Below are 53,718 nucleotides of genomic sequence, written 5' to 3' on the forward strand. Positions count from 1 at the left end.
CGAGCTTGCTCGCGAAACACCTCAACGATAACGCGGGCTTTCTGAGTAAACGCGGCGCCTGTGAGTTTTTCGCGAGCAAGCTCGCTCCTACAGAGAGCGATCTACCGTAGTCTTGGCTATCTCCAACAAGTGCCACACGGCCAGGTTCTTCGCCATGAAAAAAGGCCAGCAAGCAACAGTACCTCAGCGTATCCCCGGAACAAACGCCACACTCCCTCCCTCACGCGCCTTGAACAACCGCTCCCCATTATCCGGTTGCGTCGTCACCACTTGATGATCCACCCCCAGGAACGCCAACGGCGCGGGCTCGTCCTTGGAATACTGCGCGACGATTATCGTGCGTTGCGGATCAAACCCCTGGCCGCTGGTTTTCTCCAGCCAGGCCATGAATGCGGCGCTGTCGCCCTGGCGCGGGAAGTCCTGGCTTTCGCTGACGTAGTAGAAAGGTTTGCCGTGGTTTTGCAGGTACATGGGCAGTTTGTTGTCGACCTCTACCAGCACCAGTTGCCATTGGTTCCAGGGTGCGCTTTTTTCTGCCTGGGCTTGCAGGTCGGCGGCGAAGCGGGTGACGCCGCCGTTGCCGTTGGTCCAGGGGTAGATCACGCCCAGCACCAGCAAGAGCAGGCCTGCGCTGAGGCCAATGCCTGTTTGCCAGCGCGGCCAGCTCGAAGGTTTTTTGTGCAGGCGTTCACTCAGCCACCAGGCGGCGAGCAGTTGGGCGAAGGGCACCAGCGGCAACACGTAGTAGCTGCGGCGGCTGCCGCTGGCGGTGAAGAATACAAACAACAGGCCCAGGCCCCACACTAGCCAGCGTACGTTGGGCGGCGCCTTGCGCCAGTTGCGCACGGCCAGCCACAGGCCAAGTAACCAGCAGGGTGCCCAGGGTAGGGTGTAGACCGGCAGGTAGATCAGGTAGGTGTAGATCGGCCCCATATGGTCGAAGGGGTCGAAGAAGCGCACCACGTTTTCGCGGAACACCAGCTCCAGGCCGCTCTCGCCGTAAGTGGGGGCGCCGTAGCGGTGGGACAGTACAAAGGGAATCGCGTACACGATGCCTGCGATGAGCAGGGCCAGCACCAAGCGCAGGTTGAGGTGGCGTTTGTAGCGGTGTTCGCTGAGCAAGTGTGGCAACAGCACCAGGCCCGGCAGCACCACACCGATCAAGCCCTTGAACAGTGAGGTGGCGGCCAGCAACAGGAAAAACACCGTGTAGCGCCCCAACCGCGTGTCATCCGGCCCACGCCAATACCACCACACCGCTGCCAGCACGCCGCACACGGTGAGGACATCGGCGGTGGCCACGCGGGCCCAGAACAGGAAGTAGAAGGTGGTGGCGAGCATCCACCCGGCAATCAGCCCGGTGCCTTTACGAAACAGGCGTTCACCGATCAGGTACACCAGCCAGATGCTCAACCACGCGGCAATCACCGATGACAGGCGCAGCGACCACGGGCCGAGGCCGCCGAGCAGATGGGCAAACCCGGTGATCAGCCAGTAGGAGGGCAGGGGTTTGTCGTAATACGGCGTGCCTTTGAGGTATGGGTCGAAATAGTCACCGCTTTGCAGCATCTGCAAGGCGATATTCGCCCAGCGCGTTTCCGGCCCCCACAGTTCGCGGCTGCCCAGGCCCAGCAAGAGCAGCAAGGCCGAGGTGCCCAGCAGTAACACCAGGGCGCCGCGTTCGGTTTTCCAGAAACTCATGGGATGTTCCCCGTGGCAGGCGCTGCATTCAAGGTTGTTGGGAGTAAATCGTCAGTACCAGGTTGCCCTTGCGATAGCGTTTGCCGCCGGGCGGCAACTGCCCTTCTTCACGGTGTTCGCTGGTGCTCTTGACCTGCATCAGCACGCCGACCGACCCGTGTTGGCGGGCCTCGGCCAACCAGGCCTGGACACTGTCCGGCGTGACTTTGCGCTGTGCCGCGTCTTCGTAGTTCAAGCCATAGCGCAGCTCTCCCTGGGTGTTATAAAACGCCACATCGGGCCGGCGCAGGCGCCAGGTCAAGGCCGATGCCAGGCCCAGGTCATTGCTCAGCAAAGCACGGGTAGGTTGCAGTTCGTCCAGATGTTCCAGCACGAACTGGTCGGGCATCTCGTTATCTTGGATCAGAGCCGGCATGCCCGCCGGTAGCAATGCCACCAGCAAACCAATGCCCAGGGCAGGCATCGCCCACAACGTCAGCGGGCGCACCGCTTGCAACAGGTTGGCGAGGATCCAGCCCAGCAGCACGATAAACGTCAGGGACAGGTTGAACATCTCCGCATGGCTATTGCTGTACAGCGGGCGGGTGATTTGCAGGTAGATCAGCACCACCATGGCCGTCATGCCAAGCACGAAATTGAGCGCGCCGTTGATGACTAGCGTGCGCGCCTTGCCTTGCTTGATCAGGTCGATCAGACCGTGGCCCATTAACAAGGCCAGGGGCAACAGGCACGGCATGATGTAGGTCGGCAATTTGCCTTTGCTCAGGCTGAAAAAGCCCAGGGGAAGCAGCAGCCACAGGGCGAGAAAGGCAATCGCCGGCTGGCGCTTTTCCTGCCAGGTTTTTAGCAGGGTGCCGGGTAGCAAGGCAGCCCACGGCAGGCATGCCACCACCATGATTGGCAGGAAGAACCACAGCGGCCGAGCATGCTGTGCGTTGTCGGCGGCAAAGCGGCGGATATGCTCATGCCAGAAAAAGAAATGCCAGTAATCCGGTTCGCGCAGGTGGATCGCCAGGGCCCATGGCAGGCACACCAGCACGGCAACCAGCACCGCCAGCGGCCCGTAGCGCATCAACTCACCGACGCGCCGCTGCCAGACCAGATAGGGCACGGCGATCAACACCGGCAACAGCCAGGCCAGGAACCCTTTGGTCATGAACCCCATGGCGCAGGCCACGCCCAACACCGCCCAGGCACCCAGGCGTTCCCATGGCGTGCGGCAGTCCAGGGCAAACCACAACGCCACCAGGCTCAGGTTCACCCACAGGGTGAATTGCGGGTCGAGGTTGGCATACCCGGCTTGCCCGGCCACCAGGCCAAAACTCAGGTAGAGCAGGGCGCAGGCAAAGCTCTTGCGCGGCTCGTTCCACACGCGACGGGCGAGCAGGTAGGCCAGCACCACACTCAAGCCCGTGCTCAGCACTGAGGCGATACGCACGCCGAAGAGGTTTTCACCGAACACCGCCTGGCCAAGGGCGATCAGCCAATAGCCGGCGGCGGGCTTCTCGAAATAACGCACGCCCATGAAGTGCGGCGCCACCCAGTTACCGCTCATCAGCATTTCCTGGCTGACCTGGGCGTAGCGGGTTTCGTCCGGCGTCCATAAACCGTGAAAGCCCAGGGGCAACAGGAAGAACACGGCAACGCCCAGCAATAGCCAGGACACAGGGTTTATGCGGGGCATGCGCACATCGCTCCATAACGTTCAAGTACGGGCAATGGCGGTATTAACTTAATAGGGCGAAGCATCGTAAGGGTCACTAAGTTGTTGTTGGAGAGCATAACTAACAGGCGCGGCTAAACATGCCAGAGTGGGGCTGTCGTTTTGCTGAACGTCTCAAGGCTTAATATGTAAACAAGTGTAATTAAAGTTTTTTAAGTGCGGCGGTCCACTCTTCGCTGTTCATGGTGCCCAGGGCCTTGAAGGTGCCGTTGGGCAGCACCTTGACGAACAGTGCGCTGCCGTACTCTGCAGCGGCTGCGTGAGGGAAGCCGAGGCTGGTCTGGAAGTCGCTCATGCAGGCGCTGTGGGTGATCAGCATCAGGTTGCGTCCCGGCTGTTTGTGGCCGAGGATTTCACCGCCCATGGCGTCGCCGCAGATGGCCAGCGGGCCGGGGGACAGCTCGGTCTTGCCGAACATGAACAGTGACGTCTGGGCGGTTCGCGTGGTGGGGCTGCTGAGCACGTCGGTCAGAGCCATGCCCAATGAATCAAAGGCTTTGCCCAGTTCAACGGCGCGTTCAGTGCCGTTGATGGTCAGGCCATCGGCAGGGCCGAAGCAGGGGTTGGCCGAGCGGTCGCAGCGCTCCTCATGGCGCACCAGCACCACCAGCTCACCCTCACGCCAACTGGCGAGCACCCCGGAGGTCACCAGGCGATTGCCCACGCCCAGGTCCAGGGGCGAGCTGGGCCAGAATAAAAAACCCGTCAACAACAAGGCGGTAACGCTGATGCCAAGCAGGTGCAGGCGGTATTTTCTCAGGCGTTTTAACCTTGACCTTTTGGGTTGGGGATTGGCCAGGATCATGTCTGCCACGCGGTTCATCCTCGGCACTGTTTATTGTGTTTATAAAAAGGCTGCACGATTGGGCAGTTGCCCTTGGTGAGGCAGGAGACTGTCACAGCACCGCTGTCTTTTTGCTGAACACTTGCATGTTAAGAGTGTCACTTGGATTAACTAATAAGTTGTGAGTCACCACGAGTTGGCGGGCACTTTAAAGTTCGGTGGATGGGCAGACGGTGAAATCCATGTGAAAAATTTGCGTAGGCACGAGCGTCAGCCGTTATTCTCATTGCTGGTCCTTCAGATGAGCGTTCTTATGTTGCAGGTGCAAGGTGTTGTTAAAAACTACGCGACCCCGCAAGGCCCGCTGACTGTTCTGGCTGGCGTCGACCTGCACCTGGGTGAACGCAGCAGCCTGGCGCTGATGGGCGAATCGGGCAGTGGCAAAAGCACCTTGCTGCACCTGGTGGCTGGGTTGGACCGAGTGGACGCCGGCAGCATCCGCATCGGCGAGCAGCGCCTTGACCAACTCAACGAAGGGCAACTGGCCCATTGGCGCCGCACGCAAATCGGCCTGGTCTTCCAGCAGTTCAACCTGATCGGCAGCTTGCGCGTGGAAGACAACCTGGCGTTCCAGGCGCGGCTGGCGGGGCGTTTCGACCCGCACTGGCAAGCGCAATTGGTGGAGCGCCTGGGGCTGGGCGACTTGCTCCGGCGTTACCCCGAGCAACTCTCCGGTGGCCAGCAGCAACGGGTTGCCGTCGGGCGGGCGCTGGCCTCGCGGCCGGGTTTGTTGCTGGCTGACGAACCCACCGGCAACCTCGACGAAGCCACCAGCGATGAAGTGCTGCAACTGCTGTTGGACCTGCTGCGGGACAGCCCCACCAGCCTGCTGATGGTCACCCACAGCCCGCGCCTGGCCGCACGGCTTGACCGGCAAGTGGTGCTGCACCGTGGGCGTGTCGTGCCGATGGACGCTCGCTGAGATGGCGCTGTTTTACTGGACGCTGCGCGCGTTGCTGAGCCACTGGCGGCGTCATCCGGTGCAATTTTTCAGCGTGCTCACCGGCCTGTGGCTGGCCACCGCGCTACTGACCGGCGTGCAGGCCCTCAACAGCCAGGCGCGGGACAGCTACGCACGTGCCAGCCAATTGATCGGTGGCGAACCCCAAGCCAGCCTGGTTGCGCCGGACGCCGCCAGTTTCCCCCAGGCACTGTTTGCCGAGCTGCGCCGCGCCGGCTGGCCGGTATCCCCGGTGGTGCAGGGGCGGGTGGTGCTCCAGGGGCGTGAGCAGCAGCGTCTGCAACTGATGGGCATCGACCCGGTGTCGTTACCCGGCAGCGGCAGCGTGGCGGGGCAACGCTTGAGCCAGGCGCAGATGCTGGCGTTTTTCGAGCCGCCGGGGCGTACCTGGGTCGCTGCGCAAACGTTAGAGGCGCTGGGGTTGCAGGCGGGCGAGCAGCCGCTGACGTCCACCGGGCAACGCCTGCCACCGTTGCAGGTACAGGCCGATATGGCGCCCGGCCTGCTGCTGACCGATATCGGCTTTGCCCAACCCCTGCTTAACATGCCTGGGCGCCTGTCGCGCCTACTGTTGGACAACACCTTCGCCGCCCACCACCCCACGCCACCCGCCGCGTTGCAACTCAAGCAGGGCGAGGACAGCAACCTGTCACGCCTCACCGAAAGCTTTCACCTGAACCTGGATGCGGTGGGTTTTTTATCCTTTGTGGTGGGGCTGTTTATCGTGCATGCGGCCATCGGACTGGCCCTGGAACAGCGCCGTGGCCTGCTGCGAACCTTGCGCGCTTGTGGAGTCAGCGCACGCATGCTGATCCTGAGCCTGGGCGTCGAATTGGGCGCTTTGGCGGTGTTGAGCGGTGTGCTCGGTATCGCCAGCGGCTACCTGCTGGCCAGCCTGTTGCTGCCGGATGTCGCCGCCAGTTTGCGCGGCCTGTACGGCGCCGAAGTCGCCGGCCAATTGAACTTGAGCCCCTGGTGGTGGCTGGCCGGCCTGGGCGTGAGCCTGCTCGGCGCGTTGCTCGCCGGAGCCAGCAGCCTGTGGCGCGCAGCGCGTTTGCCGTTACTGGCGCTGGCCAACGCCCAAGCCTGGCATCAAGCCCATGGGCGCTGGCTGCGGCGCCAGGGGTGGGTGGCGTCCGCGGCCCTGGCGATCGCGTTGTTGGCGCTGTGGCTGGGCGATAGCCTGGCCGCCGGGTTTGTGCTGATGGCGGCCTTGCTGTTGGGCGCGGCGTTGGCATTACCGGTGCTGCTCAACGGGTTATTGAAAGCCGTGCTGGGGCGTAGTCGCTCGGTACTGGGCCAGTGGTTCCTGGCCGATTGCCGCCAGCAACTGCCGGCCTTGAGCCTGGCGCTGATGGCGTTGCTGTTGGCCCTGGCGGCGAATATCGGCGCCGGCTCCATGACCTCGGGCTTTCGCCAGACCTTCACCCATTGGCTGGAGCAACGCCTCACCGCCGAGCTGTACCTCAACCCGCAAAATCCGCAGCAGGCCGAGCAACTGAAGACGTGGTTGACCCGTCAGCCCCTGGTGCAGGCCGTATTGCCCGCCTGGCAGGTGGCGGTGCAACTGCAAGGCTGGCCCGCCGAGGTGTTCGGCGTGGTCGACAACCCCACTTATCGTCAACACTGGCCGTTGCTGGAGGCAGTGGACGCGCCCTGGGACCGCTTGCTGCAAGACGACAGCCTGATGCTCAGCGAACAACTGGCGCGACGCCTGAAGGTGCAACTGGGCGACACGGTTTCCATCCCCACGCCGCAGGGCACCTGGGCGCCGAAGATCGTCGGTATCTATGCCGACTACGGCAACCCCAAGGGCCATCTGCTGGTCAATGCCCGGCACCTGTTGGCGCATTGGCCGACGCTCTCACCGGCACGCTTCAACCTGCGGGTAGCGCCCGCCGACGTGCCGTCGCTGATCCGTGAAGTGCAGCGTGAGTTCGCCCTGGAAGACAGCCGCATCGTCGACCAACAGCAACTCAAGGGGTGGTCCAGCCAGGTCTTCGAACGCACCTTCGCTGCCACCGCCGCGTTGAACAGCCTGACCCTTGGCGTCGCCGGCGTGGCGCTGTTCATCAGCCTGCTGACCCAGAGCCAAAGCCGACTCGGCCAACTCGCGCCGTTGTGGGCGCTGGGCGTGACTCGCCGACAATTGATGCTGCTCAACCTCGGCCAGACCTGGCTGCTGGCGGTACTCACGTTGATCCTGGCGTTGCCGCTGGGGCTGTTGCTGGCGTGGTGCCTGGATGCGGTGATCAACGTGCAGGCCTTCGGCTGGCGCCTGCCGCTGCAGGTATTCCCCGGGCAGCTTGCGCAATTGCTGGGGCTGGCGATGCTTGCCACCTTGCTCGCGTCGGCCTGGCCCTTATGGCAGTTGTACCGCAGCCGTCCGGCGGATTTGTTGAGGACGTTCGCCCATGAAGATTAAGGCATTGGCGTGCATCGCCTGGTTACTGCTGAGCGGCTGCGACCAGGCGCCCGCACCCGAGGACAGTTTCGCCGGGCTGGGCAGCGATGCGGCGGACTTTGCCCAGGTGGTGCCCGGCAAAGTCTTCAGTTTTCCCGAGGACCACGGGCCCCACGACGGCTTTCGTATCGAATGGTGGTACGTCACGGCCAACCTCAAGGATGCCCAGGGCAATGTCTTCGGCGTGCAATGGACGCTGTTTCGCAACGCATTGAAGGCCGGCCCCGTCCAACCGGGCTGGCGCGATTCAACCGTGTGGCTCGGCCACGCCGCCGTCACCTCCGCCACCCGCCACTACGCCGCCGAACGCCTGGCCCGGGGTGGCGTCGGCCAGGCGGGGGCTCAGGCAGAGCCGTTCAACGCCTGGATCGACGACTGGAACTTCGCCACCCGCCCCGGCGCCGCCAGCCCCCTGGCTGACATGCAACTCAAGGCCAGTGGCGCGCAATTTGCCTACGACCTGCACCTGACTTCCAGCCGCCCGCTGGTGCTGCAAGGCGACCATGGCTACAGCCGCAAATCCGACCAGGGCCAGGCGTCGTACTACTACAGCCAGCCGTTTTTCACCGCCAGCGGCAGCGTCAACCTCGACGGCCACACCTACCAGGTCAGCGGCCCAGCCTGGCTCGACCGCGAATGGAGCAGCCAACCCCTTGCCGCCAGCCAGACCGGCTGGGACTGGTTCTCCCTGCATCTGGACCGCGGCGCGCAACTGATGCTGTTTCGCGTGCGGCAGAAAGACAGCGACGGTTACCTCACCGGCACCTGGATCGACGCCCAGGGCCACACCGAGACCTTGCACAACAGCGATATCCAACTCACACCGCTGACCACCACGGCCATCGACGGGCGCAACATTCCCATACGCTGGTCGCTGAAAATTCCCGGCAAACAGCTGGACATCACCACCGAGGCCGTCAACCCGAAGGCGTGGATGGACTTGGGTATTCCGTACTGGGAAGGGCCGGTGCGGTTTGAGGGTGGGGTGGGGTATTTGGAGATGACGGGGTATTAGGGGGTATAGCAGGGTAGTTTTGCCCTACGACTCGACGGGTAATACTCGTACAGGCTTTTCAAAAAAAATACTGTACATGCATACAGTCTTATCCTACAGTCCATCCCAGGTGACCGGATGTCACCGGTTACCTGAGCTTCAATTTTTTAACTATGGATGGATAAAAAATGAAATCGAAAAAAGCCTTTATGCTAGGCGCGGCCATGATGGCCTCCTGCTTCGTTTCGGCCTTTGCCCTGGCTGATCAAGCGCCTGCGAAACTCAGTGCCGAAGCGGTCAAGCAGGCCGTGAACAAAGCGCTCAAGTCCGGCGGCAAGCTGGACGCCTCGAAGGTTTCGACCGAACTCAAGAAAAAACTGCTGGTGGCCAAGTCTGGTCAGTCCAAGGCCGTGACCCGATCCCTCAAGTCCGAGCCGTTCGACAGCGTGGTGAGTGAGTTGAAAAAGCCGGCGCAAGGCGCGTTGAAAGGTGCGGCTATCGCGGCGTTTGAACCGCTGTTTCCAACCCTGGATATCAACACGCTTTACACCGTCGATGCGGTGCAGGCCGGTAACGAGTTTGCCTACCACTTCAACCTGCCGCAGAACGCACGAGTGCAGGTGCAACTGGTCAACCAGAGTGCAGGCGCGGATATGTCGCTGACCCTGTTTCAGGATGACGGCCAGGGCAACCTGAGTGTGGTCGGTTCGTCGGATGCCGCAGGCAATGCCGATGAATACCTCAACGGTGTGCTGCCGGCCGGCGACTACTACTGGTACATGGTGGCCAAGGTCGCGGATAACGCGCAGTTCAGTTTCGGCGTGGCGGTGGACAGCAACATCGACGCGTTCGAGCCCAACGACAGCGCGCAAACCGCGTTCGTATTGCCCGATTCGATGAACAAGGTCAGCGGCAATCTCGACAGCGCCAACGATGTCGATTACTTCGACTTCACGGCGGTCCGTGGCCAAAGCGTGAGTATGTACCTGGCGGGCGACGAGAACGGCAGCCGAAACCAGTGGATCTTCGACCGCTTTGATGGCGCCAACTGGGTCACCGTGCCGGCCGGTTCTACCTCGACCTACCCGAGCGTCGCGCCGGGCACCACGGTGAAGGTGCGTGTACGGGCCAACCCGGCGGTGGCGCAGGACCCGAGCAAGTATTACCAACTGAGCCTGGGTTCCACACCGCGCTTGAACACCAGCAGTGTCAAAGGTGACAACATCGTGCGGGTGACGGAAGTGTGGCTGGCCACGCAAACCGCTCGGCTGTTGAACTGGTCGACCCAATGGTCGGACTCCACCGGCGCGCCGCTGCTGGGGGTCACGCCGGTATTGCGCGTCGATAACCACTTCGTCGACTTGAACTACCGTTGGGTTGACTACAAAGCGACTACCAACAGCGCGGGTGTATCAGAGGCCACGGCTAATATCGGTACGTGCTTCGGTGACTACACAACGGTGATCAACGACAGCAGCACTGGTGTGCCGTACAAGTGGCGTACCACCTACAACGAGGGTGGCTGGCGCATTGAGCTGGCTGAGTTCCCTGGTGTGGGCGTTGGCGGTGAGAATGTGCAATACGTCAGCCTGGGGCATATCTGCACTCAGGACATCATCCACTGACAGCGTGATGTGAAGTAGAAGGGGCGGCCTCTAGAGGCTGCCCCTTTTTTGTGGCTTTTTCCTGATCATTTCTGGCTATCGTGAGAACGCGGCTCCCAATACAAAGTGCCAAACAGATAGTCCATCAATGGCAGCACGATGTTGAAATTACGCCCCTGCATCAGCTCGCGACGGTGGTGCAAGGCATGCAGGCGGTGCATCTGGCGAATCCATGGCAGGCGTGCCACCGGGTGTTCGGCAGGCAGGTGTTCGCAGGCATGGAACACTTCGTAGAGCAGGTAGCCAAGGATCATGCAGCCTGCAAACAACCCGGCAACGTTGGTGCTCAGTTCGCTGAGCAGCCACCAGGCGGGAAGGGTGATGGCCAGGCTGTGCAGCATGATCAGCCAGGCTGGAAACAGGATGACGCGCCAGTCCCGAGGGCTGTCGTAGGTCATGTGGCCGGGGGTGAAGAAGCTGTGGTGATCGCCGGTGTGGCGTGCGTAAAACAGCCGGGCGAATGCATGTTTGTGATGGCCCAGGTGGCGGTGCACGAGGTAGATGCACAGGTTGAAGAACAGCAGGGTCAGGGGCACGGTCAGCCACTGCAGGGCGGTGATATCGGCGGTGGAGGACCAGGCCAGCGTGATGCAGGCGATGCCGTAGCCAAGCACGAATGCGGCGTGCAGCCAGGGGTTGTAACGCGGGTTGACGCTTGCGCGGTAACGGTCGCGGAAAGTCTCGGTCGGGTGGGGCATGGCCGGCTGCTCGCTGTGTTTTTATTTGAGGCTGAGCTTAGTTGGCGTAAGCGGATGTGCGAGTTTTTACTGACCACCGCATCCCCTGTGGGAGCTGGCTTGCCTGCGATGGCGACGTATGAGTGCCAGATAAGAAGGCTGACACTGCCCCATCGCAGGCAGCCGGCTCCCACATTTTTGCCCGAGGCCGACCAGTGGAGGCTTGCACAGGTCTGAATTACTTGTTAGTTTCTGGAAAAATGTTAACGATAACATTTGCTCTAAAAATAAAAACAAAACAGAGACCCACGCCATGAAAATGCTCCCGAAAACCCTGTGTTTACTGGTCGCCAGCATCACCCTGGGCAGCGCGACCCCCGCGTTTGCCGACGCTGCCAAGCCCATCCGCATCGGCGCCTCGTTCCAGGAAATCAACAACCCCTATTTCGTCACCATGAAAAACGCCCTGGAAGAAGCCGGCGCGACCATCGGTGCCAAGTTGATCATCACCGACGCCCGCCACGACGTGTCCAAGCAGGTCAGTGATGTCGAAGACATGCTGCAAAAGGGCATCGACATCCTGTTGATCAACCCCACTGATTCGGTCGGCGTGCAATCGGCCGTCAAGTCGGCCCATGCTGCCGGCGTAGTAGTGGTGGCGGTGGATGCCCAGGCAGATGGCCCGTTGGATTCATTCGTGGGCTCGAAGAACTTCGACGCTGGTTTCCAGGCCTGTGAGTACCTGGTTAAAACCATCGGTGACAAAGGCAATATCGCTATCCTTGACGGCATCGCCGTGGTGCCGATCCTCGAACGTGTGCGCGGCTGCAAGGAGGCGGTGGCCAAGCACCCGGACATCAAGATTGTCAGCATCCAGAACGGCAAACAGGAACGCGATCAGGCCCTCACCGTCACCGAAAACATGTTGCAGGCCCAGCCTACCCTCAAGGGCATTTTCAGCGTGAATGACAATGGCTCTCTCGGCGCGCTGTCGGCCATCGAAGCCAGCGGTATGGACGTGAAGCTGGTCAGCGTCGACGGTGCGCCGGAAGCGATCAAGGCGATCCAGAAACCCGGCAGCCATTTCATCGCCACCTCGGCCCAATACCCCCGCGACCAGATCCGCCTAGCACTGGGCATCGCCCTGGCCAAGAAGTGGGGCGCCCAAGTACCGGCCAGCGTGCCGGTGGACATCACCCTGATCGACCAGGCCAAGGCCAAGGACTTCAGCTGGTAACCCCCCCAGGCCCCGCGTAGTTCGTGGGGCCCAGGTCTTCCTTCTGAGTGCGAGGTCGGCGGTATGAGCAGTCTTCTGAAGCTGGAAAACATCTGTAAGCGTTACCCGGGGGTGCAGGCCCTCAAGGCCATCAACCTGCAAGTGGAGCGCGGCGAAATCCACGCCTTGCTCGGGGAAAATGGCGCGGGCAAATCCACCCTGATGAAGATTCTAGGCGGGGTCGAGCATCAGGACGAAGGGCAAATTTTTATCGACGGGCAGGCCCGAAAATTTGCGACCTATCGGGATGCGATTGCCGCCGGGATTGGCATTGTGTTCCAGGAATTCAGCCTGATTCCCTACCTCACGGCGGTAGAAAATATCTTCCTTGGCCATGAGCTGAGCAACCGCTTCGGCCTGTTGCGCAAACGCGAAATGGCCGAGGCGGCGCAGGCGTTGTTCGAGCGCCTCGGGGTCAGCATCGATCTGCACTGCGCGGTCAAGCACCTGAGCGTGGCCGAGCAGCAGTTTGTCGAAATCGCCAAGGCCCTGGCTTTGGACGCACGCCTGCTGGTGCTCGATGAGCCAACCGCGACGCTGACCCCCAGTGAGGCCGAGTTGCTGTTCGGCATCATGCGCGAACTCAAGCGCCAGGGCGTGGCGGTGATTTTTATCTCGCACCACCTGGAAGAGATTTTCCAGGTCTGCGACCGCATCAGCGTCCTGCGCGACGGCAGCAATGCAGGCGTTACCGAAGTGGCCGACAGCGATATCGATCACTTGGTCGAGATGATGGTCGGCCGCCGCCTGGAGTGCAGTTTTCCGCCTAAACCCACTACCGCACGCGGCCCGTTGCTGCTGGAGGTCAAGGATATCCAGCTGGTGCGCAACGGCCCCCACAACCGTTTCAATGTGCACAAGGGCGAGATCCTGGGCTTCGCCGGCCTGGTGGGCTCGGGCCGCACCGAGCTGGCCCTGGGCATGATGGGCGCGCTGCCCACGGTGAGCAAAGACGTGTGGCTGCGCGGGGAAAAAGTCAGCCTCGACGACCCGGCCCAAGCCCTGGCCCACGGCATTGGCCTGCTACCGGAAAGCCGTAAGAGCGAAGGGCTGATCACCGCCTTCAGCATTCGCGAAAATATCTCGCTGAACAATTTGCCCAAGTATCAGCACGCCTCGGGCCTGATCGACAAGGCCCGCGAGTGCGCCAGCGTCGAAGCGCTGATGCGCCAGCTGTCGATCAAGGCACCCAGTGGCGAAAGCCTTGTGGTGAACCTCAGCGGCGGCAACCAGCAAAAAGTCGTGATCGCCCGCTGGATCAACCACCACTGCGACGTGCTGGTGTTCGACGAACCCACACGCGGCATCGACGTGGGTGCCAAGGCGCAGATCTACGCGTTGATGCGCAGCCTCACCGAACAGGGCTACGCGATCATCATGATTTCTTCCGAGCTGCCCGAAGTCATCGGCATGTGCGACCGCGTCGCCGTGTTCCACAAGGGCGCCATCGTCAAGGTACTGGAAGCGTCCGCCGTCAATCCTCAAGAGGTCATGCGCCATGCAACAGGGGGCTCAAGTGAATACGTCCATTAACACCGCCGGCACCGGCCGCTTGCGCCTGAACCTGGCGCGGCTGCTGCGTTCGCCGGCGTTTTATCCCTTTGTCGGGCTGGTGGTGGTGACCCTGGTGATGATCCTCGCCAGTGACACCTTCCTCACCGCCAGCAACCTCTCCAACATCGCCCGCCAGGTGTCGATCAACGCAATCATCGCGGTGGGCATGACCTGCGTGATTCTCACCGGTGGCATCGACTTGTCGGTGGGGCCGGTGATGGCGTTGTCCGGCACCTTGACCGCCGGGCTGATGGTCGCCGGGTTGCCGCCGGGCCTGGCGATTGGCGCCGGGCTGCTGGTGGGCGTGGCCTTCGGCATCGGCAACGGGCTGTTCGTGGCGTACCTGCATATGCCGCCGATCATCGTCACCCTGGCGACCATGGGCATCGCCCGCGGGTTCGGGCTGATGTACACCGACGGCTATCCGATTTCCGGCTTGCCTGAGTGGTTCGCATTCTTCGGTCGCGCCAGTGTGTTTGGCCTGCAGGTGCCGATCCTGATCATGCTGATCACCTACCTGGCGGCCTATGTGCTGCTGCAACACACCCGCATCGGCCGCTACATCTACGCCATCGGCGGCAATGAAGAAGCGGTGCGCTTGTCCGGGGTGCGAGCGGCGCGTTTCAAGCTGCTGGTGTATGGCATCAGCGGCTTCACCGCCGCGATTGCCGGGCTGGTGCTCACCTCGCGCTTGATGAGCGGCCAGCCGAATGCCGGCGTGTCGTTCGAGCTGGATGCGATTGCCGCCGTGGTACTGGGTGGTGCGTCGATTGCCGGCGGCCGCGGAGTGATCATCGGCACCTTGCTCGGCGCCATGCTGCTGGGCGTGTTGAACAACGGTTTGAACATGCTTGGCGTGTCGCCCTACGTCCAGAGCGTGATCAAGGGCGGGATCATCTTGCTGGCGATTTTCATCAGCCGTCAGCGCCATCGTTAATACCTCACTACACAGGACCGAACACATGGACAAGCACACTCACATGCAAGCCGTCGTCTGCCACGGCCCGAAAGACTACCGCCTGGAGCGCATCGGCAAACCCCAGGCGCGTGCCAATGAGCTGGTGATCCGTATCGCCGCCTGCGGCATCTGCGCCAGTGACTGCAAGTGCCACTCGGGCGCGGCGATGTTCTGGGGCGGCGACAACCCCTGGGTCAAGGCGCCGGTAGTACCGGGCCACGAATTTTTCGGCTATGTGGTCGAAGCCGGCGAGGGCGCCGAGGAGCACTTTGAGGTCAAGGTCGGTGACAAGGTCATCGCTGAACAGATCGTGCCGTGTGGCAAGTGCCGCTTCTGCAAATCGGGCAAATACTGGATGTGCGAAGTGCACAATATCTTCGGCTTCCAGCGCGAAGTGGCCGAAGGCGGCATGGCCCAGTACATGCGCATTCCCAAGACCGCCATCGTGCACAAGATCCCTGAGTCGGTGTCCCTGGAAGACTCGGCGCTGGTGGAGCCGATGGCCTGCTCGATCCATACCGTCAACCGTGGCGATATCCAGCTCGACGACGTGGTGGTGATTGCCGGCGCGGGCACTTTGGGCCTGTGCATGGTCCAGGTCGCCGCGCTGAAGACCCCGAAAAAACTGGTGGTGATCGACATGGTCGACGAGCGCCTGGAACTGGCGAAAAAGTTCGGCGCCGATGTGGTGATCAACCCCGCCCGTGACAACGCTCGCGAGATCATCAACGGGCTGACGGACAACTACGGCTGTGACGTCTATATCGAAACCACCGGCGTACCGGCCGGCGTCACCCAGGGCCTGGACCTGATCCGCAAGCTCGGGCGCTTTGTCGAGTTCAGCGTGTTTGGCGCCGAGACCAGTGTGGACTGGTCGATCATCGGCGACCGCAAGGAGCTCGACGTGCGCGGCGCGCACCTGGGCCCGTATTGCTACCCCATCGCCATCGACCTGTTCGAGCGTGGCCTGGTCACCTCCCAAGGCATCGTCACCCATGATTTCCCGCTGGACGACTGGGCCGAGGCGTTTGAACTGGCCAATTCGACCAAGTCGATCAAGGTGCTGTTGAAGCCGGTGCTCTGAGATGGACTACGTCATCGGTGTAGACATTGGCACCCAGAGCACCAAGGCGCTGCTGGTGGATGCCCAGGGCACGATCATCGCCCAGCATAGCCAAGGCTACCGGGTGGACACCCCGAAAGTGCGCTGGGCCGAGCAGTGGCCGCAGGTGTGGCTGGATGCTGTCGAAACTTGCGTGGCCCAGTGCATGGCCAAGGCCGGGGTACCGGCGCCGCAGGTCAAGGCGCTGTGCATCAGCAGTTTGTACGGTGGTTCGGGCATTGCCGTGGATGCGCAGATGACGCCGTTGCACCCGTGCCTGATCTGGATGGACCGCCGCGCCGGCGAGCAGGTGGCCTGGGTGCGTGAGCATGTGGACCTGGAGCGCTTGTTCGCCATCACCGGCAATTCGGTGGACAGCTACTACGGCTTCACCAAGATGCTCTGGCTCAAGCAGCACCAGCCTCAGGTGTGGGCGAATACCCGTTACCTGTTGCCGCCCAACAGCTACATCAATTGGTGCCTGACCTGCGAGTTGGCGGTGGACCACAGCAGCGCCGGGAATATCGGCGGTGTCTACGACGTGGCGGCGCGCAACTGGTCAGGCGAGATGCTGGAGGCGTTGGGTATCGCGCAGTCGATGATGCCCGAGCGGTTGCTGTATTCCGGCGAGGTGGTGGGTGGTTTGCTTGCAGACTGGGCCGCCCGCCTGGGCTTGCAGGCGGGCACGCCGATTCTCGCTGGGGGCGTGGACGCGGCCATGGCGACCCTGGCGGCGGGTGTCACTCAGCCAGGCAATCATGTGGCGATGATCGGCACCAGCATGTGCTGGGGCTATCTGAACCAGCAGGTGGATGCACGTCACGGTTTGGTGAGCATGCCCCACGTCTACAACGGCCACCGCGACCTGTACATCTTCGGCGGTGCGATCACCGCCGGGGCCTCGGTCAGCTGGTTTCGCGAGCAGTTCTGCCAGGCCGAAGAACAGCAGGCCCAGGCCACGGGGCAAGACAGCCTGGCGCTGCTGGAGCAGAGCGCGATGAAGATTCCGGCAGGCAGCGAAGGCGTGGTGTTTTTGCCTTACTTGATGGGCGAGCGCAGCCCGGTGTGGGATGACCGCGCCAGCGGCAGTTTTGTCGGGCTCAACCTCTACCACAGCCGCTTTCACCTGTACCGCGCGGTGCTGGAGGGCGTGAGTTTTGCCCTGCGCCACAATATCGAAGCGGGCAGCCAGGGCGCGCATTCCCTGGACCCGCGCTTGATTGTGGTGGGCGGGGCGAGCCATTCGGACCTGTGGATGCAGATCATCGCCGACGTCACACGCTACCCGGTGTACACGATCGTGCAGGAGGTAGAAGCAGCCCTGGGCGCGGCGTTGTTGGCGGCGCATACGATGGGGTTGGTGAGTGATGGGCAGATGGACACGGGTTGGGTGCAGTTGCAATTGCGGGCGCAGCCCAAGCGGGAGAATGTCATGACCTATGACCGGGCGTTTGCCGAGTACCTGAAGCTGTATCCGGCCCTGAAACCGGTCATGCACAACCTGCAAGCCACCTGATTCAACACCGTCCAAAACTGTGGGAGCTGGCTTGCCTGCGATAGCGGTGTATCAGCACCCGATAAGGAGACTGACACTCCGCTATCGCAGGTAAGCCAGCTCCCACAGTGGGTCTTCATTGGTTTTGAGATCTTTATTTATGTCTACCACCTTCGACTTTTCGTACCAGCGCATCCTCGTCACCGGTGCCAGCAGCGGCATCGGTCGCGAAATTGCCCAGCAACTGATCACCAGCGGCGCTGAAGTCTTCGCTCTCGGTCGCGATGCCCAGGCGTTGGCGGCATTGGGGTGCCGCACCTTGTGCGTGGATATCGCTGACAGCATCGCCCTCGACAAAACCCTGCAAGATTTGCCGCCTCTGCACGGCCTGGTCAACTGCGCCGGTATCTCACGCCTGGAGCCCGCCGCTGCCATCAGCGCCAACGCCTTCGACCAGGTAATGCATGTCAACGCCCGCGCCGCTGCGCAAGTGGCCAGCCGGGTCGCGGCAAAGATGATCGAGGCGAACATGGCCGGCAGCATCGTCAACGTCTCCAGCCAGGCGTCGTTGGTGGCGCTGGATGATCACCTGAGCTACTGCGCCTCCAAGGCTGCACTGGATGCGATCACCCGCGTGCAATGCGCCGAGTGGGGCCGTTTTGGCATACGCGTCAACAGCGTCAACCCCACCGTGACCTTGACGCCCATGGCGACCATGGCCTGGTCCGACCCGGCCAAGCGCGACCCGGCGCTGGCAGCGATTCCTTTGGGGCGTTTTGCGCAACCGGCGGAAGTGGCGCTGCCGGTGCTGTTTTTGCTAAGCGACGCGGCCAGCATGATCAGTGGCGTGAGCCTGCCTGTGGACGGCGGCTACACCAGCCGCTAGCCGTTTTCCAACTGCCCGGCGATGACCACTTTGTCCCGTGGCTTGTGCGGGTCTTGCAGGCGATCAAGCAGCAGGCGCACCGCACTGCTGCCGGCCAGGGACGCGTCGTGGGCCACGCAGGCAATCGGCACGCCAAAGATATCGGCGAAGGGCAGGCGGTCGATGCCGCAGATGGTCAGGCTGTCATGGGCGATGTTATGCATACGCAACGCACGCAGGGCGCCCAGGGTGATCAACTGGTTGAAACCCATGATCGCGTCCGGTGCCGAGTGTGCGGCCAGGTAATCGAGGGTATGCAGGTAAGCCGGCATCAGCGTGTAGTCGCCCGCTTGCACCTCGACCTGAATGTCGGGGTGTGCGGCCAGCACTTCCCGCAGGCCTTTGAGGCGTTCCACGCTGATACGCGAGTGCTCGGGGCCGGTCAGCACCAGCAGGCGCTTGAGGTTCGGGGTTTGGCGTAACAGGTAGTGCGCGGCTTGCAGGCCGCTGTGGTAGTTGTCGAGCACCACGCGGCTGAACGGGCTGTCGTGGATCGTGCGATCGAGCAGCACCACCGGGGTCTTGCCGTTGCCCAGGCGCTCCAGATAGTCGGGCTGGTAGCTCGGCTCGTCGGAGACCGGCGACAGGATGATCCCCGCCACGCGATAGCCCAGCAGGGTATCGACTGCCTTGCTTTCGAGTTCTTCCAGCTCATCGGTGTCCACCAGCATGATGGTGTAGCCGTGCTTTTTCGCCTCGCGGGAAATCGCCTTGATCATCTCGCTGTAGAACGGGTTGTCTACCGATGCGGTGATGACCCCGATGATCAGGCTTTCACTGCGCTTGAGCCCGCGGGCGAAGGCGTTGGGCACGTAGTCCAGCTCGCGTGCCACTTCCAGGATGCGCGCCAGGGTGGCGGGTTTGACCAGGTCGGGTTTGCTCAAAGCGCGGGACACCGTAATGGTGGTCATGCCGACCCGTTTGGCAATGTCGCTGATGGTGACGGACTTTTTCTTGTTCATCGGTAAGACTGCGAGAGTAAACACCAGCAGGCTAGCATGTGCGCAAGCGTAGAGTGATTCAAATCAGCGGATCCCAGCGTTGCGACCAGTCGCCTTCGGCCTTCACCACTTCGCGCAGCAGTTCCAAAGCCTGCTGCAACACCGCTGAATCTCGCGCCCGCGAATACACAAGGTAGGTCGGAAAGCTGAATTCCGGCGCCTTGGCCACGCGCTGCATGACGCCGCTGTCCAGGTAGCTCTGCACCACCCGCGTGCGGAAGTAACCAGCCCCGCCATTCTCCAGGATGTACTGCAACGCCAGCGGCCCCAGGTTGAAACTCAGCGCGGCACGCGCACGGTCGGGCAGGGCGGCGTCGTGTTGCTGGCGAAAACCCTGGCCCCAGTCGATATACACGTAGGGCGAGGGTTTGCTCGCCAGTTGCACCAGAATCAGTTTTTCTTCCAGCACCTGCTCCACCTGCAAGCCGGGCCAGTATTGCGGCTGGAACACCAAGGCGGCGTCGAGCACACCCAGCTCCAGTTGGCGCAGCAGGTACTCGCCTTCACGCACTTCGGTGCGCAGCGCGTGGCCTGGTATGTGCTCGCGCAGCGCCTTGGCCCAGCCGAGCATCAACGGGTTGCACAGGCTGACTTCACCGCCGATATGCAGCACATTGCGATAGCCATCGGGCAATGGCAGGTCACGACGGGCGGCTTCCCAGGTCTGCAGCAACTGGTTGGCATATACCACGAAGGCCTCGCCGTCGGCGGTCAGCCGCGCACCGGCACGATTGCGCACGAACAGCGTGCAGCCGAGCTGGTTCTCGAGGTTTTTGACACGAGCGGTGATGGCGGTCTGGGTGACGTGCAGTTTCTCGGCCGCCGCGGCCAGGCTGCCGCAGCGGGTGATTTCGAGGAAGGTGCGTGCCAGTTCGATGTCCATGAAGCCCCCGGGGATGAATGGGGGGCAGTGTAAAGGAATGCGGTCAAACCTGTGGGAGCTGGCTTGCTCGCGAAGGCGGCCTGGCAGTCAACACAGTTGGATGGTGTACATATCCATTGCTGCGGTAACGGCCACTTAGGGTTCCGCCCTGACGGCGGCTCACTTTCGAAAAGCCGGAATGCCGGCCCAGACAAAAGTAAGCAAAGCGCTCTTGCCCCACCACTCGGCACCTCGCTTAGGCTCGGTGTGCCCGTAATCCGCCAGTGATTTGGGGGGCCGCCGCCACGCGCCATCCATGGCGCGGGGCGGCTAAACCGGCATCCCTGCCGGTTTACCCCCCCAAATCCCTGTCGAATTCCGGCCAGCGTGGTTTAACGGGGCGCCTGAGATCAAGATCAAAAGCAGATCAAGAGCAAGATCAAGAGCAAGATCAAGAGCGGCTCGCTTCGTGTAAGCGCGCGTCGGATTTGGCACCGCGTTGCACGACATTTGGCATACACGGCGCATTAGGTTCCCGTCTGGTTTGGCGGGATGATTGGCATCATCGATCGGTAGTACTTGGCATCATGCAGGCGCTACCGGCCAGGTGATGGATTGCGGATACCCTTCCTGATCGGAGACCCGGCTTAGCGCTATCCGATACTTCCTCCAAGCCTTCAATGACGCCGCCTCGGCCTCAGTGGCTTCCCCATCGTCGACAGCATCCTGAAGTGGGGCTATCACAAAATCTGCAACATTGCGTAGACGGCCATACTCTTCGAGAGCCATTGCCAGTGGGTCAGGCTTCGATATCTCCGGCTCGACGTACTTTGTCACGGGCGCCCCATTCTTTATCTCTGCCATCACCCGTTCATAGATGTCCGGTGTCTCGGCCAGTGTTGCATGGAATGGGTAACCACCGTAGGCAATGACGTAGGTGCCGTCCTGACGGCGTTGTATGCTGCCAATCGCAGGCAGATGTGTATCCAAGCTTTCAGTTGCAACCAAGCTAATATCTTCCGCGTCCATCATTGAATTCTCCAAGCAAAGCCAACGCTGGTTGCGGCACCGATTTGAGTTCCGCCGGCTACCAGGCCAGTGCGGGAGCCGCCGAGGAAGCTACCCGTGTTATTGAAGTTCAGGAACTGATAGGCCCATGTTCCGCCCGCTGGCAGAGTTAATGCGCCCTCAATTGAAAGCCACTGGCCTGCTACCGGTTTCATGAAGCTTGCGACGGTGTGGCAGGAGGAACCGGATGACAGAATGTCACCTGCCGATATGGTTGCAGCGCCGCCTGCGGCGGTGGTGACCGAAAGAGTGCTTGTTCCGTTTGTATGAGACAGCAGCACACCGGTATTTGGGCAACGAAGCCTAAGCAAGCTTAGAGAACTGCCTGGGGCGCTGCTATCGATGCTCAACGCAGGGGCCGATAAGCTCTGTGTAGAGGCTACATAGAGCGAACCGTCGATAGTGCCACCGGACTTATCAAGTTTCCCACCCAGCGCCGTATTCATCTGTGACGTGGTGAGGGCATCTGTGATGCCGTAGCCAGAAAGCGTGTTCGCTTTGTCGGCTTTCCCTTTAGTGGCCGAGCTGATCGCAGAGTCCGTTTGCACCCTAGTGTAAGCATCTGAAATGCCGTATCCGCCAAGGGTCGTGGCTTTCGCGGCCTTGCCCGCAATTACGTTATTAATGGTAGTTGCAAAGTTTGGGTCGTTCCCCAACGCCGCTGCCAGCTCGTTTAACGTATCCAATGCGTCTGGTGACGACCCTACAAGCTCTGCAATTGCGGCCCTAACGAATGCGGTGTTGGCTGCTTGATCCGTGTTTGAATCCGGCGCGGGGGTCGGAACTCTTGGGATCCCTGTAAAGGTCGGGCTAGCCAGATTTGCCTTAAGTGCGGGATTGAAGTTCACCTCCGTCCAAAGCTCTGCAACTGGTGTCCAACCCCCTCTGGCGTTTACAGACCGTATAGCGGCGGAAGCCTTTTCAGCTCCCTGACGGATTGCGAGCTGAGCTGAGTTATTGGCACCGTAGGGCAGATTGAGCACGCTTGCGTACTGGGCAAAGGTGTTGGCGCTTTCTCCGAAAAAGTAAAACCCACCCGGCCGTCCGATAACATCGCTTGCCGACTCTGGCAGGTCAGATGCTCCCAGACCATACTGACCTTTCTTTATAGCATCGGTAATTCCATATCCCTGCAATGTCGTAGGTTTGTTAACCAACTTTGTAAAGTCAGCCAAAGCCTGAACGGCCTTCAACATCTGCCCATCATCGTCTGGATTCAGTGCGAAGCCCATGCCTTGTATAAGGCCAACGATTTCCCGTTGGACAGCATTAAGCCAAGCAGCTTTGAGCAACGTGGCATCGACGCCCGCTCCTGGATTTCCTTCGGTGAATTCACCAACGGCGTTCGCCGTATTGGTACTGTCGCTGATCTTCTGCATCAAGTGTCTCCGTAACCGAACAGCAAAATGGACTCTGCGGGCTTCATCTGCCCCAGCCGACATTCGAGGGCTCGATTGCCCCAGGCGGATAAAGGATCGCCAGCACCAGTAACACCGGCCCTGGCATGGCTGACGGTTACGTTCGGTGCGTTAACCAGCCAGGTGAAGTTCCAGTCGCCCCCATTGATGGGGTCTCCAGCCCGCGCAACTCCAGCGCGTGCTGGTCGGAAAGTGGCGATGGTGATGTCGTAGCCCATGGACTTCGCCAGGGCGATAAAGAAGGGTTTGCTTTGGCCTGCACCTCCTTGTGACTTGCTGACGACAGCCTGTACGCGCTGGCCGACAGTTTGAGCCTGGCCGACTAAGCAGGGATCAGGCAGCGTAAGTACGCGCTCCCAATCTGTCAGGCCCTCACCGGAGTCAGGGAATATGGCGTTGTAGACCATGCTTGCCTGGGCGTCTGCCAGGTCCATGGCATTAGCTTCGGCTTCAATGGTGGCCGAGAGGTAAGGCGCTGAACCGTCATAGGAAACCGGGGGCAGTAGTAAGCGAATTTGATCGGCGAGCGTTGTCATTCCATCAACCCCAAAGTGATTAACCCTGGGCGAATCCAGCCAATGATTTTTGGGTCATCGGATGCGCTGATGTTACCGGTGGGAGCCGTAACAGCCCGATCTAGGACTCCCGCCAAGTTGCTGATCATTGCTTCAATCTGGGTTCGCTTGAGGGTATCTCCAGGCTTCAATGCGCCTAAAAGGATGTTGTAAGCCTTCTGCGCAGCAGCCTGTACTTCGGCCAAAGTGAAGTCGGGGGCCAGTTCAATCTTGGCGTAGGAGTGGACGACGCGAATCGTTGGTGCATACACCCACACATCAGCGATGACTGAGCAAACGCTTTGAATGTGGGCCAAACAGGCAGCAATCACCTCGGCAGAAGGCGTACCGTTGCTGGCGGTGATGACGACATCGACAGTTCCACCACCACGGCGCTTAGGGATAACCTTGGCATAGGCAACGCCTTCGACCTCCAACGCCCAGCGGCGGTAGTCGGGCGTGGCACCTCCAGCCGGAGGGGTTCGGATTAGGTCCAGATAGCGGGCCCGCAGGGATTCGATTTTCTCCTGGTCTTCACCGCCCGTGGTCTTGCCGACGAACATGGCGTTTGCGTCCATGCCCAGAGGGGGGCTGGTGATGATTAAGGCACCGGTAAGGTCGTTGAGCGCTGCACCGACGGTCTGAGCCTCGACCAGGACGGAGGTGGTGCCATCGGCCCCAAGCTTCGCGCTGGCCTTGGCGGTGAACAACTCACCTGTGATGATATGCTTTATGGTCGCACCGAGAAGCAATTGAACACCCGGTGTACCTTTCAGTGCGGCTGTACCGGTGGCGGCTACGGGTGCTTTGAGCACAACACCACGAAGACCGGCAGTGTGCAGCAGTTCCTCTTCGTCGGCCGTATCCGCGAATATCTGTCGATGGAGCCAGGCCAGTTTCTGATACAGGCCCTCGATAGCCGACGCCACAGCGGCTGATCGGACGTAGTTGTCGCTGTCCGGGCCGATATCGGCCTCGGCTTGAAGGTTGCGAATGTCACGCAGGATGTCCCGCATAATGGCGTCCAGGGATCGACCGGTATAGGCCATTTCAATTCACTCTTACAGGGTGGCGAAACACCTGCGGATTGCCGGTGGCGTCGGTGATGTCGATTTGCAGGTTGAGCCAGCCGTTGTGGGGCTGTTCGACGGTGATGGTGATGTCTTGGGCGCGACCGTCGTCGAGTAGCGGCTGGAGCGCCTGCTCGGCGTATTGCTTGGCGAGTTTGCCGACCCGTGGCAGGTCTTTGGAGCGTTTCAGCTCATGCAGGCGGGAGCCCACGGTGGTGTCTTTCCACCAGGTTCCGAGGGGTGTCATGAGGCGGATGTAAACGGCGTTGCCCAGCGTATTGATACGCTGGCCCGTCAAGTCGCCAGTGGTTGGGTTTATGCCTGCGTCCATAGGTTGGCATACTGACGCGCAGGCTCGCCCGGCTGAGTATCAGCGGGGTTTAAGACTGTCCATATCAGATTGGCTTAATGTTTACTGGGGCGGATCTGGTGGTGGTCCATTTGGGTGGCCGTGTGCGTTATACAGCTCCCTGTCGTCCTGCATACTCCGCGTATGGTCGGTGATTTCTCCGTCTGCCTTTATGTCGCCAGTCTGTTCAATCAACGGAGTCTCAAAGCGCACTTTGGTCTTTGCCTTGACTACCAGCGTGTCGGTTTCGATTTCGATCAATCGGCCGCGCTTCATATGGATGTAGTCGCCTTCATCGGTATACAAAGCCACCTCGCCATCCTTGACCACGACCCGATAACGCCCATCCTCGCTGGCTACGACAACCGTATGCCTGCTGTTACCCCCCACAGGGATCGCGAGAAATTCGGCACCAGGCAACGGCCCTGAACTAAACCCGTAGTGCTGCATCAGCTCACCGGAAACCGACTCGCCTGCAAGCCCTTCCATTTCAATGCCGATCAATGTGCCATGGGTATTACGTGCCGCCGTACCGCGAAAAGCCTGGCGAGCGTTGCTCATCACCCGACTGACCTGATCGCGCACCAGGCGCGCCATATTGCTCATTTAGAGCCCCTTGATCATTTCGATAAACGCCGCGTCGGGGTTGGCTTTTTTGCCCTTGCCCTTGCGTTTTTTGACGGGATTGCTGTCCAGTACCCACATTTTGTCTTCACGCAACCGCAGCTCTGTAATAGCCCCTTCACCGCGAGTCAGGCGTAAGGTGCGGGACATCAGGAAGTAAGTCGCATCCAGTCCATGGGGCTCGCTACGCACGATGACGCGCTGACCGGGGCTCCATACCTGGCCGTTATCGGCGCGGTGCCCCATGACTACGGCGCGGATCTCGAAACCCTCCAGGCGACTATCGGCCAGCAGCTTGCGGGCACGGGTGGTAGCCATGTCCTGGTTCTCGCTGGAGCTGTCGATAATCACCTTGGGCCGGAAGATCCCGCGACGGGCCAGGGTTTCGTCCTGGATGACCGAACGCAGGTGGGCGCGCTTGCTATCCAGGCCGTCATTGTCGTACTGGCCGTGCTGGCCCAAGACAGTAATCTGGCTGTAACGGTTAGCGATAGAGCGCCGCACACTGAGGCGCTGCACGTTATTGCCGACGCCGTCCTCACGCATGATCAGCGTCCCGACTGGTGCAGCGTTGTAGTCCGGCCCGCCAATGATCAGTCGTCCGTCAGGCTCGACCCACGGCCACAAGCCGTTGGCCTCGGCGACCTGGAGCAATGCCTCCCAAGCACTTTGACCAGGTTCGATCTGCACACGGCGCCTGGTCTTGGCCTGGGCGGCGCGGATCTCTATTTGAGTGATGCCCAGCGGCTTTACGACCTGCTCCAGGATCTGCGCTAACGTGGCTTCGCGCATCGAAACGAACGGCGCGGAACAGTCGACCAGGGGCGCCGCACGGTCCCGGCCGGTGATACGCATAGAGATACCCTGACGGGAGATGTCGTGCTCGAACTCGTCGACCTGGCCGGTTAATACGCGGTCCTTGCCCAAGGTTAGCGAGCAAGGCGCACCCTCGGCCAACACACTGGGCAAGCGAGTGGCGTCTTTGGTGTACAGCTCCAGTTCGAAACCGTCAGCGGCGGTCAGCAGGTCCGACTCAACTGACCAGCCGTCCCATTCTTCATGCGCCAGGCCACCAATGGACAGGCGTATGGATTCGTCCAGGACGTTACTTGGCGTAGGCACGCAGCACCTCACCGGCTTGAATGTTATGCGGGGTTTTCAGGTCGGGATTCAGGCGGATCAGCTCGACAGCGCGGGTGTGGTCGCCGTACCAACGGTGGGCCAAAAGGCGCAGGCTCGCCGGGGTTTCAACCACGCGCTCCAGCATTGGTGGGCTTTGCAAAATGACCTGCCGGGCGCGGGTCTGGATCAATGCGGCGACGTTGCGTAAAGCCTCAATGATCGGCAGTGCGGTCTCCACATCATAGAGGTGACGTTGCAGAAGGATGGATGACTGCACCAGGGAGCGCACCAAGTTAACCAGGCCCTCCAATTCCAACGGACTCAAGGTCGGTGTGTCGGCTTCGTCCTCGATGACAGTAGCCACCGCCTGGGCGTGGGCCAGCGTCAGTTCGGTGATGACCAGGACGACCAGGGCGAAGCCGTTAGCGATCACCGGATCGTCCGGCATTCCATCGGGCAGTAGCACCAGGACGCTCCCTGGAATAGTCGGCCCGCCCTCTATCAGCGGGCCGACTGTAGGTGCCACACCCTGGCGCGCACCGATCAGAAAGCCCGCCCCTGCACGCGCCGCATCCGCTGTCAGGCTGGCGTTGCCTGGCAAGGCTGCGGGCACGCCGGTACGAGCGAGTAGCGCCGTCGACGAACTGGGCGTGCTGCCCTGGATCGCGCCCCGGATCTCCGAGGGAGTGCGCATCAGGTCGACCAGGGGATCAAACGCCCCTGACGGCCGTTTAGCCATCGACCCAACACCGGACACCACACCCAAGATTTGCGAGCGAAGTTGTTGCAGCCGCAGGCCAATTCCAGGTAAGCCCAGGGCTTTTTCGATCAGGCCGACCCAGCCCCCGCCGATCCACGATTGGATCTCGCCGACTAGGGAGTCAATGCGGCCGAACAGGTCAAAGATGCCGTCCTGCCAGGTGTATTCATCCTCCAGCCCCAATACGCCGATATCGACGAACTCAAACTGGCGTTCAAAGAAAGGCGCGTCGGGCGTGTCCTCTACAAACACGATGCTGATTTCGGCATAGTCCGGCCGCTCGGCGTGGTGCTTGACCTCGCCGGTACTACTGACGACGTTCATGCTGCCGTAGATCGGGTGGATCAGTTCGCCTGTACCTGGAGTGTTCAGGGTGCGCAGGATGTTCTGGAGTTCGATTTCATAGTTGACGCCGAACACTACCACCTGCATCGGAATGCGCCTGGCGCCACGGCCCAGGTCTTTGACCCGGTCGCCATCCTTAAACGGCGTTCCATGCTCTGACAAAGCGCGCTGCCATTGCAGGCTTTCGCTTTCGACCAGGAGCGGGACGCCACGGAAAGAGGCGTCCAGTAAATTCTCTGCCCAGCTCATCCGCCGCGCCTCATTTGAATGTCAGTTCGGCGCTCAACCTCGGCCTGAATCATTCGCGAGTCTGTACGCACTTCGATAACCAGGGGCTGGGCGAGCAATGAGCGGAGTCGATCCTCGGCGGCTTGCGCGGCAGGATTTTCACCGGTTGCACCAGGTGCCGGGACGTTGCCGGCAATTCCAGGAAAGCCCGGCGTGGTGCCCGCCGATAGTGGATTAGCCAGGCGCTGCGCCTGGGAAGCTAACCAGGTCGACGGCTGGGCCGTGCCAGATTGCGACATCATGTCCCGCAAGCGTTGCTGTGCGGTAAAGGTGTCGGCACCCGCAGCTAGGGCGCGATTGGCGATACCTTGCGCCCAGGTGTTCGCATCGTTGATGGGCAAGCCCGCAGCGGTCAGGCCGGTTTCATGGTGCGCCAGGCGCTGCGCTTCCGAGGACAGCCAGTCCGATGACTGGTCTGGATTCTTGTCGGCCAGGGCCATACGGTTGCGGTAGAACGAAGTTTGATATGTGCGCTGGTCATCGTTGAGCAGCTTGCTGCGCTGGGCTGCATCCAAGCGACCTTCGTCCGTGGCCGTCGCACTTGCCCCGCCGATCTGGGTGGCAGTTGCTCCCAAAGCCATAGGAGCCAGCCATGGTGTGATAAAACCGCCGGGCTTTCCCTTGCCCTTGCTGGAGCTTGAGCCGTTCGGCAGGTCTGGCCCACCAGCAGCGCCAAGAGCAGCACCCGCAGGCCAGTTGGTAACAAACACTGATGTAACGCCCGTGGCTTCCTCCAGCACCTTGCCCACGGCAATGCCTTTCAGTGTTTCAGGACCGCCCATGAATTTGTTGAGCAAAGCGCCCGCGCCAGCTTTGGCACCGCGCCCGGCGTAATAGCCGCCGACACCGAGCGCAGCACCACCAGCGAGCATTTGCTCGCCGGATAAATTCAGGTCATCCAGCAGATAGCTGCCAAGGTCCGCAAAGCCCTTGTTGAGAGGTCGCGCCATTCGATCAATGGCTTGGCCGAGAGTCGCTTTCATTCGAGAGCCAACGGCAGTTGAGCTACTGAGGTTGTCGGCCAGGTCTTTTTCAATAACTCCTTTTGCATTGTTGATATCGCCGGTACTTGATGCGAACTGCTCCAGTCGATTGCCTGTCATGAAGGCGTTAACACCTTTTTGGGTGTCCTGGTCCATCTTCCCGAAAACCACTCCCATGAACTTTGCCCGATCCCGGTCAGTTTTAAGGGCGCCGTATTTCCTTTTAAGATCCAAGAAAACATCTTGCGTATTACGGGTTTCTCCTTGTTTTCCGAAGAAGTCTACGCCCGTTGTTTTGGTGACATTCTCTCGGTAAGTGTTGTTGGTGAATGCTCGCAAAGTAGACTGAGCAAGTGTCCCCAATCGATCAGGTTCCAGCTCAATCAAAGACAGGGTTTCAACAAATGAAAGCGACTGAGCCAAGCTCATCCCGGCTTTCTTTGAGTCTGCCCCCACTTTAGGGAAGATGCTTGAAAGGTTTTCCAGTTCAGCATTACCGAGTCGCCCGGCAACAACCATTTTTTGCAACAGGTCTAACGCCGCTTCTGGTTTTGCCAAGTCGATGTCAAACGCGCTGGCACCGGTAACCAGGGCTTTCGCCAATATCCCGGAGTCGGCACCTGTGACGGCCGTTGACTGAGCAATAGCCTCGGTACTTATCTTCGCTTTATCGTAGGAAAGGCCGCTTGCGACCAAGGTGTCAAAACCGCTCTGAACTTGTTCGCGCTCGATGCCATAGGTTTTGGCAAGGTGCCATTGATCATCACGCCATTCTTCGCGCTGCTCACCGCTCATACCTGCGGTTTGTTGAGTTCGAATTAATTGCCGATCCAGCCGCGCACTACCAGTCACACCCGAAACCACACCGATGCCGACTCCAAGCCCCGCCAATTGGCCCTGCATACTGCCGCCCAGTCCCTTGATGCGATCAAACTCCTGACGCACACCCATGGCGATGGTTTTCAACGTGCGCAGGCTGCGACCGCTGTTTTGAGCCATGCGCCGGAAGGACGTTTCGGTCCTGTCCACGCTCTGACGCAGTGGCTGCACACCTTGTCTATCGGCACTGATCAGCTCGGTTTTCGCATCACGCGCAGCCTTGCGGGCGGCGGTGGCCATCTCTTTGAGTTCGGCAGAAGTCTTGGTGACCTCGATGCGTGTGCCGGAGCCAGCCTTGGCGGTTTCACGCATGGCGCTACGGATGGTTTTATAGCTGTTGGCCCCGACCTGGCCGACCTTTGTAATGGCCGTAGAAGCCTTCCAACTTTCATCAGCCAGGGACTTGGCGCCTTCCTTACCGGCCTTGCGTAGGTCGCGGTTGATCTGCTCGATCTCCCGACGACTATTGCCCGCATGGGCCTGAAAACGAAGCGCGACGCGCAGGTCTGAACTCACGGGGTACTCCCTGACAGGGTCTTACAGGAACAGGAAAGGCCCGGTGTCGAGCCTACCTAATGGGTTTCGGCAACGCCTTGCGCTGGCGTTGGCTGATATAGCGGGTGCCCTTGGCCTTGCCGATGACCAAATCAATACGGGCATCGAGTTCGGCCCTGGTCATTCGGCGCAGCTCTTCTAGGCGGTAGCCAAATCGGACGAGGGAGTGTTCGATTCGCCGCCAGTCAGCGTTGCCGCGCTCGGCGGCGCGAGCTTTTTTTCCAGTTCAACATCGGCGCTCGCAAGCACAGACAAGTCGATTTCGGTCAACGCTTCTCGCAACAGTTCGGTGGTCAGGTTCTCAATCGGTATGTCGCCCAGGGACAGCAACTGGCGACGGTATACTTCGATGGTGTGCAAGTGGAAAGGACCGTTGGGGTGTTGCTCCTGCGCGGAGACCCAGTCTCCTGCAACGCCAACACGCAGAGTAAAGCGCTTGTGCCGAGTGCCTGCAAAGTAGACACCGACCGCCAGTTCGCCGCTGGTAGTCAGGCCGTCCCACTGTTTATTCGTTTGTTCAGTCATTGTGTTACTCCGTGTAGAAGTTAAGAGCCGCGATGGTTAGGTCACGCGTTGCTTCACCTTCAACCTGGAACTTACTGCCCAGTTCGATGAGGGAACAACCTGTCCAGGTTTCACGCTTCCCGCCGCCGTCTTGTGGGTAGATCGTTAACTTGGCATCCAGCAGAGCACGCCAATCCGGTTCGCCCCTTTTAGGAATGACCACCGATATTTTCAGTTCGTGCTCTTCAATACCCTTTGCCGTGCCGGTCGGGCGGCCGGTGCGGTTCATCGTCTTGACCACCTTGCGCCCGGTCTTGAGGCTCGGCTCAACGCTCGTCACCTCATAATCGGTGCCGTTGATCTCCAGAACGATCTGCCCTACGTAGTTATCAGCCATCTAAAATCACCTCTTACAAGAGCAGGTCAATGCGACCCGCGAACACATGCAGGCCGTTGACGACATCGACAGGAATGGTTGCGTTAAGACGGTTTACGTCCTGGGCCGAACGCTCGACCACCAGCCCGGCCGCATTTGCCTCTACCTCTTCGACGATCTCCAGCTCCTGCGCCTTGAGCAGCACATCGAGCAGTTCGCCGCGTACCGCTTCCGGGGTTTTCTTCGAAAGCTTGGAGCGCGGGAAGCGCAGGCGAATACGGTCACGGCACGCCATGCGGATGTAATACAGGGTGCGGATGGTGGTCAGGTCCAGCAGCGAGACGTCTGTGGCGCCCGCAGCAGACTTGGTATACGTGGTCACGGCACGAACAATCTGAATGACATCGCCTGCCGCGACTTCCAGCGGGGTGACGCCGTTCGCCAGGGCGGTTTCCTGCTCGGTGCGTCCGAGACGTTGAGTGATGGGCGGCACTTTAATCCCGGCCAGTACCAAGGTATTCAGCGGCCGCGCCGGATCTTCTTCTGAGGCGATCATCGCGGCATAGGCAGCGGCCACCTGGTGCGCTTTCGATGCTGTGCCTGGCAAAACCGCCAGACTGATCGCGCCGGAGTTCAGCGACGTAGCCAAAGTGGTGGCAGCGGACAACGTACTGGTCAAAGCAGCAACGCCGATAATGCCTTGCTGCTCCATCGAATTGGTGTAGACCTTGATGTGTTCGCGCAACGCGGTCAGTGCCGTTGTGCTGTTCCAGGCCGGGACCAGGATGGTAAAACCGCCCAGCGCAGTCGCGTCCAGTGCGGCCTTGATGTCCGGCTCTGCATCACCCTCAACGACCACGCCCACGGCCGAGACAGCGGCGTAGCGATAAGCCGTGATAAAGGCGTCGGCCATTTCTCCAGCGATGGTGCCACCGAATAAGGCTTTGGCCTCCGGCGCGCTATAGAACGGCGTCGGCACGTTGGCCTCAACGGTCGCACCTTCGCCCAGGGGAACGATAAGGCACACGCTCTGCTTGTTGGTCGGCAGGTTCCGTACTGCCAGGCTGGTGTTGAACTCCATGTAAACGCCAGGCTTACGGATAGACGCCGGGATCGTGTCGAATTCGATGCTCATTCAGTGGATTCCTGTGCGGGTTGTTTGGCACTGGCGCGCGGTTTCTTCACGGTCAGCAGCTCCTGCGCCGCCACACGGCGCCGGTAGTAAGAGGTATCCGGCACGTCGACTGCCTCGGCCCCTTCGATGTACGTATACGGATCGTTTTCCGTGGGCACCCGATGACCAGGTGCAGCTTTAACGTGCATTACTCGTCCCTCAATTCGATGTTGTCGGTTGCCACCGGATGGGGGTTATCCGATGGGGTGTGGTAATCCATGGTGATGCCCAGGAAATCGGGCAATGCCTCTATAGGTTTTTCCCAATCCAGTTCGATGTTGAATGACTGCCCCAGGACAGAAAGGTGGTCACTGGAGAACTTGCCGTTGACCAGGTTGGAAAGCTCCGTTGGTTTGATCGGCGCACGTTCCGCCCAGGGTTGCCAATCGACAAGCTGGTGCATACAGGCTTCCCAGAGCGCATAGGTTCCGATGTCCTTATCCGAAGTCCCGCGCCGAGTAGCCTTTTCACCTCGTGGATGACGGGCTGCGATGATCAGGCGGAAGGTGATCGACACCACGTAACGGTTGTTGGATCTACGGTTGAATACGGCCTTTGGCACCATCACCAAAATTGCCGGGCAGCGCCTGAGCAAGCCCGGCAACAGATCCGGGTCGCTCAATTCGCCGCCGTAGCTTTCCACCACCAGACGCGGCAGGCGGGTTTGCAACTCGCTGAGCCGCGCCTCGATCAGGTCCTCCAGTTCGCCCACCATTACAAGTCCCTCAAGGTGCTACGGCTCATCAGACGAGGCTGGTGGCTGATCTGAAAACCAGACTGCCCGCCGTCCGATGCACCACGCTCCTTATCTTCCTTGGCAAGCGTCTCCAGGCGCTTGATCACGTCCTTGTAAAGCACCCGCACGGTCGACTCTTCCTTGCCCGCGTCGTCGTACAGGTGATAACGGGCGATCTCGGCCAGGTCATCCGTAACCCATGCAGGCGCATCCTCGCCTGCCGCCCGAAACCGAAGGTAAAACGAGACCTCACTACGCGCCCGTTTGACGGCGTCGGTGATCCTGACCAGCGTCGCAACGGCAATGGTGATGTCCTCGGGCGGCCATTCGTCCAGGGGCGAACCATCGGCAGCCGCCAAGACCAGTGCAGGATCGATAACACGCTCGGTGTCCGGGACGGCCACTTCGGTGATATCGCGGGCGCCGAATCGGATCAGGAGCTGGCTTGCGGACGGCAGTGAGAGGTTCATTTACCGGCGTCCTTTGCCTTGCTGGTGCGGGTTTTCGCAGGCTTTTCTACGGGATCGGGAGTCGGCGTTGCAGGCGGCACGGTGTTGTCCTGGTCGTTCACGGGGCCGACACCGCTATCGGAAAGATCCAGGGTTGGTCCCACGAAGTCAGGTCCAGGCCCGCTGTTGTTCTGGTCGGTGGAATCGACGTCGACCACAGGAGCAACCACTGGCGTAATGACTGTTTCAGGCGCTTGCGGCTGGGCGCCCGGAATGGCGTCGGGCGTTTCCGGTGGCGCGGTTTGCGAATGGGTGTCATCAAGCACGTCCTTTACCTGGTCGAATGCTTCTCCCGCATAGGCGAGGATCAATTGAGGCTCTTTCTCAAGCGCCTCAAGTTGTTCATCCGTAAAGAAGTCGTCCGGGTAAAAAGTCGGCTTGCCGGGGTGGGCAATCCCGCAACGGCGGAAGCCGTCGCGTTTTGAGGTGATAACGATGGTCATAACGCTCCCTTATCCCAGCCAGCTCGGCGCCAGAATTTCGGCGGTGCCTGCCCATTCGTTGCCGCTATTGGCATCCTTGACCAGGAGCTTGCGCGCAGCACCTTCCAGCGGGGATGGCACCACCAACAGACCAGGGTTTACGCCGAGTGGGCGACCGCCATCAGCATGGAAACCCTTCATGGCTGCACGCGCTGCGGCATAGTTTTCGGCGTTAAGGGGGGCTTTCGAGCAGAACGCAAACTGCCAGAAACCGAAACCGACGTTCGCACGGGCATCGACGCCATAGCGGTATTCGTCGCGCATGAAGACGTTTTCGTCGTCCATACTGGTCATCGCTTTGAGGTCGTACTTGCGGCGCAGTTGGAAGATGATCGGTTTGATCGCCCGGCTGACATCGAGCAGATACCAGGCTGGGCCTTCACCGTCCTGATAGTTGCTGACGGAGATTGCCGTGCCAGTGCCGTCGGTGTTCGGGTAGACCGGGTGGTCGGTGTCGAAAAAGTTCTGGCCGTCATAGCACAGCGTGGTCAAGCCAGCTTTCAACAGACTGAACACCAACTCGTCAGGGTGCGCAGTGGACGCGCGGCCCATCTCGGCAAACAACGGCTTATAGACGCCGATCTGGTCATCTTCGATGGCGTCACGCGGCACACCCACGGACGACTCGTACTTCTTGTTGGTGATTGAGTAGCTGTGCGCCGCCATGTTCTTGAGAACACGGTCGCCGATCCACTCGCGGAAGTTTGGGAACTGCCCCAACCAACCATAGGTGTTGCTGGCAGACGTGGACGGTACGGTCGTGGCAATACGCGCCCAGTCGGTCGGCGTAGCTGCCTGGGCATTTTGGAACTCGGCCCGGTACGCGGTGAACAACGCGGTCAAGGTGCCAGAAGTAATGATCATGAATCGCTTCCTTTATATAGAGGGAATTACGCCTTGCCCTTGATGAAGTCCGCTTCGCTCATGTCCAGCAGCTTGGCGACGTGTTGCTCTTCGGCGTTGAGTGCGGTGGCGGTTTTGTCGGGCTTGCGCTCGTCCAGGTTAGAAGGCGCAGCAACGACCGGCGCCGCATCGACGAATGCCTTGAAGCGCGCCAAGCCGGTTTCGTCCTGGCAAGCTGCGCGGTGATAGTCGACTGTTGCCGGGGTGATTTTCCCGGCCTGAGTGGCTGAGGTGATCAGCGCGTCGACTTGTTTGGTGTGTTCGGTTTTCTTCTGCTCGGCCAGGGCTTGCTCGGCATTGGTGGCACGTTGCAAAACGCTGTCGTAGTCAGCCCGAGGCATGAATTGCTCAAGGTTGGGCTTCTCGGTGTTCACCGCTTGCGCAGTTGCTTTGAGTTGAGTAGTGGCCGCGATGGCCTGTTCTTCGGTTGCCGTTGCAGGCAGGCCGAGTGCAGTCAGAAGCGCAGGTGAAAGCGTCACAGGCGTGACCTCCGTGTTTTCTTGATTGAGGGCGGTCAGCAGGAAGTTGGGTTTATTCGTCAGGCCCGCGCTGACCAGGCGAGCAATACGGGTGGTCTCTGGGTCGAAGTCGAAGACAGGCGAAAGGAAACGGTATTCGCGGTTGATGACCTGCTCGGAGGCCCGTGGGGTCCAGTCAACCAGGCCCCATAGCGCGCCGTTGCGCAGTTCCAATTGCTTGATCCAGCCCGCAGCCGGAGCGGATTCGCCCTTGCTGGCGCGGTGCTGGGTGGCATGTTCCCAATCAATGGGCAGGTCTATGGCTCGGCCGAGGAAGCTGGACTGGACCAGCGTCCCGGCTTGCTCATCGAACAGCCATTGCCGACCATCGCGGCCGGTGACGTTGGGACCAGGGGGGATTAGTTCGACCCACTCCGGGGCCTTGCCGTCAGAGACGGTGGCGGAAAGGTCGGTGTTGAGTGCGAGTTGGGTTTTCATGCCGCCAGTGTGGGAGGACTGGCGGAATCAGTGAGTATCAGCGGGGTTTAAGGTTTAGCGAATAGTAGGGAACTCCGTTTTAGACCAGATCGTCGTATTTTCGAATGGCACGTAGCTTGGTCATCACCGTATCGCCGTAAGGAGTTAGCGTCCAATAAGTTGCAGTGTCTTTGACGCTCCGGCTCTTTGTGCTCTTGGCAATATACCCGAGCGCGCGCAACTGTATCTTAATAGTCTGATAGTCCGCATCTGACACTTCAAAGTTCATAATTCTTTGCGGGCGGTCATTCGGGGCCATGCTTGTTATCATGTTGCTCTCAATAGCTTCACTCAGCGTAAATTTTAGAGATGTGTCCGACGCCTCATCAATCATAAGTGGAGACAAAACTGCAAATATATAACTCCAGCGAAACTCAACTTCGCCATACTCGTTTTTCGACGTTCCATGACGAGCTACGGAATAATAAGTATACCTGATTCGATATTTATCATTTCCTTGGGCTAAGTCATCAGCTCCTTCTGGCTCAGAGCTTTTAATCGTTTGATTCTCCAGCTCTAACTCATCTACACGTCGACGCAAGCTTAAAATCTCTTCCATTGCACTTTCGTCTGGCACTAAATTGCCGCGAACCCAACCAACAGCCGGATGGCTTTTTGTAAGTTTGATCAGGCTTCGACTTACATGTCCGCCAAGTTCTGCTGGGGTCTCCCAGAGTTTACACAGCTTCTGCTTTACCAATTCATAGAAGTCTGCGAGCTTTTCTTTATTCTCAGTGCTGGTTTCGCTGAACTTGGCAGGCAGATCACCAATATTACGATGAATAAAGCCTAAAATGGGTTTGCCTGTCTCTAAGGCATAACGATATTCCATCTCGGTGTAGCTCTGGCCTGACGGTCCTACGGAACCATACCTGCCTGCCAGCACTACGATGTAGTAGTCGCTGTCATCAATCACCTTTTTGATAAGGCTCCATTGATCGTCATTTGTCGCAGGAAACAGCTCCATACCCGATGGCATGCAATCTTGCTCAAGCAGCGCCTGCATTACCTCTTGCCTTGCGTCCTCCAAGTCCCAGAACGTAGAGCTGACAAATACCTGATAACGTTTTTCCATTTCTTGAGGCTCCTTATTTTTCTGCTCACCCGCCAAGTCGGGACAGTCCGAGCGACTGAAGCCAATCTAACGCAGGTCTAACGCCTCTTCGTAACATTATTTGCGCCGATGTACTGCGCTCTGAAACCGGAGCCTACAGCGAGCTTGCAGCCGTCAACGTACCAATGGCTCGTTAAGGTAGTCGTGGATGATGAAGAGCACCTCTGTTTCATCCTCGGAGGAGAGCCCCAGGTACTCCCTCGCAGGGATATCACCCCACGGAATAAAGCTACCCTTACCCGTTTTGCCGGACGCGCCTTTCTTCTGCCCGAACTGGTGGGCTGCGCCATATGGCCGATCCGTACCGAACGCCAGTTCCGTACTGGTGACTTGCTTGCGCAGGGTGTCTTGTAGCGTACCTTTCTCCCGCAGGATGCCTGTGCCTTTTTTTCTGATTAGGGTCACAGGCGAGAGCGGAGCCCAAGGCGAGCCGTCAGGCGCGACCTTGCGGCGGAAGCGCTCGTCGGTGGACTGGTGAAGGTATTCACCGATGTCATTAAGCGGTGTGGTGAAGTCGTCCAGGCGGCGGCCCAACTCTTCCAGGGCTTTGCCAACCTGGCTGCTATCAATGACGACATCAAGCATTGCACCGGCCATGGGGACCTCCTATTCAGGGTGGCTATATAGCAGCACGCCAAGGCGAAGCTGCTCCAGGTACTCTGTGCTGTCTGCCTCTGGCACAAAGGAACTGACTCCGGCCCAGCCGTCATCGCCGACTTCGAACACTGCTAGGGCTGGTATCGGCTGACCTTCGACCTTGAAGCGGCGAAGGTAGCATCGACGCACTACGGCCTTGCTCTGGCCTTCCAGCCACTCCAGGCGCACCCATACTTCATCGGGGGCTTTCAATGTGTCGGCCAGGAGAGGCAGCTCCCGCGCAACGCCGGAACGCTTGATGAGCAACGGCCCCGTGGGCGTGTTGCTGAACATCCCCCGGCCGATCACCACGGCATCGCCAACCACGTCTTTGAACACTGCGGGGGCTGACTCTGTTGCGCCGAACTCGCCGAGGAATTCATCCAGGTACTGCTGATCAGTTAGCCCTGCGGGTAGCACACGGTTTGCCCGGACTGTGCGGGGCGTCGGCATGGCGTCTGGTAGTCGGTGGTTTGGGAGGCCCGCTGTTGTGGCGCTGTATTTGGCACCTGGTACGGGCTGGGGCAATGGGTCGTAGGCCCGCAACGGTGGTACGGCTGGAGCCAGACGCGACTGACCTGGTGCGTATTCAAATCCGGGGTCAATGCCCTTGGGCACCCGCACTGTGCGCGGACCATTGGGACTGTTCTTACCGATTACCCGGTCTTCCCACTCAATAGCGGGCGCGGGGCCAATCGCCAGGCCCTGGCGCTCAATGTCCCTGGCCGAGGCCATGAACTTCTTGCACTTGCAGCCCCAACCATTTTGCGGCGTGTGCGTCGCCCACCATGGATCATCCAAAGGCAGAGTGGTGCCGTTCCAGGCCAAGTGCATTGGGCGCGGGTGTGCGCTGTCGCCGTGGCGGTAGATACCGTAGGGACGGCGTTTGCGTAGTTCCGGGTCCGCCATCTGCGCTTCACGACCGGCATTATAGGACTGGCGCAGGTTGGTTTCCCAAATGACATTGGTGCGCCAACCGCGCTCGCCCTGGTACTGCCAGCCATGTTTGCCGACGACCTGGTCAAAGTCTATTCGGAATTGTTCGAGGGTAATTCCGTTAGCGATGGACTTCTCAACGGTTCCTCGCAAGTCAGCGAGCAGGTCACGTTTTACTGCTCCAGCGATAACGAATGCACAGTCGTGTTCCGCAGCGTACAAGTCCGCCCATGAAAGGGTGGGAAGGTTGACTTTGCCATGGAAGTATTCGATCTGCTCGCTGAAAGTAAGGGAACCATGCGAAACACTCATAGCGGGTGCTCCTTTATTTTCGAACACAACCAATCTGACAGGGTAGAATGCCGCGCCACCACAAATAATGGCACCATGACATAACAGGAGTTTTCATGATTTCTATACAAGAGTTCGAAGAAAAGGTTTGGGAGATTGAAGGTATTCGCTTGATCGTTCGGGGCCATGAACGAGGGCAAGTCGAAGATTACGAATTCCAGAACGCTGCCCAAGGCGGTTGGAGCATCACCAAATGGATAACCTCCCGCATCGCGCCACGGTTGAATGACTATGAAGCCATCGTCATCATGGGGAATGGTGAGGAACCGAACGGACGGACATTGATGCGTAACGTCAAAGCGTCTTATCACGTTCAACTATAACCCCCTTAAGATATCGTCACGTCCAGCCAGGCTCGCTGCTGTCAATCCATCAGCAATAGCGTCAGCCAACTGGCTGGTCGTCATCGCCGGATAGGCTTCAATCAACCGATCCCGAAACTCTTCCAGGCTATGAACAGTGTCGAGCAGTTCCTTGATCTGCTCGACCATGTCATCCAGGTACACCCCCACAGTTCGCTCCATCGTCCGCACCTGGTTATCCACGATATCCGGCACCACAACAGGTTTCGCGGGCGCTTGCTCTCTGTTGGCCGCTTGTGCCAACACCGGAGTAACAACGGGCGCAGCAATGCCCAGCAGCTTGGCGCCAGCGGCCGGAGCTGGGATATTGAGCTTGTCGCGGACAACCGATTGCTCCACCTCCAGCCCAAGCGGCACCAGCTTTTCCAAGGCTTCGATCAGGATCTTGGCGTTTTCGGGCTTGGGGACGTCGAGGATCAGTCGCGGATATGGACGACCAGGTGCAAAGTTCAGATCGCACCAGGGGCGTACAAAATAGCGGTTCAGCGTATTGGATTCGGCCTTGGCATCGGCTTGCAGCAGATCCAGGCGCACCTCGTTATGGATCGTCGCCTGGGCCTGGCTAGAGCCGTCGTCAGTGGACATGGTCTGACCGACCACCGCTTTACTGACTTGTTTGTCCCACCACTCGGCCAAGCCCTTGAAGAAGTCCCCGGCGCCGGTCACGTTGGCCGCCTGGGTGAAGTCGATGCGCATACTGTCCGGGATCACCGCTGCTGCATCGCTGCCCAGGTTGGCAACCGCTGACATGAGCGTAGCGATATCGTCCTTACTGGCACCAGGTCCGTAGCGACCTACACGCATGGGCATACCGAAGATGTCGGCGAAGCCCATCCAGTCCTTCCAGGTCCAGGCTTTGCACATGTAACCCACGGCAGCTAGACGCGCCAGGCCACCGCGAATAGGCAGACCTGAACGAATGCGCGGCAAATGAACGATGAACTTGTACGGTGCCAAAGGAACGCCATCGACCATGTCGGCTTCATCCAGGAGCCGCAGCTCACGGCCGGTGTCGCGGTCGAACTGGAAGAAACGCTGATCGCGTGGCTCAAAGCGCGAAGGGTTCCAAGTCTTGCCACTGCGGTCCCACATGATTTCGGAGACGGCATAGCCTTTGCCCATGGCGTCGGTCAGGTCAGCTTGCAGCTCGCCGAACTCGGGAGAGTCGACTATTTCCTTGAGCTGGTCGGCCCGTCGCACGTCTTCGGCATCGTCGCTGGCAGCTTCAATACGAATGGCTAAGCCGGACACTGCCAGCTTGCGAGTACCTAACACCGAGGCGTAATGCAGATCTCGTTCTTCCATTTCCTCGGCAAGGGTCAGGTAGTCATGGGCGTTGCCCTCGGCAGCCGCCTGCAGGATGGCGGCAAGTCGACCAGGCGTCAGGCCACTCGCGACCGACTGGTGCCAAACCTGGCGTATGCCGGTGGTGCGCGCTGCGGCCAACTCTTCGGTGAGTTTGTCGTACTGGATCGGACGACCGTACTGGTCGACGATTTTGGATTCAGCCATTACCAAATGCCTTTTGTGGAGCGCCAACCGGCGCCGATCTGGATCTCGCGATCATGCTGGGACGCGGGCTGGACTCGGTGATACTCGATGATTTCCACTTCCTGGCGGGACGCGTAGTCGGCCAGCACGGCGGCGATACCGGCGTCGCCGTGGCGCTTGGGGCCGGACTTTTCGCCTTTCTCGTTGGTGCGCTTTTCCGGGATACGGGCCACGCCCTTGATCATTCGGAAGGCGCGCACGTCGCTAACCACGTCCTTGTCGGCCGGGATGTCGTAGAAGGTGTTGTCTTCCAGGGCAGCCTTGAACGGTGGCATGTTGTCGCGATACCAGCCTTCGGTGAGCATCACCCGTTCAATGCGGTTGAAACCGAACTCGATGGCGGTGGCCTCCGATAATTGCGAGCCGTTGCCCCTGGCGTCGTCGGCGCCTTTGAGCAAGTTAGGCAGGCGCCGAAGAATGTAGAACTTGATCTGCTCCTGTTGCTTGAACGGGACGTTACGCAGTTCAACCACAAAGGGTGTGCGCTTGCGCAGGTTCTGTTCCTTGAGCAGCGGCCATATGACCGAGAGGTCGCCAGTTCGCCCGAAGTCCATGCCATAGAAGCTCTGAACGTCCAATGGGATGGCCGACAGCAATGGGAGCAAATGCTCTTCGCACCACTCCAGGGACTCGGCCAGACGCAGGTGTTCGGCGATGGTTTCGTAGCCCTGCGGGTAGGCCAGTCGCAGCACCGGCACATCGCGATTACTACGCTGCTCGACCAGGGCCATGCTCAGGAAGGCACCGCCGCCCTGGGAAGGTACGCAATCAAGCTCTTCATCGGCGGCGTCACCGTAGAAGCCATACACGTCCTGCACCCAGGCGACTTCTTCTTCAAGCTTGTACTCAATGCCTTTACGCAAGCAGACACGCTTGTACAGACCATCGGCCACGGCTTCGCCAAAGGTGCAGCGGAACACTTCACCATTGCGCTTGCCCGCCCGGATCTCGTTGACCAGGTCGTTGAACGGGTTTTCCGTGCCGTCGTGGGTGCTGATCACATGGACCTCGCCGCCCCAAATCAACAGCGCCATGGCTGCTTTCAGCAGTTCAGCCAAGTCGGCATGGAATGCTGCTTCGTCGATCACGACAACACCCTGACGGCCACGCAGGTTGGATGGTCGGCTGGTCAGCGCGACAATGCGATGGCCGCTAGGGAAGGCTATGGTGTAGGTCTTGATATGTTTGTCAGGGTCGCTGTCGGGCCAGATGCCTTCTTCAATTTCACCCGCTGCATAGTTAAATGCACGCGCCCACATGGCGCAGGCCTGGATGTACTCAACTGTCATGTCCTGGTTGTAGCCCAGGTAATAGACTGTCTGGCCGCTCGCCGACTTTTCGGCGGCAGCCACCAGAACGTTATCCGCAGCCTCTGCCCACGTGAGGCCGATACGGCGAGACTTTTCTCCGACCTTAAGTGGTGCTCGGATTCCAATCCATTCTTTTTGATAGTCCAGCAGCACGGTAGGAATATTAAGGTCAGCGGTGTTGTTAAGCCTTATCGGAACTGTGCTATCCGCTAAATGCCGTTGTCCGCTAGTATTGTTGCTCATACACGGATACCAGGTAGAGGAATGCGAGCATGATGGACTGGGTTATGGGCGCCTATAGCGGTATCAAGGCAGCAACTGATATCACTCAAAGTATGCTCACGCTGAAAACTGACGCAGCAGTCACCAGTAAAGTGATCGAGCTGAATGGGGTCTTGCTGGGATTGCAAGGACAGCTGAACAGTGCGCATACCGAGCATACGGTTCTCGGGAACCGTATTCGTGAGCTTGAGGCCGAGATAGCGAAGTTCGCAAGCTGGGAGCATGAAAAGACGCGATACGATCTTCATCAGTTTGAAACTGGCACCTTCGCCTACCAAGTGAAAGCAGAGCTGAATGGTGCAAGCCCTCAATACTGCATATGCGCTAATTGCTATGAAAAGGGCATCAAAGCCATGTTGCAGGCGTGCAGGGATGGTTATTACAACGCGTTGAAGTGTCATAGCTGTGACTCCTTAATCCGTACTGACCTTCCACCGAGGTCTGGTTATAGGGTGGTTAAACGTCCGGACTCTTATCCCGGCTATTAACGCCAACATGAATTACCTATCAACCCGCTACGCCGAGGATTTCTCGGCGAATTTCCGCAACAGTTTCTGCGGTTAACCCACCTTTTTTCGCTATCTTTTCCACCCGTGCTGCCGCTGCTGTGGTTCTTTCTTTAACCTCGGTTTGCCATTTTTTCTGTACAACCGATGCCTTGCCGAGTTCAGCTACTGCTCTGGCTACCTTCGGCAAGTCCATCTGGTCACCGTCGGTCATCAGCAGCTTGAACAGGTGTTCCTGCACCAGGCGCATCAACGCTTCGTTGACCGCGCCTTCTTCATCCGGAGCAGCCGCCACTACGGCACGCGCCTGCTCGCTCGCCATCTTCAACGCCGATAGCTTTGACTCAAAGTCCTGACCATAGCGATGCAACGCGGACTTGCTGATCGAAAAACCACGGCTCGCCAGTTCTTCGGCGAGGGCTTCATAGTCACTAAAATTGTTTTCGACCAGTGCCTTGTCGAACCATGTTTTTACCGACTTAGGCAGACTGGCGACTTTGCTACGCGGGGGCATAGGGTCAGCTCCAGTATTTTTCTGGTCGTGCGATGCCTGGATTACAAGGAATGGTGTACTCGGCAATGTCAACGCCGTAGTGGGTCAAGCCGCAGATCCATACACCGATTGGTTGCTTGTTCAGCGTGACCAGGCTACGGTCGGCCAAGTAATCCAGTTCGCGCCTTAGCTCCAGGCTTGTGGCGTCTGGAAAGATGCCTTGGATGGTCGACAACACCACTGCTTCATGGGGATCAACGGGGCGCGACGTATTGAGTGTGAGAATGATGTACCAACGCAGGGATTCCCGGCGCACCTTGGCTGGATCGATGTTCATGGGCGTAGTCCTTTGAGCTGAACGTTTTCTAACTTGAGCGCCAGGCCGTCGAGCTTGGCTTCGATAATGGATTGATTGCGTGCCCAGTCTTCGCGGCGGACGTAGTGCAAAGGCATCTCACCGCGCAGGCGCTCCATGCCAATTTCCATCTCGCGCAGGCGCTCACTGTCCTTATCCACCACGGCAAAGCGTTGATCCAGGCGCCGTTCCATTTGCACCAGGAGCATTTTCATTACACCGACGAAGGCTCCCAGGATGGTTACGGCAATGCTGATCATCTGCCACACCGGCATTTCGAATGTCGCCATCAATGCGTTCTCCTTTCGCGATGGTTTTGGCACTGCGCGCAACGTTGCACGCCGGGGATGGCCTGGCGCCGATCTTCCGGGATCGGCAGGTCACAGTCAGGCACCTGACAGAACTCGGCCGAAGGGCCGGTCAACAGTTCAACTTGTGCCAAATGAGTCGCTAAAGCGCTTTCGTTGTGCAGGGCTTCCAGCACGCTGGCGTAGTCACTTGCTTTCATTGCGGGTCCAATTGATCAGGTCTTTGAGCTGTGCCCGGCAGACTCCATGCAGCTCGCCATTGCGTACCTGGTTGGTCAGGAGTTGTTCTTGGGTGACGCCTGAGTCGAGGTCGTCAGCGGTTCCGGTTCCGCTGGCAGGCGCAGGAGTTCGGCCGGAGCCGTTCGTGGTTGGCATTGCGGGATTGGGGGCGATACCGTTGGCGGTGTTCCACACGCGGACAAAGCCATTAGTGAACACAGCAACAGGCAACGGCTCTGGCTTCGCATCCAGGGCGCGGCGATAGAGTGTGGTAACACGGGCGATTTCTCCGGAGAGTCGGTCGGTGGTTTGGCGTAGGGTTTCCTTGGCGTCGGCAAGCTGGGTCGCCAGTTCGTTGCCCTTGTCTTGCTCGGTTCGCAACTGCGCCAGAGCGGTGTCAGAGGTGCGTTTCTTTTCCAGGGCGTACTCTTGGCGAAGGACGGCAACGGCGGTTTCTCCCTCAGACTTGCCCAGTCTGTAGCCTTCGTCTTTACCGTCCTCACGGTTCAAGTGGATGCCGTACACCACGGCACCGATAACGGCCACGTACCAAAGCAGCGGTTTGACCAGGTCAAAAAGGCCCTTCATTGGCAGACTCCCTGGCCCCAGCCATCAGCGACGTACAGAGCTTCCCAGCGCAAAAGAATCAGGCGCGGGTATTGGCGGTTTTCCTTGAAGGCGGCGGCGGAGCGGCCGTTGTTGAACCGCTCGACGGAATTGAACCAGGTCAGCGGGTCGGCCCCTTTGGCCGATGCCAACTTGCGGTCTTTGATCACCCAGCCCAGGCCGCCGTTGTAGGCAGAAAGGATCAGCGCCGCCTGTTCGCAGGGACTACGCGCTCGGATGCGGTTCGCCAGCCAGCGGTCATAGCTGACAAGGGCCTGCATGGACCAAACTGGGTTATACGGTTCGACCTTGCCGAGCGCCTTGGGGAACAGCTCTGCAAGCCAAGTGGCGGTCGAGGGCATCACCTGGCCCAAGCCTTGCGCACCGACGGGCGACTTCGCGTTGAAGTTCCAGCGGCTTTCCTGATGGATCTGTGCGGCGAAGGTGGACACCGGGGCATCAAGGCCCCATTCAGCCTGGGCAATGCGTGTCAGGTCGCGGCGGTAGCGGTCGGCCTGGTCCGGTATCTCGGCCTTGGCTGGTGGGCAGGCAGCCAGCGCCACGAGCAAGCCCATGCAAGCCGCCGCTATATATAGAAGGGGGCGAGAGCGCTGCATATCAGAGCCCCAACGTCAGGCCGAGGACGCAGCCCAGCACGACCAGAGCGCGGCGTATGCCTGCCATGGAGCGCTCGCAACTGGGCACCATGTCCGGACGGGCATAAGGGAACAGCGCCCGATCCAGCCAGTAACCCAGCACACAGCCCAGCGTCACCAGGCCACATTTATAGAGGACAACAGGCAGTTTGGTTGGAGCGACAATAGCCAGGCTGAACAGCAAGGCCAATGTGATCAATGCCCAAAAGGTCATACGAGGCGTGCGGGGATGCCGCTTCGGTGCGGTAGAAGTCATGGGGATACTCGCGGTGAGTGAAGAGTGGAACGCAGTGCGGCCAGGTGATTTGCGGCCACCACGGCGTTGCCGGGGAGATGGACGGGTGCCCGGTACTCGGCGAAAGTTGGTGTGATGGTTCTTACAGCGGGGCGTAACTTCTCCTGTTCACGAACGTGCTGTTCTGTGCGGGCTTCGGCTTGCGAGATATGCGACTGCACCAACTCCCGCCAGTCGGCCGGAACCTTGGCCCATAGCACCGCACGCGCAGCATCATCCCCGGCAGCTTGAATGAGCTGGGCGAACTGGCGCGGCCGCTGGGGCCGAGAGACTTTTGGGGAAGCGGGAGCGGAATGCATGATGCGAACCTGCCGTTAGGGGAACGGTGCCAGCTTCGCGTATAGGGGGGAGTGGTTGAGTATCAGCGGGGTTTAAGAAAAAGCCCCGCTCGGTGGCGGGGCTAGATGTTCGCTGAACAGGGTTTAAGTCGGGCCCAATAAGCCGTTGTCACGACCGGACTGAATGGTCTTGTACGCACCGATATGGGTAAGTCCACTCTCGCTTTTGGTTGGAACTCTCAACGTCATATACATTGCAAGCACACTCCCGCAATTCCAGTCAGACTTACCATCTCCAAGCGCACTATAAACAACGTCAAGTAACTCATAATGGGTGATCGGGATCTGTGCAGCGTCCAGCTTTTGGCGAGTCACGATAATCATGTTACCGATGTTTTCTGCTTCCTGACCTTTGGCAAGGTTGTTGTGGCATTGCTGAGCTGCGCGCTGAGTCATTTCAAGCAACTGCTCTTTTCTTTCTACGGTTGCTGTTACTCCGCGCTCCTGGTCCTTTTCCGCAAAGATGGTAGCGATAGAGGAAGTGGTATACGTCTGTGCGAACGCATTTGAACCAAGTGCCAGCAGGACAGCTAATGCCACTACGTTCCTTTTCATCAGTGCAAAGTCCCTTCGTCAAACCCAAAAAGATCAGGCTCGCTCTTGCGATGCAGCGCCCGTTGTCGGCGAATGATGTCATAAATGGTCTGGTTCGCAAGGTCGTACTTGCTGACCAGGTCCGGGATCTTAATGACGTTATCCTTCCAGTCCCGATAAATCATGGCATCGCGTAGCGCTCGTTTTAGTGCATCCCCGCGTGGCAAGTACACCACTCGACCACCCATCACAGAACAAATCGCAAAGACAACATGCCGGGCCAGTTCGGCGGCTTCCACACCCGGCTTGATTTCGACCAGGAGCTTGGCCTCGGCGATTTCTACCATTTCTCGTAATGAGCCCTCCCAGCGGGATATAACCGTAGGGTCTTGCATGTTTGCCAACACCTTCTTGGCGTCCAGTTGATCAATGTCATCCGGGAACAGTTCTTCGTTCATCGCTCCGGTCTCCCATGTCGGCGGGCATCGTAAGTCAATGCCGCAACCATTTTTTGCAGTTGCCCAGGGTCGAGCCATTCCACCCGCTCAACCTTGAACATGCGTAAGGCCATGCCATCGGCATACGCCCAGGAGCGTTTGGCCTCGGCGAGAAACGCCTCTATCTTGCTCACCAGCTTTGCCCGGTCTGGCGCCGCTTTCGGTGCTTTTCGGCTCTGCTTTTTAACCTGTGTAGGCTCCCAACCCAGCCGGGCGAATTCGGCCAGTACGGCGCCGGTCTGTCGTGGCGTCAGGTCTTTGGCCGAACGCACACCTGCCACGCGAACCAGCAAGGCGCGGTAGGTTTCGTCATCGAGACCGAGGTCTTTCTTGGCGATATGGATTTTGCTCAATTGCAGATTTCGTGTGCTCATTGTCTCCCTCCTTTGATCAATACCTGGAACGCAGCCGGGTCGGTTCGGGACAATGCAGCGACACCATGAATGGTCATGGTGAGCGCATGTTCTGCTTCGTCGAACTGCCCCGCAGTGCGGATCTGTTCCAGCTCGTTTTGGGTGCCGCTGTAGATTTCCATCTTGAGCTTGCTGGCCCCCATAGCCAGGCGCTTGTCACTCTCACGCTTGCGCTGGGCGCGTTTACGCTCGCGTGCAAGGCGGGTTTTACGTTGTCGGGGTGTTTCGTCTGTCATGGGTGGCTGCTCATCAGTACCAGGCAACCACGCCTGGCAGACCGCCCCGGTAGACCGGGGTGGTTTCGCTCAATGAAGGGTTGTAGTGGTGGGTTGCCAACGGCACGCAGGGACAGTGCCAAGCATCTTTTCGCTGGCGACCAGGTCGAACACCTTGTTGAAAATGCGTACGGCTTCCGACGGTTTGGGCGCGCCCAGCGGGTTGGTCGGGACGCCCGTCATATCAATGGCTACAGAGGGCCTGCCGTTGTCTTCGCGGCGGTCTTCAAGGGTGAGAGTGATCTTGGCCATGTGGGCTCCTAGCGTTGCTTGTGGAAGGTGATGTGGTAGTCACGGGCGACCTGGCGAACGTACTTTTCGGTCATGTGGTGTTTGCGAGCGATCCATTTAGGGGAATTACCCATGGCGGCGTCCGCCATGATCAATGCCGCGTGCTTGCCGACATCCGACGGACAGACGTCTGCTTCGGGAGCTTCCATAGGGGCCACGGGCGCAAACAGGTGGGCATAAACCGGCGACCGCTCCGGGTTAATGGTGAACGTCGCCGGGGCGTTACTCATCTGATGACCGATTTGCTGGACTGCGCCACCGCGCTTGAGGAATTCCGCAGTCAATCGGTCGAGGTTGGCACGCTCGATGTCGTGTTGCGGTGAATGCATAGGCAGGGGATCGCTGCGGGTATCGTGATAGCGCTGCATAGTCAGGCCCCCAAAGCTCGAAAGCCGGGCTGATTACTCTTGGCAATCCACTGTATGAAGCGCGCAACAGCGACGATGCCTTCGCGCTGGTTAGCAGCCTCTGGAACGCCAGGAACAAACAGCGTTTCGTTGTCATATCGGGACAGACGCGCACTCACGCTGATGATGTCGCGAACTATTGTTTCCTCACCTGTAGCCAGGGCGATGGCTCCCTCGGGAAGGATGGCGCCGAAGTCGATATGGCCGGAGGCGAAGCAATAGGCTGTGATAGTTTTTTTCATTTCATACTCCAGCAATATCAAGGCTGATGGCCTCGTATTGGTCGGTGTCCCCGACACGTTGGTAGACGCGGATGTAGGACTTGGAGCCAACTACCTGACAGGCATCACCAATGGCTTGCATGGCGCGCTGCCAGCGTTCATCGGTAATTTCCATCCGGCGCAATGCCAAGACGCGGGCTGTGCGGATGTCACCTTTCTGGTCAGTGCGGAAGGCGTCATTGACCAGCGTGACCACTTCGGGACGTGCCCCGGTGGTCCAGTCGCGTAAGCATTCGTCAATCAATGCCCGCGCAGCCTGGAGGCGTTCGTCGAAGGCGATGCTTTCCTGGACGGCGCGCATGATCTTGTAACGACCATCAAAGCTAATCAGGCTGACATTGCCTTTCTTGCCGCCGATCTGAGCGCCATATTGCTCGGCGCTGAGTTCTACGAATGCTTCGATGTCGCCAAATGCTGCCGCTTTGAATTGCGCCAGTACGGCGCTAGCGGCTCTGGCTCGCTCAACAAGGGCAAGTACCAGGGCGTCACGCTCCAGGTCGATAGGCTTGATCATGCTCTCGTGGATCAGGCGTTTTTGCGCGTCCATCCGGTAGCCTTCGTGGGTGGTCTGTTGTTGTAGGGTCATTGCAAGGTTCCTCAGTGGAGAGTCGGACGCGACCAGTCGGCAGGACGGGTAGCGCTGATGGGTTCGCGCCATTCCAGGGTTACGCCCTGGAACTGCACGTTGTAGCGGGTGCTACCTGCCGAAACGTGGCGCATGTAGCCTTCGCGGTCGGCTTGGCCGAGAAGGCGGTTGCCGTCTTCTGGGCCGATGACTAAAAGGTTGTGGGCCGGGCAAAACCCCAATATGCGGATGCCATGCGCCTGCAACTTGCGTGCAGCGGCGTTGAACACGCGCAGACGGTCGGCCAGGGTCGGGGTCAGGACTTTCAACGAGGTGCGGTTAGTGGAGGCGAGCATGGGCGTTCTCCTGGTTGCAGCAGTCGGGATTGATTGGGCAGTGTTGGCAGGCGCGCCAGTGCTGCATTGCCTGCGGGTTATGAGTAGGCGCCGGTTTTTCGCGGTAGCTTTGGCACTGATCGCTAGTGACGGTCTCGTCCAGGGCGACACATTCAATACGGCCTAGGGTTTCCATCACCCGCCGCTCGACACCAGCTGTACTGGGCGATGCATAGCGGTTGGAAAGGATCAGGCTGACGGCCGTGCGGCTCATGCCAATGCGCTGGCTGGCCTTGGTTTTATTGCTGGCGGCAACTTCGGCAGCGAGCAGGCGCACGAACAACGGCACCTCATTGCCCCAGGCGGAAAGGTTGACCTGGTTCATTGGGTCACCTCCTGGTCAGCCTTGCGCCACACCACCTGATCCAAGTTCGGGTCGTAGATCTGGTCGAAGTCACGCTGGTAGATGGGGTGTTTAGGCCCGGTATAACGCGACGGCACCAGGCGAAAGCGGGTTTTAAAGCCTGCTGTTCCGCCTCTGCGGGTCACGTAGCCAGCCTTTGCCAGGCCCGACAAGTAAACCTGAGCGCCGACCTCACTTATGGACACGCCGTTAACGCAGGCGGTGGCTGCGGCCTCGGCGGCGGTGAATTCACCGAGGATGCGCAATGCCCGCCAAATATTTTCCACACCGCCAGCATGGGTCGTTCGCTTACCGTGATGGTTAACCCGTGGGGCTTCGACACCCTCGTCCTTGAGTAACGTCCATTCGGAATCGCGGCGGCCGATGTTGCGGACTTTGCTCACAATCCCGGCCTTTTCCATATCTCGGAAATAGGCACGTACCGCTTGATCGTCCTGGTTCGATTTGCGTGCAACAGCGTAGGTTGTCAGTGCTTTAGGCCCGGCGTTGACAGCGCGGATAGCTTCCCAAATGTATTGGCGTGGGGACTTGCCGCCCACCATCACCAAATCGGCTCTGATTCTTGGCATCCCTCAAGCCCTCCGCGACGGTGCTTCGCCGGTGAACCAGCTATCAGAGCCCCAACCAGCGAGGTCGATACTGTCAAGGCAGCGGGCGCGGGCTTCGCCGTAGACCTTGTACAGGTTGACCGCTACACGACGCAGGCAACCGTCGACCTTCTTGCGCAAGTCCTCCAGCAAGTCATCGGCGAAGTGCAATTCGGGGTAGCTGGATTCGGCCAGTGCCCGCAGATCGTCGAGCGTGGCGCGTTGGGCAGGCACCCACTCAAGCACTCGGTTATGCAGGCGCTCAAGCTTTGCCAAGCTACTGGGCACACGTTCTTCGCCGATCAGAATGATGGTCCCTTCGCTGGCGTTGTAAATATCGGTCAGGACGTTGGCTACGGCCTTTTCGAGTAGGTATTGCACGTCGTCAATCAACAGCGGGCGACCGCTCTTGGAAAGCTGTTCGGCGACTTGGTCGACCATTACCGACATGGTCGAGGCTGGTTGGATGCTCATCTCGCGGAGGATGGCGTGAAGGAAAGCTTTTTTGCTCCAGGTGTCGCGACACTCCACGTAGTAAGCACGATGCTGGTTTGCGGCGAAGGCAGCACCGACACTTTTACCCAGTCCACTTGCTCCGTACATCACCACCACGCCAGGCAACCCTTGTGGACGGCTGTTAGTTCGTGCGATAGCGGCAGACAAGAGGCCGACGTTGGTCAGGGGGACAATCTTGGGAACACTCATAATTCGACTCCTAAAGGTCTTGTGTTAAGCGCGGGCCTGCTCGGCGAACGCGAACATTTGCTGTATCGAGGTGAAGTCCGGGTGCTGCGGGTAGCGGGAATGCCATTGGGTTTCTTCTGGTGACAGCGACTCGCCGCTGGTGAGGCGGGCGTCGAGCTGGTTCCAGAGTCGATAGCGGGCGGTTGGGTCGGTGGGTAAGTCGAAAGCTTTTGGTTTCGGCGCCGACAGTTCGGCGAACTGGCGAGCTTCGGCCATCTGCTCAAGACTGAGCTGCGCCGATGGCGCGGTGGACGGCGCGATCATTTCCACGCGCTTGCCGGTCAAGGTTTCAAGCTTGTCTACGGCACGCTTCATCTGACCGCTTTCGCGCTTGTCGTAAGCCTTTTCGATCATCGCCTTCGGCATGTAATCGCTGGCGTTACCATCCACCAAGGCTTCGCCGATCAGTTCGCCGTCCAGGGTACGAACCCACACACGGGACGCGTCACGTACGTCGTACGCCAGGCGGATGTCATCGCCATGAAAGCTACGCAACGCATCAAGGAAGTAGGTTTCGCCTGCCCAGGTTACTTCGCCACGACGTGTCGGCCGGACGACTTGCGGGCGCGACAGGTCGTTGAGCAGTTCGGCCGGAGCGATAATTGGCTCCCAGCCTTGGGCGCGTGCGGCTTCCCACGCTTCGTTCGGGCTCATGTGGCGCAGCTTGCCGGTCAGCGGGTCGCGGAATTTGGCGAGCCCCCTGTGCGGGCTGTTGTTGTAGGTTTCAATCTCGTATTCGACACCGGCCATGAACTCGGCGAAGGTCGGAATCAAGCGGGTACGGCCGGTTTCGCGCAGCTCTTTGCGACCAATTCGATGCACTTTCGTGCCTGCATGTTTGTCCATGTCGGCGCCGATATAGCTGGTCAGCTTCTTGGCGGCATTAACCCAAATAGTCTGGTGGGAACGCTCGATAAGACCTCGTGCCTGGCTGTTGTAAGGCAGCGCATGGGTCATGGTGCCGCCAAGCCGGTCAACTACTTCGCGGACGGTGTCGTTGGCAAAGCCTGAGCCGTTGTCGACGTAGAACATTGCGAACATGCCGTGCTGCATGGCGTCACGTAGCGCGTCCATCACACCGATGGTGGACTCTGCCTCACCAATCGAAATGCCAATAGCCTTCCGTGTTGCGACATCAAGAACGGTGGTTGCTTCCGGACGGTATGGCTTGCCGGTACGTGGGTTCAGCACCTCCGCGTCAAACTTGTGACCGTCGGCGGTGAATACGTCGCAGGGGTACATGCTTTTAGTGGAGCGGCGCTTGAACGGTTGCAGGGCTTTGAGTTCCTGCGGTGTACGACGGCCACGCTCGCGGGCTTCGGCACTGAGCTTATTAAGGAAGCGGCGCACGACATGGATGCTGGGCCGTTCAGCCGGGTTCTTGAGGGCAAACTCGGCATAGGCCGATTCGACGCTTGGCTTGGTTGGGCGCTGGTAACAGGCAAGGAATGACGCTGCCCATGCAGGCAAACTCATGTCCTTTTGACGGCGAGCAGGTGCGAGGCCGGTTTCACCCTCTTTGCGGTAGTCGGCCAGCCAGCGCTTGAGCGTACGCTCGCTCAAAGAGCGGTCGCCGGTCTTGCGGTCGTTGGCGCGCTGCACCAATCCATTTAAATAGGGGGTGAGCTGTTCTGCTTTTGCCAGGGAAACCAAGGTATCAATGGCGCGTTGCTGGCTGATGGTCTGGCTCATGCGTTCGATTTCACGCACGAAGGCCAGGCGAGCGGTCATCACAGAGCGTTGATCTTCGCTCAAGCGTGACGCAGAAACAGCGTCACGCTGAACAGATATTGAATCTGTAAGCGGCGTGCATTCAGGTTCAACCTCGGACACGGAGGCGGCAATTAATGCGGCCTGAGTTTCTGGCGGCAGTGCTGCAAAGCGATACTCGACAGCCTTACTGCCAAGACGGCCCTGGCCTTCCCATCGTTCGCGTTTAGCACGTATCTGAATTGCCCGCTCTGTTCCAGGCATCCCAGGCAGCCCAGCCAGCTCGCGGGCGGAGTACCAATTATGCATGGCCGTCACCCAGCATTTTTTTAAGCTCGCGTGCTTGCCTGGTCGCGTCAGCGGCGACACGCGCTAGGCGGCCCAGTTCAGCATTGAGAGCATCACGACCGTAAGCCACGCGGCCACCGCGCTGCTCAACGAG

General features: G+C 59.6%; 62 protein-coding genes and 1 other RNA gene (1 of these 63 running past the window's edge). 12 read left to right on the plus strand and 51 right to left on the minus strand.

Annotated features, from left to right (window positions below; genetic code table 11):
• Positions 1-183: 183 nt before the first annotated feature.
• The 3 genes from AC1RAC_RS16930 to pmrG form a co-directional block, all read right to left on the minus strand.
• The gene (locus tag AC1RAC_RS16930; protein WP_492616795.1) at positions 184-1,701 is read right to left on the minus strand and encodes an ArnT family glycosyltransferase; all 1,518 of its coding nucleotides are present in this window, start codon (positions 1,699-1,701) and stop codon (positions 184-186) included.
• Positions 1,702-1,729: 28 nt separating this feature from the next.
• The gene (arnT, locus tag AC1RAC_RS16935; protein ID WP_197900679.1) at positions 1,730-3,385 is read right to left on the minus strand and encodes a lipid IV(A) 4-amino-4-deoxy-L-arabinosyltransferase; all 1,656 of its coding nucleotides are present in this window, start codon (positions 3,383-3,385) and stop codon (positions 1,730-1,732) included.
• Between the two features lie 181 nt (positions 3,386-3,566).
• Complete coding sequence (pmrG, locus tag AC1RAC_RS16940; RefSeq protein WP_089042201.1) at positions 3,567-4,247, minus strand: lipopolysaccharide core heptose(II)-phosphate phosphatase PmrG; 681 nt, start codon at positions 4,245-4,247, stop codon at positions 3,567-3,569.
• A 274-nt stretch (positions 4,248-4,521) separates the two neighbouring features.
• On the opposite strand from pmrG, the gene AC1RAC_RS16945 reads away from it, so the two are divergent.
• The 4 genes from AC1RAC_RS16945 (at position 4,522) to AC1RAC_RS16960 (ending at position 10,312) form a co-directional block, all read left to right on the plus strand.
• Positions 4,522-5,190 (plus strand): ABC transporter ATP-binding protein, encoded by a 669-nt coding sequence (locus AC1RAC_RS16945; protein ID WP_020301318.1) that lies wholly within the window; start codon positions 4,522-4,524, stop codon positions 5,188-5,190.
• A 1-nt stretch (position 5,191) separates the two neighbouring features.
• Positions 5,192-7,654: an ABC transporter permease gene (locus tag AC1RAC_RS16950; protein WP_054897423.1), complete on the plus strand. Its 2,463-nt coding sequence runs from the start codon at positions 5,192-5,194 to the stop codon at positions 7,652-7,654.
• Positions 7,644-8,708, plus strand: coding sequence for a lipocalin-like domain-containing protein (locus tag AC1RAC_RS16955; protein ID WP_197900681.1), 1,065 nt, complete (start codon positions 7,644-7,646; stop codon positions 8,706-8,708). The genes AC1RAC_RS16950 and AC1RAC_RS16955 overlap by 11 nt, the downstream gene beginning before the upstream one ends.
• Positions 8,709-8,875: 167 nt before the next feature.
• Entirely contained in the window at positions 8,876-10,312 is a 1,437-nt protein-coding gene (locus tag AC1RAC_RS16960) for a pre-peptidase C-terminal domain-containing protein (RefSeq protein ID WP_054897425.1), read from the plus strand.
• 65 nt (positions 10,313-10,377) lie between these two features.
• Here the strand turns inward: AC1RAC_RS16960 and AC1RAC_RS16965 are convergent, their stop codons facing one another.
• Positions 10,378-11,049 (minus strand): sterol desaturase family protein, encoded by a 672-nt coding sequence (locus AC1RAC_RS16965; RefSeq protein ID WP_181125102.1) that lies wholly within the window; start codon positions 11,047-11,049, stop codon positions 10,378-10,380.
• A 292-nt stretch (positions 11,050-11,341) separates the two neighbouring features.
• Here AC1RAC_RS16965 and AC1RAC_RS16970 point away from each other — a divergent pair, with 292 nt between their 5' ends.
• The 6 genes from AC1RAC_RS16970 (at position 11,342) to AC1RAC_RS16995 (ending at position 18,299) form a co-directional block, all read left to right on the plus strand.
• Positions 11,342-12,265, plus strand: a complete 924-nt coding sequence (locus AC1RAC_RS16970; RefSeq protein ID WP_492616796.1) for a substrate-binding domain-containing protein — start codon at positions 11,342-11,344, stop codon at positions 12,263-12,265.
• Positions 12,266-12,328: 63 nt separating this feature from the next.
• A complete protein-coding gene (locus tag AC1RAC_RS16975; RefSeq protein WP_054917458.1) occupies positions 12,329-13,837 on the plus strand; it encodes a sugar ABC transporter ATP-binding protein in 1,509 nt (502 codons plus the stop codon).
• Positions 13,803-14,795 carry an ABC transporter permease gene (locus AC1RAC_RS16980; RefSeq protein ID WP_054897444.1) on the plus strand — a complete coding sequence of 331 codons (993 nt, stop codon included), beginning with the start codon at positions 13,803-13,805 and terminating at the stop codon, positions 14,793-14,795. Before AC1RAC_RS16975 ends, AC1RAC_RS16980 begins: the two co-directional genes overlap by 35 nt.
• Before the next feature lie 25 nt (positions 14,796-14,820).
• Positions 14,821-15,900: an alcohol dehydrogenase catalytic domain-containing protein gene (locus AC1RAC_RS16985; RefSeq protein WP_034128169.1), complete on the plus strand. Its 1,080-nt coding sequence runs from the start codon at positions 14,821-14,823 to the stop codon at positions 15,898-15,900.
• Between the two features lies 1 nt (position 15,901).
• Positions 15,902-17,434 (plus strand): FGGY-family carbohydrate kinase, encoded by a 1,533-nt coding sequence (locus AC1RAC_RS16990; protein ID WP_492616797.1) that lies wholly within the window; start codon positions 15,902-15,904, stop codon positions 17,432-17,434.
• 139 nt (positions 17,435-17,573) lie between these two features.
• Positions 17,574-18,299, plus strand: a complete 726-nt coding sequence (locus AC1RAC_RS16995) for an SDR family oxidoreductase (protein WP_492616798.1) — start codon at positions 17,574-17,576, stop codon at positions 18,297-18,299.
• On the opposite strand, the gene AC1RAC_RS17000 is transcribed toward AC1RAC_RS16995, so the two are convergent.
• The 23 genes from AC1RAC_RS17000 to AC1RAC_RS17110 all read right to left on the minus strand — a co-directional run bounded on the left by AC1RAC_RS17000 (position 18,296) and on the right by AC1RAC_RS17110 (position 38,893).
• Positions 18,296-19,300: a LacI family DNA-binding transcriptional regulator gene (locus AC1RAC_RS17000; RefSeq protein WP_034128167.1), complete on the minus strand. Its 1,005-nt coding sequence runs from the start codon at positions 19,298-19,300 to the stop codon at positions 18,296-18,298. The genes AC1RAC_RS16995 and AC1RAC_RS17000 overlap by 4 nt on opposite strands.
• A 58-nt stretch (positions 19,301-19,358) precedes the next feature.
• Complete coding sequence (locus AC1RAC_RS17005) at positions 19,359-20,222, minus strand: LysR family transcriptional regulator (protein WP_057974976.1); 864 nt, start codon at positions 20,220-20,222, stop codon at positions 19,359-19,361.
• A 564-nt stretch (positions 20,223-20,786) separates the two neighbouring features.
• Entirely contained in the window at positions 20,787-21,233 is a 447-nt protein-coding gene (locus tag AC1RAC_RS17010) for a tail fiber assembly protein (RefSeq protein WP_492616799.1), read from the minus strand.
• Positions 21,230-22,648, minus strand: a complete 1,419-nt coding sequence (locus tag AC1RAC_RS17015; protein WP_492616800.1) for a hypothetical protein — start codon at positions 22,646-22,648, stop codon at positions 21,230-21,232. The genes AC1RAC_RS17010 and AC1RAC_RS17015 overlap by 4 nt, the downstream gene beginning before the upstream one ends.
• Positions 22,648-23,223, minus strand: a complete 576-nt coding sequence (locus tag AC1RAC_RS17020) for a YmfQ family protein (RefSeq protein WP_492616801.1) — start codon at positions 23,221-23,223, stop codon at positions 22,648-22,650. Before AC1RAC_RS17020 ends, AC1RAC_RS17015 begins: the two co-directional genes overlap by 1 nt.
• Entirely contained in the window at positions 23,220-24,290 is a 1,071-nt protein-coding gene (locus AC1RAC_RS17025; protein ID WP_492616802.1) for a baseplate J/gp47 family protein, read from the minus strand. The genes AC1RAC_RS17020 and AC1RAC_RS17025 overlap by 4 nt, the downstream gene beginning before the upstream one ends.
• Before the next feature lies 1 nt (position 24,291).
• Entirely contained in the window at positions 24,292-24,642 is a 351-nt protein-coding gene (locus AC1RAC_RS17030) for a phage GP46 family protein (protein ID WP_124406577.1), read from the minus strand.
• An 81-nt stretch (positions 24,643-24,723) separates the two neighbouring features.
• On the minus strand, positions 24,724-25,266 hold the full coding sequence (locus tag AC1RAC_RS17035) for a phage baseplate assembly protein domain-containing protein (protein ID WP_492616803.1): 543 nt from the start codon (positions 25,264-25,266) through the stop codon (positions 24,724-24,726).
• Complete coding sequence (locus AC1RAC_RS17040; protein ID WP_492616804.1) at positions 25,267-26,406, minus strand: phage baseplate assembly protein; 1,140 nt, start codon at positions 26,404-26,406, stop codon at positions 25,267-25,269.
• Complete coding sequence (locus tag AC1RAC_RS17045; protein WP_492616805.1) at positions 26,390-27,760, minus strand: DNA circularization protein; 1,371 nt, start codon at positions 27,758-27,760, stop codon at positions 26,390-26,392. The genes AC1RAC_RS17040 and AC1RAC_RS17045 overlap by 17 nt, the downstream gene beginning before the upstream one ends.
• A complete protein-coding gene (locus AC1RAC_RS17050; RefSeq protein ID WP_492616806.1) occupies positions 27,757-30,177 on the minus strand; it encodes a phage tail tape measure protein in 2,421 nt (806 codons plus the stop codon). The genes AC1RAC_RS17045 and AC1RAC_RS17050 overlap by 4 nt, the downstream gene beginning before the upstream one ends.
• Positions 30,178-30,354: 177 nt before the next feature.
• Positions 30,355-30,741, minus strand: coding sequence for a hypothetical protein (locus AC1RAC_RS17055; RefSeq protein WP_492616807.1), 387 nt, complete (start codon positions 30,739-30,741; stop codon positions 30,355-30,357).
• Positions 30,742-30,745: 4 nt separating this feature from the next.
• Positions 30,746-31,117, minus strand: coding sequence for a phage tail protein (locus tag AC1RAC_RS17060; protein WP_492616808.1), 372 nt, complete (start codon positions 31,115-31,117; stop codon positions 30,746-30,748).
• A 13-nt stretch (positions 31,118-31,130) separates the two neighbouring features.
• Positions 31,131-32,231, minus strand: a complete 1,101-nt coding sequence (locus tag AC1RAC_RS17065; RefSeq protein WP_492616809.1) for a phage tail sheath C-terminal domain-containing protein — start codon at positions 32,229-32,231, stop codon at positions 31,131-31,133.
• Positions 32,228-32,419, minus strand: coding sequence for a hypothetical protein (locus AC1RAC_RS17070; RefSeq protein WP_169912306.1), 192 nt, complete (start codon positions 32,417-32,419; stop codon positions 32,228-32,230). The genes AC1RAC_RS17065 and AC1RAC_RS17070 overlap by 4 nt, the downstream gene beginning before the upstream one ends.
• Positions 32,419-32,985: a phage protein Gp37 gene (locus tag AC1RAC_RS17075; RefSeq protein WP_492616810.1), complete on the minus strand. Its 567-nt coding sequence runs from the start codon at positions 32,983-32,985 to the stop codon at positions 32,419-32,421. The genes AC1RAC_RS17070 and AC1RAC_RS17075 overlap by 1 nt, the downstream gene beginning before the upstream one ends.
• Positions 32,985-33,476: a phage protein Gp36 family protein gene (locus AC1RAC_RS17080; protein WP_492616811.1), complete on the minus strand. Its 492-nt coding sequence runs from the start codon at positions 33,474-33,476 to the stop codon at positions 32,985-32,987. The genes AC1RAC_RS17075 and AC1RAC_RS17080 overlap by 1 nt, the downstream gene beginning before the upstream one ends.
• On the minus strand, positions 33,473-33,958 hold the full coding sequence (locus tag AC1RAC_RS17085; RefSeq protein ID WP_492616812.1) for an HI1506-related protein: 486 nt from the start codon (positions 33,956-33,958) through the stop codon (positions 33,473-33,475). The genes AC1RAC_RS17080 and AC1RAC_RS17085 overlap by 4 nt, the downstream gene beginning before the upstream one ends.
• A 9-nt stretch (positions 33,959-33,967) precedes the next feature.
• On the minus strand, positions 33,968-34,861 hold the full coding sequence (locus tag AC1RAC_RS17090; RefSeq protein WP_124406566.1) for a Mu-like prophage major head subunit gpT family protein: 894 nt from the start codon (positions 34,859-34,861) through the stop codon (positions 33,968-33,970).
• Between the two features lie 26 nt (positions 34,862-34,887).
• Positions 34,888-35,856, minus strand: a complete 969-nt coding sequence (locus tag AC1RAC_RS17095) for a phage protease (RefSeq protein WP_492616813.1) — start codon at positions 35,854-35,856, stop codon at positions 34,888-34,890.
• Between the two features lie 79 nt (positions 35,857-35,935).
• Positions 35,936-36,970, minus strand: a complete 1,035-nt coding sequence (locus AC1RAC_RS17100) for a DUF4062 domain-containing protein (RefSeq protein ID WP_492616814.1) — start codon at positions 36,968-36,970, stop codon at positions 35,936-35,938.
• Positions 36,971-37,123: 153 nt separating this feature from the next.
• On the minus strand, positions 37,124-37,606 hold the full coding sequence (locus AC1RAC_RS17105; protein ID WP_492616815.1) for a phage virion morphogenesis protein: 483 nt from the start codon (positions 37,604-37,606) through the stop codon (positions 37,124-37,126).
• 9 nt (positions 37,607-37,615) lie between these two features.
• Positions 37,616-38,893, minus strand: a complete 1,278-nt coding sequence (locus tag AC1RAC_RS17110) for a PBECR2 nuclease fold domain-containing protein (protein ID WP_492616816.1) — start codon at positions 38,891-38,893, stop codon at positions 37,616-37,618.
• Between the two features lie 95 nt (positions 38,894-38,988).
• On the opposite strand from AC1RAC_RS17110, the gene AC1RAC_RS17115 reads away from it, so the two are divergent.
• The gene (locus AC1RAC_RS17115; protein ID WP_153475630.1) at positions 38,989-39,255 is read left to right on the plus strand and encodes a hypothetical protein; all 267 of its coding nucleotides are present in this window, start codon (positions 38,989-38,991) and stop codon (positions 39,253-39,255) included.
• Here the strand turns inward: AC1RAC_RS17115 and AC1RAC_RS17120 are convergent.
• The gene (locus AC1RAC_RS17120; RefSeq protein WP_492616817.1) at positions 39,250-40,806 is read right to left on the minus strand and encodes a DUF935 domain-containing protein; all 1,557 of its coding nucleotides are present in this window, start codon (positions 40,804-40,806) and stop codon (positions 39,250-39,252) included. The genes AC1RAC_RS17115 and AC1RAC_RS17120 overlap by 6 nt on opposite strands.
• The gene (locus tag AC1RAC_RS17125) at positions 40,806-42,197 is read right to left on the minus strand and encodes a hypothetical protein (RefSeq protein ID WP_492616818.1); all 1,392 of its coding nucleotides are present in this window, start codon (positions 42,195-42,197) and stop codon (positions 40,806-40,808) included. Before AC1RAC_RS17125 ends, AC1RAC_RS17120 begins: the two co-directional genes overlap by 1 nt.
• 230 nt (positions 42,198-42,427) lie before the next feature.
• Between AC1RAC_RS17125 and AC1RAC_RS17130 the strand changes: the two genes are divergently transcribed.
• Complete coding sequence (locus AC1RAC_RS17130) at positions 42,428-42,925, plus strand: hypothetical protein (protein WP_492616819.1); 498 nt, start codon at positions 42,428-42,430, stop codon at positions 42,923-42,925.
• Between the two features lie 19 nt (positions 42,926-42,944).
• On the opposite strand, the gene AC1RAC_RS17135 is transcribed toward AC1RAC_RS17130, so the two are convergent.
• The 22 genes from AC1RAC_RS17135 to AC1RAC_RS17240 form a co-directional block, all read right to left on the minus strand.
• On the minus strand, positions 42,945-43,457 hold the full coding sequence (locus AC1RAC_RS17135; protein WP_492616820.1) for a DUF3486 family protein: 513 nt from the start codon (positions 43,455-43,457) through the stop codon (positions 42,945-42,947).
• Positions 43,458-43,461: 4 nt separating this feature from the next.
• Positions 43,462-43,773: a hypothetical protein gene (locus AC1RAC_RS17140; protein ID WP_200600764.1), complete on the minus strand. Its 312-nt coding sequence runs from the start codon at positions 43,771-43,773 to the stop codon at positions 43,462-43,464.
• On the minus strand, positions 43,770-44,081 hold the full coding sequence (locus AC1RAC_RS17145) for a hypothetical protein (RefSeq protein WP_096144737.1): 312 nt from the start codon (positions 44,079-44,081) through the stop codon (positions 43,770-43,772). The genes AC1RAC_RS17140 and AC1RAC_RS17145 overlap by 4 nt, the downstream gene beginning before the upstream one ends.
• On the minus strand, positions 44,081-44,299 hold the full coding sequence (locus tag AC1RAC_RS17150) for a TraR/DksA C4-type zinc finger protein (protein ID WP_169912296.1): 219 nt from the start codon (positions 44,297-44,299) through the stop codon (positions 44,081-44,083). Before AC1RAC_RS17150 ends, AC1RAC_RS17145 begins: the two co-directional genes overlap by 1 nt.
• On the minus strand, positions 44,286-44,906 hold the full coding sequence (locus tag AC1RAC_RS17155; RefSeq protein ID WP_492616821.1) for a DNA-packaging protein: 621 nt from the start codon (positions 44,904-44,906) through the stop codon (positions 44,286-44,288). The genes AC1RAC_RS17150 and AC1RAC_RS17155 overlap by 14 nt, the downstream gene beginning before the upstream one ends.
• Complete coding sequence (locus AC1RAC_RS17160; RefSeq protein ID WP_492616822.1) at positions 44,903-45,499, minus strand: transglycosylase SLT domain-containing protein; 597 nt, start codon at positions 45,497-45,499, stop codon at positions 44,903-44,905. The genes AC1RAC_RS17155 and AC1RAC_RS17160 overlap by 4 nt, the downstream gene beginning before the upstream one ends.
• A 43-nt stretch (positions 45,500-45,542) precedes the next feature.
• Positions 45,543-45,794 carry a putative holin gene (locus tag AC1RAC_RS17165; protein ID WP_124406554.1) on the minus strand — a complete coding sequence of 84 codons (252 nt, stop codon included), beginning with the start codon at positions 45,792-45,794 and terminating at the stop codon, positions 45,543-45,545.
• A gap of 503 nt (positions 45,795-46,297) precedes the next feature.
• A complete protein-coding gene (locus tag AC1RAC_RS17170; protein ID WP_492616823.1) occupies positions 46,298-46,768 on the minus strand; it encodes a hypothetical protein in 471 nt (156 codons plus the stop codon).
• Positions 46,768-47,205 carry a Mor transcription activator family protein gene (locus tag AC1RAC_RS17175; RefSeq protein ID WP_096144731.1) on the minus strand — a complete coding sequence of 146 codons (438 nt, stop codon included), beginning with the start codon at positions 47,203-47,205 and terminating at the stop codon, positions 46,768-46,770. Before AC1RAC_RS17175 ends, AC1RAC_RS17170 begins: the two co-directional genes overlap by 1 nt.
• Positions 47,202-47,618: a gp16 family protein gene (locus AC1RAC_RS17180; RefSeq protein ID WP_492616824.1), complete on the minus strand. Its 417-nt coding sequence runs from the start codon at positions 47,616-47,618 to the stop codon at positions 47,202-47,204. The genes AC1RAC_RS17175 and AC1RAC_RS17180 overlap by 4 nt, the downstream gene beginning before the upstream one ends.
• Complete coding sequence (locus AC1RAC_RS17185) at positions 47,615-47,893, minus strand: hypothetical protein (protein WP_492616825.1); 279 nt, start codon at positions 47,891-47,893, stop codon at positions 47,615-47,617. Before AC1RAC_RS17185 ends, AC1RAC_RS17180 begins: the two co-directional genes overlap by 4 nt.
• Positions 47,894-47,964: hammerhead ribozyme type II (locus tag AC1RAC_RS17190), an RNA gene on the minus strand.
• The gene (locus tag AC1RAC_RS17195) at positions 47,963-48,184 is read right to left on the minus strand and encodes a hypothetical protein (protein WP_492616826.1); all 222 of its coding nucleotides are present in this window, start codon (positions 48,182-48,184) and stop codon (positions 47,963-47,965) included. The genes AC1RAC_RS17190 and AC1RAC_RS17195 overlap by 2 nt, the downstream gene beginning before the upstream one ends.
• Before the next feature lie 8 nt (positions 48,185-48,192).
• Positions 48,193-48,552, minus strand: coding sequence for a hypothetical protein (locus AC1RAC_RS17200; RefSeq protein ID WP_492616827.1), 360 nt, complete (start codon positions 48,550-48,552; stop codon positions 48,193-48,195).
• Between the two features lie 41 nt (positions 48,553-48,593).
• Complete coding sequence (locus tag AC1RAC_RS17205) at positions 48,594-48,872, minus strand: host nuclease inhibitor protein (protein ID WP_492616828.1); 279 nt, start codon at positions 48,870-48,872, stop codon at positions 48,594-48,596.
• Position 48,873: 1 nt separating this feature from the next.
• The gene (locus AC1RAC_RS17210) at positions 48,874-49,497 is read right to left on the minus strand and encodes a DUF3164 family protein (RefSeq protein ID WP_169912287.1); all 624 of its coding nucleotides are present in this window, start codon (positions 49,495-49,497) and stop codon (positions 48,874-48,876) included.
• 11 nt (positions 49,498-49,508) lie between these two features.
• Complete coding sequence (locus tag AC1RAC_RS17215) at positions 49,509-49,832, minus strand: hypothetical protein (protein WP_153475646.1); 324 nt, start codon at positions 49,830-49,832, stop codon at positions 49,509-49,511.
• Complete coding sequence (locus AC1RAC_RS17220; RefSeq protein ID WP_069557251.1) at positions 49,816-50,196, minus strand: hypothetical protein; 381 nt, start codon at positions 50,194-50,196, stop codon at positions 49,816-49,818. The genes AC1RAC_RS17215 and AC1RAC_RS17220 overlap by 17 nt, the downstream gene beginning before the upstream one ends.
• Complete coding sequence (locus AC1RAC_RS17225) at positions 50,193-50,804, minus strand: hypothetical protein (RefSeq protein ID WP_492616829.1); 612 nt, start codon at positions 50,802-50,804, stop codon at positions 50,193-50,195. The genes AC1RAC_RS17220 and AC1RAC_RS17225 overlap by 4 nt, the downstream gene beginning before the upstream one ends.
• A gap of 3 nt (positions 50,805-50,807) precedes the next feature.
• A complete protein-coding gene (locus tag AC1RAC_RS17230) occupies positions 50,808-51,527 on the minus strand; it encodes an AAA family ATPase (RefSeq protein ID WP_492616830.1) in 720 nt (239 codons plus the stop codon).
• Positions 51,528-51,551: 24 nt separating this feature from the next.
• Complete coding sequence (locus tag AC1RAC_RS17235) at positions 51,552-53,585, minus strand: DNA-binding protein (RefSeq protein ID WP_492616841.1); 2,034 nt, start codon at positions 53,583-53,585, stop codon at positions 51,552-51,554.
• Positions 53,578-53,718: the 3' end of a hypothetical protein gene (locus AC1RAC_RS17240; protein ID WP_492616831.1), read on the minus strand. 300 nt of this gene lie beyond the right edge of the window; the window shows 141 of its 441 coding nt (coding positions 301-441); the start codon falls outside the window, past its right edge — the gene reads right to left on this strand; its stop codon occupies positions 53,578-53,580. Before AC1RAC_RS17240 ends, AC1RAC_RS17235 begins: the two co-directional genes overlap by 8 nt.

It is taken from the genome of Pseudomonas sp. GW823-FHT02F05, assembly GCF_058797315.1.

What these genes read in the sequence shown, in the direction of transcription:
- AC1RAC_RS16930 (WP_492616795.1), bottom strand. Translation starts at nt 1,701, where the DNA reads ATGAGTTTCTGGAAAACCGAACGCGGCGCCCTGGTGTTACTGCTGGGC.
- arnT (WP_197900679.1), bottom strand. Translation starts at nt 3,385, where the DNA reads ATGCCCCGCATAAACCCTGTGTCCTGGCTATTGCTGGGCGTTGCCGTG.
- pmrG (WP_089042201.1), bottom strand. Translation starts at nt 4,247, where the DNA reads ATGAACCGCGTGGCAGACATGATCCTGGCCAATCCCCAACCCAAAAGG.
- AC1RAC_RS16945 (WP_020301318.1), top strand. Translation starts at nt 4,522, where the DNA reads ATGTTGCAGGTGCAAGGTGTTGTTAAAAACTACGCGACCCCGCAAGGC.
- AC1RAC_RS16950 (WP_054897423.1), top strand. Translation starts at nt 5,192, where the DNA reads ATGGCGCTGTTTTACTGGACGCTGCGCGCGTTGCTGAGCCACTGGCGG.
- AC1RAC_RS16955 (WP_197900681.1), top strand. Translation starts at nt 7,644, where the DNA reads ATGAAGATTAAGGCATTGGCGTGCATCGCCTGGTTACTGCTGAGCGGC.
- AC1RAC_RS16960 (WP_054897425.1), top strand. Translation starts at nt 8,876, where the DNA reads ATGAAATCGAAAAAAGCCTTTATGCTAGGCGCGGCCATGATGGCCTCC.
- AC1RAC_RS16965 (WP_181125102.1), bottom strand. Translation starts at nt 11,049, where the DNA reads ATGCCCCACCCGACCGAGACTTTCCGCGACCGTTACCGCGCAAGCGTC.
- AC1RAC_RS16970 (WP_492616796.1), top strand. Translation starts at nt 11,342, where the DNA reads ATGAAAATGCTCCCGAAAACCCTGTGTTTACTGGTCGCCAGCATCACC.
- AC1RAC_RS16975 (WP_054917458.1), top strand. Translation starts at nt 12,329, where the DNA reads ATGAGCAGTCTTCTGAAGCTGGAAAACATCTGTAAGCGTTACCCGGGG.
- AC1RAC_RS16980 (WP_054897444.1), top strand. Translation starts at nt 13,803, where the DNA reads ATGCAACAGGGGGCTCAAGTGAATACGTCCATTAACACCGCCGGCACC.
- AC1RAC_RS16985 (WP_034128169.1), top strand. Translation starts at nt 14,821, where the DNA reads ATGGACAAGCACACTCACATGCAAGCCGTCGTCTGCCACGGCCCGAAA.
- AC1RAC_RS16990 (WP_492616797.1), top strand. Translation starts at nt 15,902, where the DNA reads ATGGACTACGTCATCGGTGTAGACATTGGCACCCAGAGCACCAAGGCG.
- AC1RAC_RS16995 (WP_492616798.1), top strand. Translation starts at nt 17,574, where the DNA reads ATGTCTACCACCTTCGACTTTTCGTACCAGCGCATCCTCGTCACCGGT.
- AC1RAC_RS17000 (WP_034128167.1), bottom strand. Translation starts at nt 19,300, where the DNA reads ATGAACAAGAAAAAGTCCGTCACCATCAGCGACATTGCCAAACGGGTC.
- AC1RAC_RS17005 (WP_057974976.1), bottom strand. Translation starts at nt 20,222, where the DNA reads ATGGACATCGAACTGGCACGCACCTTCCTCGAAATCACCCGCTGCGGC.
- AC1RAC_RS17010 (WP_492616799.1), bottom strand. Translation starts at nt 21,233, where the DNA reads ATGATGGACGCGGAAGATATTAGCTTGGTTGCAACTGAAAGCTTGGAT.
- AC1RAC_RS17015 (WP_492616800.1), bottom strand. Translation starts at nt 22,648, where the DNA reads ATGCAGAAGATCAGCGACAGTACCAATACGGCGAACGCCGTTGGTGAA.
- AC1RAC_RS17020 (WP_492616801.1), bottom strand. Translation starts at nt 23,223, where the DNA reads ATGACAACGCTCGCCGATCAAATTCGCTTACTACTGCCCCCGGTTTCC.
- AC1RAC_RS17025 (WP_492616802.1), bottom strand. Translation starts at nt 24,290, where the DNA reads ATGGCCTATACCGGTCGATCCCTGGACGCCATTATGCGGGACATCCTG.
- AC1RAC_RS17030 (WP_124406577.1), bottom strand. Translation starts at nt 24,642, where the DNA reads ATGGACGCAGGCATAAACCCAACCACTGGCGACTTGACGGGCCAGCGT.
- AC1RAC_RS17035 (WP_492616803.1), bottom strand. Translation starts at nt 25,266, where the DNA reads ATGAGCAATATGGCGCGCCTGGTGCGCGATCAGGTCAGTCGGGTGATG.
- AC1RAC_RS17045 (WP_492616805.1), bottom strand. Translation starts at nt 27,760, where the DNA reads ATGAGCTGGGCAGAGAATTTACTGGACGCCTCTTTCCGTGGCGTCCCG.
- AC1RAC_RS17055 (WP_492616807.1), bottom strand. Translation starts at nt 30,741, where the DNA reads ATGACTGAACAAACGAATAAACAGTGGGACGGCCTGACTACCAGCGGC.
- AC1RAC_RS17060 (WP_492616808.1), bottom strand. Translation starts at nt 31,117, where the DNA reads ATGGCTGATAACTACGTAGGGCAGATCGTTCTGGAGATCAACGGCACC.
- AC1RAC_RS17065 (WP_492616809.1), bottom strand. Translation starts at nt 32,231, where the DNA reads ATGAGCATCGAATTCGACACGATCCCGGCGTCTATCCGTAAGCCTGGC.
- AC1RAC_RS17070 (WP_169912306.1), bottom strand. Translation starts at nt 32,419, where the DNA reads ATGCACGTTAAAGCTGCACCTGGTCATCGGGTGCCCACGGAAAACGAT.
- AC1RAC_RS17075 (WP_492616810.1), bottom strand. Translation starts at nt 32,985, where the DNA reads ATGGTGGGCGAACTGGAGGACCTGATCGAGGCGCGGCTCAGCGAGTTG.
- AC1RAC_RS17080 (WP_492616811.1), bottom strand. Translation starts at nt 33,476, where the DNA reads ATGAACCTCTCACTGCCGTCCGCAAGCCAGCTCCTGATCCGATTCGGC.
- AC1RAC_RS17085 (WP_492616812.1), bottom strand. Translation starts at nt 33,958, where the DNA reads ATGACCATCGTTATCACCTCAAAACGCGACGGCTTCCGCCGTTGCGGG.
- AC1RAC_RS17090 (WP_124406566.1), bottom strand. Translation starts at nt 34,861, where the DNA reads ATGATCATTACTTCTGGCACCTTGACCGCGTTGTTCACCGCGTACCGG.
- AC1RAC_RS17095 (WP_492616813.1), bottom strand. Translation starts at nt 35,856, where the DNA reads ATGAAAACCCAACTCGCACTCAACACCGACCTTTCCGCCACCGTCTCT.
- AC1RAC_RS17100 (WP_492616814.1), bottom strand. Translation starts at nt 36,970, where the DNA reads ATGGAAAAACGTTATCAGGTATTTGTCAGCTCTACGTTCTGGGACTTG.
- AC1RAC_RS17105 (WP_492616815.1), bottom strand. Translation starts at nt 37,606, where the DNA reads ATGGCCGGTGCAATGCTTGATGTCGTCATTGATAGCAGCCAGGTTGGC.
- AC1RAC_RS17110 (WP_492616816.1), bottom strand. Translation starts at nt 38,893, where the DNA reads ATGAGTGTTTCGCATGGTTCCCTTACTTTCAGCGAGCAGATCGAATAC.
- AC1RAC_RS17115 (WP_153475630.1), top strand. Translation starts at nt 38,989, where the DNA reads ATGATTTCTATACAAGAGTTCGAAGAAAAGGTTTGGGAGATTGAAGGT.
- AC1RAC_RS17120 (WP_492616817.1), bottom strand. Translation starts at nt 40,806, where the DNA reads ATGGCTGAATCCAAAATCGTCGACCAGTACGGTCGTCCGATCCAGTAC.
- AC1RAC_RS17130 (WP_492616819.1), top strand. Translation starts at nt 42,428, where the DNA reads ATGATGGACTGGGTTATGGGCGCCTATAGCGGTATCAAGGCAGCAACT.
- AC1RAC_RS17135 (WP_492616820.1), bottom strand. Translation starts at nt 43,457, where the DNA reads ATGCCCCCGCGTAGCAAAGTCGCCAGTCTGCCTAAGTCGGTAAAAACA.
- AC1RAC_RS17140 (WP_200600764.1), bottom strand. Translation starts at nt 43,773, where the DNA reads ATGAACATCGATCCAGCCAAGGTGCGCCGGGAATCCCTGCGTTGGTAC.
- AC1RAC_RS17145 (WP_096144737.1), bottom strand. Translation starts at nt 44,081, where the DNA reads ATGGCGACATTCGAAATGCCGGTGTGGCAGATGATCAGCATTGCCGTA.
- AC1RAC_RS17150 (WP_169912296.1), bottom strand. Translation starts at nt 44,299, where the DNA reads ATGAAAGCAAGTGACTACGCCAGCGTGCTGGAAGCCCTGCACAACGAA.
- AC1RAC_RS17155 (WP_492616821.1), bottom strand. Translation starts at nt 44,906, where the DNA reads ATGAAGGGCCTTTTTGACCTGGTCAAACCGCTGCTTTGGTACGTGGCC.
- AC1RAC_RS17160 (WP_492616822.1), bottom strand. Translation starts at nt 45,499, where the DNA reads ATGGGCTTGCTCGTGGCGCTGGCTGCCTGCCCACCAGCCAAGGCCGAG.
- AC1RAC_RS17165 (WP_124406554.1), bottom strand. Translation starts at nt 45,794, where the DNA reads ATGACCTTTTGGGCATTGATCACATTGGCCTTGCTGTTCAGCCTGGCT.
- AC1RAC_RS17170 (WP_492616823.1), bottom strand. Translation starts at nt 46,768, where the DNA reads ATGAAAAGGAACGTAGTGGCATTAGCTGTCCTGCTGGCACTTGGTTCA.
- AC1RAC_RS17175 (WP_096144731.1), bottom strand. Translation starts at nt 47,205, where the DNA reads ATGAACGAAGAACTGTTCCCGGATGACATTGATCAACTGGACGCCAAG.
- AC1RAC_RS17180 (WP_492616824.1), bottom strand. Translation starts at nt 47,618, where the DNA reads ATGAGCACACGAAATCTGCAATTGAGCAAAATCCATATCGCCAAGAAA.
- AC1RAC_RS17185 (WP_492616825.1), bottom strand. Translation starts at nt 47,893, where the DNA reads ATGACAGACGAAACACCCCGACAACGTAAAACCCGCCTTGCACGCGAG.
- AC1RAC_RS17195 (WP_492616826.1), bottom strand. Translation starts at nt 48,184, where the DNA reads ATGGCCAAGATCACTCTCACCCTTGAAGACCGCCGCGAAGACAACGGC.
- AC1RAC_RS17200 (WP_492616827.1), bottom strand. Translation starts at nt 48,552, where the DNA reads ATGCATTCACCGCAACACGACATCGAGCGTGCCAACCTCGACCGATTG.
- AC1RAC_RS17205 (WP_492616828.1), bottom strand. Translation starts at nt 48,872, where the DNA reads ATGAAAAAAACTATCACAGCCTATTGCTTCGCCTCCGGCCATATCGAC.
- AC1RAC_RS17210 (WP_169912287.1), bottom strand. Translation starts at nt 49,497, where the DNA reads ATGACCCTACAACAACAGACCACCCACGAAGGCTACCGGATGGACGCG.
- AC1RAC_RS17215 (WP_153475646.1), bottom strand. Translation starts at nt 49,832, where the DNA reads ATGCTCGCCTCCACTAACCGCACCTCGTTGAAAGTCCTGACCCCGACC.
- AC1RAC_RS17220 (WP_069557251.1), bottom strand. Translation starts at nt 50,196, where the DNA reads ATGAACCAGGTCAACCTTTCCGCCTGGGGCAATGAGGTGCCGTTGTTC.
- AC1RAC_RS17225 (WP_492616829.1), bottom strand. Translation starts at nt 50,804, where the DNA reads ATGCCAAGAATCAGAGCCGATTTGGTGATGGTGGGCGGCAAGTCCCCA.
- AC1RAC_RS17230 (WP_492616830.1), bottom strand. Translation starts at nt 51,527, where the DNA reads ATGAGTGTTCCCAAGATTGTCCCCCTGACCAACGTCGGCCTCTTGTCT.
- AC1RAC_RS17235 (WP_492616841.1), bottom strand. Translation starts at nt 53,585, where the DNA reads ATGCATAATTGGTACTCCGCCCGCGAGCTGGCTGGGCTGCCTGGGATG.